Below are 57,103 nucleotides of genomic sequence, written 5' to 3'. Positions count from 1 at the left end.
CGGAACGTAAGTATCACGGCTGATTCCCGCCGTCGACGTCGAAAAGCCACACGGCGTACGAAACTCCGAACCGGACAACGGGACTTCGATCGGGTACGAACGGCAACTGTGCCGTCCGGTGTTGCCGATCAATGCCGATTCGTATCCGTTCTCGAGTCAGTCGATATCGATCGAGACGGAGCTCCCGTCCTCGCCGTCCTCACCGTCCTCGCCGTGGACGACGGTACTCGAGTCGACGTTGACCGACGACTGGGAGACGGTCGTCGACTGCGAGACGTTCACGTCCGCGCCCGCGTCACCGTCTGTGCCCGCCGTCGTACTGCTCTGGTGGACCGTCGACGTCGACTCCTGCGTGCCGTCTTCGGAGACCGTCGTCACGGAGACCGAGACGTCGTCTTCGGCGTCGACGATCACCGTGACATCGGTGGCGCCGGTGTCGTCGTCGGTCGTATAGGCTACCGTTCCCCACTCGAGCTCCGCTATCTCCTCGTGATCGATAGAGTCGGTCGTGGAGTCATCCGTCGATGCCGTTACGACCGAGACGTCTCCGCCGTCTTCGATGGTGACGTCGATGTTCGTCTGGTCGGTTTCGGAGTCGGACTCGGCGGTCACTTCACCCCACGGAAATTCGGTTTCTGTCATATTCTGTTGGTCGTCCGTATCGCTTACAGCACCGCCAGTGGCGCCAATGATTGCTGCACCCGCTACAATCCCCGCTGCTACCAGCACTGTGGCGAGCGCGATCGTCGTTCGATGCTCCCTCATAGTACTGTCATCATTGAGTCTGCCCTTTAATCATCGAAACCGTTTCACCAGTAGATAGTGACTATCTCGTCGATCAGTCTGCGTGAGAACAGCGTCGTTCGACGACCCAATACTCAATAAAAATAAATAAAGTTACTGTTTATAGAGCGTCGACGCCGATGTCGGCGTCAACAGTAACGAGACCGCCGTCGCCACCGTCGCCGCCGTCACCGGCGACAGCGGTTGCATTACCTTGCGTGGCGAAGTTGCTTTGTTCACTAGCTTGGAACTGGTTGACTCCTGCAGTCGCAGTCGCACTGCTACCGTGCTTGTGCTTGTCGTAGCCGTCATTTGCGTCTGCGCTCGCTTCAGCGACGGCTGTCTGGTCGTTGTTGTTCTCTTGGGCGATTCCCTGTTCGGCAACAGCGTTACCGCCATCGCCACCATCTCCACCAGGGCCGGTCTCGACAGTTATATTATCAGTATCAACGACTGCTGCCGCCGATCCTGCGAACCCCATCAGGAAGATGAGGCCGACCGCTACCATCGTCGTGAATGTTACCGTGAGTGCGCGCTTCATTGTTGATCACTGGGCACCCACATACGCGTGGACGCTCGAGTCCGCTCGACCTGCCTACCGATTCGCGTCGCTAATCGTGCGAATCCGGCGTTCTCGAGCGTCCTAACGCGCCGTGTTGCCCAGTCGGTGGCAACACCAGGGGTTCGTATTAAACCGTCCAACAGTTTCGCGATACAGCCGATATTGGGATCTGTAAGAATCAACGGATGAGAATTCCTACTCGAGGTGGGCAATCATATTGACCATCATACATCTTCTCTACTCGCTGACTGTCAATTCGAAGTGATTCCACGCCGTCCTGGAGATCGAAGGTATAAGACAACCTAACTATTCGGTTATCGGCTCGTAATAGTCAGTGATAACGGAACGATCAATACTCGTGAGAGCGGGAGCCGAATCGACAGTCGCCCGTCGAAACGACGTCGTTGTGGCTCAAAACGGCCGGACGACGAACCGATACGCGCGCTGACTGGCCGATCCGCGTCGGAGACCGGCTCCCATCGGCGGAGAGATGATCGCACACGACAATGGTGTCCGGACACCGTCGTGGCACGTCCGGGCACTCGCCTCGAGTTCGTCGACGACGATACCGGAGGCGGACTTCGACTCGAGTCCGGCACCGGTACCAGAACTCGCGGTAGTGGCAAGCGGTGTCGCGTCGCTGGGATCGAATTCTCCCGACGAACACCGCTGCCTCGAGGCATCGATTCCGAACCGACCCGCAGCCTCGAGTCGATCGGTAGTCCCGTATTTCGTCGTCGAAACGACGACTCGAGTTCCCACCGCCGTGAGCAACGATCAGTGTCGGCGACGCGTTGGCCGACGCTCGATTGCGGCCCGCGAACCCGGATCGATCCGTCGAACATCGAAACCGCCCGACGGCAACCGGTTTTAGCTGTCGATTTCTCGGAGAAGCAGGACTGTTCCAGTTAGTAGGCCGACTCATACGCTCCACAACCTGTTGATAACAAAGTCTATCATCGGGATAGGACCGTTCGCGTCGAACTAATCAACAGCGAACACAATCACCAGCGAAAATCAGAGATCACATGACAGACGGCAATTCAAGACGATCACGACTTACGATAGCATTGATGGCCTGTATCGTTTCCGTATCGATGATCGCCGGGGGCGTGCCCGCGGCGATGGCCGGGAGCGGAGACAAGGTCGAAGCAGATACCGTGCACGCACTCGACGACGGTGAGGAGCTCTACCTCGTCTTCGGTGCCGACCTCGGTGACAAGACGCTCGAGGAGTACGTCGAGAAACACGCCTCGGGCGACCAGGTCAGTGACGCCGAGATCAACCAGTACCAGGACGTCGAGCAGGTCAACATCAACCAACAGGGTAACGCGACCTCTATCTCGATCGACGGCGGCGAAGCCACCGCGATCCAGGAGGCGACCCAGCAAAACGACAACGACCAGTTCGCGGACGCGACGGCCGAGAACGTCCAGGTCGAGTCGACCCAGTTCGAGAACGTCGGTGACGTCAACGTCGTCATCGGTAACGGCGACGGCAAACAGTTCGACGGCTGGGGCGTCGCCGACAAGAAAGGTGACAAAGGAGACGTCGACCCTGACCAGGCTGCCGAAGCCGAAGTGACCCAGAGTCAGGAAGTCGGCCAGCTGAACTACAACGAACAGAGCGTCGCGTTCGCCCTCGCAGAGAACGACAGCGAGGCGACGGCCGTCCAGCAGTCCCAGCAGGATAACGTGAACCTCCAGCAGGGCGTCGCGAACGCGACCAACGTCTACGCCGGCGGCGGCCACTTCGAGGATCAGTCCGCGAGCGCCTCGGTCGAACAGGGCCAGGCAGTCGATCAGGAGAACTACAACGCACAGGACGGCGCTGTCGCGATCGCGGTCGGCGAGAACAGCACCGCGACGGCGATCCAGATGACCGAGCAGTCGAACATCAACGAACAGCTCGGTACGGCCGAAGCGATGAACGTCCTCACCTCGAGCGCCGGGATGAACGTCGCGGTTGCGGGCGTCGACGACAGTTCGATCGTCGACACCCAGGCGGCGGTCGAGAAACTCGACGAGAAGGACGATAAGAAGGACGACAAGAAGGACGACAAGAAGGACAAGAAGAACGACAAGAAAGACGATAAGAAGGACAAACACAAGAAAGGTGACGGCATCCAGACGGCGACCTCCGAAGTGACCCAGAGTCAGGAGGTCGAACAGATGAACGTCAACCTCCAGAGCACCGCGATGGCGATCGCCCAGAACGGCAGTGACGCGACGGCGGTGCAGATGGCCCACCAGCAGAACATCAACGCGCAGGTCGGCTTCGCCGACACGCTGAACGTCTACGCCGGCGCGGCGTACGACCACGATGCCGCTATTCAGTCCGAGACCACGAGTGTCAACCTCGGTGGCGAGGACATCGACGGCATCGCCTACGACTTCGACGCCGCTCAGACGAACGACGTCGAGCAGGAAGCCAGCGCGCTGATCGAGCAGGTGCAGTTCGTCACGCAGGAGAACGTCAACGAACAGCAGGCCGCGATCGCGATCGCCGACGACGACGGTAGCGCGGACTCGGCACAGTTCACCATGCAGGAGAACGAGAACCTGCAGTACACCGCTGTTTCGTCGTCGAGCGCCTGGATCGGAGCGTAACGACGATTTCCGGACAGTTGCTTTTTCTCTTTGCGGAGTCGGGGAGACGGTCGAGATAGGCGACCGACCGCAGCGTCGTCTCATACAGTCTGCTGTCGTCGATCACCACCGATCGACAGAACGGAGTTTGTGACCGGCGGGACACCGGTACAGCAGTCAGCATCAGCGGATCGTTCTCGAGTCAGTCGTGCCACTCGAGTTACGCCCGTCACGAGTCCCGCGGCGCGTACGAACCGAACGCCACAGTTACGGACTCGATTCGGAGTCGCTACGTTTCCTCCGAATCCGTATCCGGATCCGAGTCAGTACGCTGATGCTCCGAGAGCGCTTCGTCGATCGTCAACTCGCCCGCTGCGACGCGACGAGCGAGCACCTCGTCGATCGCCCGGTTCTCCTCGCTTTGCTCGCGCGAGCGATCCTTGATCACCTGTAGCTCGCCTGCGGTCGGTTCGATATCCCTACTGTCGACGACTTCGCCCTCGAGACGGGCGATGTTCACGGCCGCGAGCACGTCGCCCATGCCACGCGTGCCCGTGCCGAGGTACGGCGACGTCCCCGTCTCGTCGACGAGTTCGACCTGGACGTCCTCGAGATCGTTGACCAGCTTCGCGCTCTGAATTCGAGAGCCGTCACCGATGCGAACCAGCGGGTTGGCGGCTTCGTTGGCCTCGCGCTGGATCACGTCGACGGCCTCCGAGAGGGGAACCTGGAAGGCGGCGACGATCATCTCACCCGCGAGGACGGCGATGCCGGGCTTGCGGCCGGGATCGACGCCGATGATCGTCCGGCCGCCGTCGCCGCGGACGGCTGTCAGCGCCTGATCGACGGTCCGTCGCGGCGTGTCGGGATCGGCGACGATCGTCGTTACGCCCGCGAACTCGTCGGCGTGGTCGTCGTCGGTGACGACGACCGTGGTGTGGTCCGGAAGCTCCGCATCGGGCTCGACAGTCGTGAACTCGGTCCCACGGTCGCGGAGTTCGTTGACGACGCCGTGGTACACTTCGAAGTCTGACGTGGCGACGACGATCACGTCTCGACGTTCGCTCCCCGGTAGAATAAACGGTACGTGCGCGACTCGCTCGAGTCACACCTGCCGACTCGAGTCGGCCGTGTCGGCTCGAATCAGCCTTGTCGGTTCGGTGAGATGACACACCTCGAGCGAACGGGGATAGAGTGACGTGCAGTGGAGACTCTCATGGAAGTCATCGAGAACTGCAGGCCACCACGCTGTCCCCTCGCTCGAGGGGAGCATCGTGACTCGAAAGCGACGGGAAGCGGACGCGTTCCCATCGTGGTTCGTGGCGACGATGATATCCACGGCCTCCCCAACCGATTCACTCGCTCCGGCGTCGCTCGTTCATCCCTCGCACGGCTTCGAACCGCGTCGTCACTGTTCGTTCGACGCGGTTCAGCGTGCGCCACCGCACGTGGGATGATCGGCCCGTCCGAGTCACAGCCAAACGGCCGTGTCGCATCGAAACCCGCGATCGATAACGGGTCGGTTTCGGGGGCTTTTTGCCTGCAACCTGCCAACTCGAACCGTGAACGACGAGGCGATTCCAACCGGCTGTGGCCCGGTCGACGAGCTACTCGGCGGGGGGTTCGAACGCGGTACCGTCACGCAGCTGTACGGTCCGCCAGCAGCGGGCAAGACGAACCTCGCGCTCTCGGCGGCCGTCGAGACGGCCGTCGCCGACGGCACCGCGGTCTACATCGATACCGAAGGCGTCTCCGTCGATCGGTTTCAGCAACTGCTCGAGTCCCACGTCGACGACGGCGATCTCGAGGCCGTCGCCTCCCGGATCGTCATCGAGGACGCACTGGACTTCGAACAGCAGGCCGAGGCCGTCCGCGACGCCGAGGAGTTCGCCGAGCGGGCCGACCTGATCGTCCTCGACAGTGCGACCGGCTTCTACCGACTCGAGCGCACTGCCGACGGCGACGAGGGCGAGGCGCTGCGAAGCGTCACCCGACAGGTAACCCACCTCCTCTCGCTGGCCCGGAAACACGACCTCGCGGTCGTCCTGACGAACCAGGTCTTCTCCGATCCCGACGCCGACCGCACGCGGGCCCTCGGTGGAAACACGTTAGAACACTGGACCGGCGTCGTCCTTCGCCTCGAGCGGTTTCGCGGCGGGAACCGGCGTGCGACGCTCGAGAAACACCGATCGAAGCCGGCCGGAGACTCGGTCCAATTTCGGATCACGGACCAGGGACTCGAGGGCGGTGAGGACGTGCCGCGACACTGATCGGCGTGTCGACGGCCGTCGAACGCGAGACGGAAAATTGGAACCGATCCGGAAAACGGCGACTGGGGCCGGTCACCGAGGGTGACAGCCCACTCGAGTCGATCTAGTACCGTTCCACCCGTCGACTGCTGGGGCGAATCGGACGACACCGCAGGATTCGACCCAGCAGTTCAGGCGTGGACCGCCACTAGAGTTCGTTTAGCTTTCGCAGCAGCTGGCCGCGGTACTCCTCGTCGCTGGTGACGCCTTTGACCTCTAAGACGTTGCGCTCGAGTTTGTCGATAGCGACGCGGAAGGCGTTTTCGGCGCCGTACCCCTCGCCGGTGCCGGCGACCTGACCCTTGTTGGTTCGCAGGCGGATCTGGCAGTGGATCAGCGGCGTGCCACGGAGTTTCTCCTGGTGTTCTTTGAACCGGACGTGGGCGTGCATCACCTGCATGTCCTGGTACTTGTCCGCGACGTCCTGGATGCTCTCGACGACCGACTCCCGGGAGATGGTGTCGAGCATCGAGATGTTGGTAATCTGGACGTCCATGTGTTCCTCCTCGGTGAACGTTAGCGCCCGCAGGACGTCCGTCTTGGTGACGACGCCGATGACGACCCGGTCGTCGTCTTCGGGCGTGACCATCAACCCTGCGTAGTCTAGCTCGAGCATCTGCTCGACGGCCTCCTTGGCGGTCGTGCTGAGCGTCGTCGTCTCGACGGGACTGTTCATGATGTCGTAGACGGGGACGTCGAGCATCCGCTGGCTGTCGCCGACGCGGTCGCCGGTCGTCGTCGACTGGTTCTTTCGAATGACGAAGTCGGCGATGTCGTGGGTCGTCACGACCCCGGAGAGGTAGCCGTTCTCGTTGAGAACCGGCAGTCGAGAGATCCCGTGTTCGCGAAGCTGGTTGATCGCCCGACCGATCCCGTCGTCTTCTTCGAGCGTGACCGGATCGTCGGAGTAGACGTCCTCGACGGTGAGCGTATCGAGGTTGTCGATCACCGCCTCGAGAATCGCATCGTCGCTGATGACGCCCCAGAGATCACCGTGTTCGAACACCGGGGCGACCTTCGCGTTGCTCTCGATGAGCATCCGAGCGGTCTCCCGGACGTCCTCGTCTCGATCGACCCGGGGGACCGGCGAACTCCGGCTCGGTTTGATGAGTGCCGCCACCTTGGCGTCGTCCTCGACGTGGGACTGGAGGACCTCTCGCTCGCTGATGACGCCCTCGTACTCCCCGTCGTCGGTGACGATGATTCCCTTGGGGTTGCCGTTATCGAACGTAGAACGGACCTTCCCCATGCGCGTACCGACGTCGACTTCGATGTAATCCTGGGTGGCGATATCGGAGATATTCATCCTTCTGGGAGGGTATACTGCCGCCGGGGTTTTGAACATACCGCACGTTTTAGCCGGGTGGGTTCAAGGAACGGCGTTTTGGGTATCAGTGTGGTACCCCGTGTATGGTGCCCGATATCAGCGTGCTCGGACGGTACACCTACCTCGCGACCGAACTGTTCTGGGGTGCCGTCGCCGTCGTCCTCCTCCGACGGGCGAACGCGCTTCGAAAGGCCGGCGTCACGATACTCGCGCTGTATCCGATCGCGTACCTCTGGGACCGCTACACTCTCTCCGTCGGTGTCTTCGATATCAAACTCCGAACCGGTATCGATATCGCAGGTATCCCCCTCGAGGAACATCTCTTCATGGCGGTCGTCCCGGGGCTCGTGATCGGGTTCCACGAGACGATTTTCGGCGACGAGTGACAGTCGTCGAGTTTTTCGGCGACAAGTGACAGTCATCGAGTCAGACCACTGTCAATCGCTGCAAGAGACCGCGAGCGTCTTATCTCGCTTCCGTGATGTGCCGGATAATGCGAGACCGGCGTCCCGGTGCCGAGACACGTGACGAGACGAGCGAGCGAGCCGTTGTGCGGTCGGTTCTCCGACTGTTGGTCGCCGTCGCCCTGATCGGCGCGCTCGCGTTCGGAACCGCGATGGTCGCGCCGTCCGTTCTCGACGACCTCGGTATCGACAGCAACGACTTCGAGGTGCCAAACGGCGTCGACGTCGAATCCGATCCCACGCCGAGTTCCGATCCCCCGCCGGCCGGTGAGCGCGAGCCCGACGTAACCGATCCGGACGATCCCGGCACGTCGAGTTACGAAACCGACGTCGAGACCGTCGACTCCGAGACCGTCGAGGACTTCGTCCACGCCGAGGTCAACGACCGCCGTGCCGAACACGGCCTCGAACCCCTCGAGTGGGACGGAACGGTCGCCTCCGTCTCACGGGCCCACAGCGACGACATGGCCCAGCGGGAGTACTTCGACCACGTCACCCCCGAGGGCGAGGCACCGATGGATCGGTTCCAGGACGTCGACAACTACTGTCGCGGCTACGGCGAGAACATCGCGCTGACGTACATCGACCGTCCCGTTCAGGACTCCGCGAGCGACGACACCATCCACTACCGGACTGCCGAAGGACTCGCCGAGGGTCTCGTCGATCAGTGGATGAACTCCACCGACCACCGGCAGGCGATCCTCGAGGAAGGCGACACGCCCGACTGGGACCGCGGCGGCGTCGGCGTCTACCTCACCGACGACGGCGAGGTCTATGCCTCGCATAACTTCTGTCTCGAGTGGTGAGACCGACACCGCCTCGAGCCGTGAGACAGCGAGACGGCACCCGTCCGCCGTGACGACCGAATCGAACGACATGCCTTGAGTCGCAATCGGCGACTCGTCTCGACGACGTCGAACCCACCACTGAGTCGGACACTGTCTATGACTGACAACGCTTTAGGGGTGGCCCTCGTGTCGCCGGTATGGACGTCCGTGAGACGCTGCTGTCGATCTATCGAACGGCGAGCGATCGCGACGTCTCCTTTCTCGCGGCGGCGGTCGCCTACTACGCGTTCGTCTCGGTGATTCCGCTGGTGTTGCTCGCGCTCGTCGTCGGCTCGCTGGTCGACGGTGAGGCGGCCGCCGAACGGCTGGTGTTGGTCGCTGGCGATCTCCTCCCGGAGGCCGGCGAGGATCTCGTCGCCGAGGCGCTGACGACCGAAGCCGGCCGGGCACAGGCGACCGTCGTCGCCATCGGCGTCGCCACCTGGGGTGCGCTGAAGGTCTTTCGTGGACTCAGTCTCGCCTTCGACAAGGTCTACGACGAGGTCGTCGAGACGTCGCTGCTCGAGCAGTTAGTCGACGGTATCGTCGTGATTATTGCGGGCACGGGCGCGATGGCGCTGATGGTCGTGGTCGGGACGATACTCGGATTCGCTGCCGACGTCGTCCCGTTTGCCGGCCTGCTGAGCTGGGTGACGCTGCTGATCGGACTGGTTTTCGTCTTCCTGCCGATCTACTACGTGTTGCCGCCGATTCCGGTGACGATACCCGAGGTACTTCCCGGTGCCGTCTTCGCCGCCGTTGGCTGGACGATCCTCCAGATCGGCTTCCAGTTCTACGCGGCCAACGCCGGACAGTATCAGGCCTACGGTGCCGTCGGCGCCGTCTTGCTGTTTGTCACCTGGCTCTACTTCGCCGGGCTGCTCGTCCTCTTCGGCGCGGTGCTCAACGTCGTGCTCGCAGACCAGCCGCTGGCCGAATGATAGACCATCGGGACGAGGGACCGCACGAGTCGACGCTTCCGACGCCGTTGGCCGGTTCCATGGGGAAATATTATGGTCTCTGCACGGCCAGCCCTGCACAATGAGTGACGAGTCTTCGAACCGGACTACGGCGACCGATTCAGCGTCTACAGAAAGCGAATCGGCCGACGGGGACGCCGACTCGAGCGGGGGGCTCGAGCCGGGTGGTGGCCCACAACGCGTCGTCTCCGAGCAGAGCGTCGACGATATCCTCGACTCGCTCAACGAGACGAAATCGGCGAGTGCGAACGATCCGACCGAACGCGAGACCGGAACGACCACTGCCGCAACGAGCGACGCGGAGACGAATCCGACGACGACGGATGCAGACGAACCAACGTCTGAAGCCGACCACGACCCTGACACCGACCCCGACGGCGACGTCACGACCGCGTTCGACGAGGACGAGATTCCGACGACCGACGAGCGCGCGACCGATGGAGACGACGCGGGCGACGACGAGGACGTAACAGCGATCGGTTCAGACAGCACTGGTACTGCTACTGGCACCGACTCCGAACCCGGTTCGAACGACGACTCGAGTAGCGTCTCGGCGCCCGAGTCAGACGACGGACCAGCGCCGTCGCTCGAGTCGGACGCCGACTCCGCGTCGTCGATCGACGCGGCCGCGTCCTCGCTTCCTGACGACGTCGACGACGACACCTCACTCGAGGAACTCGCCGCCCGTATCGAGGACGGGACTGTCACCGGTGCGGACGTTCGGGCCGCCGAAGCGGGCGCGGATCGCGAATCGACGCCTGCCGTGGACGAGATCGACCTCTCGATGGACGACCTCGAATCGACGGAGACGGTAAGCGACGCTGGACGGTCCGAAGACGAACGCAGCGGGGCCGCAGGCGTCGGCGACGACGCCGGCCCGCTTGCGGGGGCAGTCGAACACGACGACGCCGAGGGCGAGGACTCGAGCGACGAGGAGGACGAAGAGGACGACTCCCCAGGCATACTCGGTCGGATCAAACGCTTCTTCGGCGGCTAACCCCTCGAAGCCGCAGTTCTCGACTCGGCGAGTTCGTATACGAGACGAACCTGTTCATACTGCCGGACAGCAGTCACTGATACGGACTACTGTACGTCGGTACCGGCGCAACCGCGACTCGGACTGCGGTTGCGCCGGTAAATCGGTACAGCAATCCGTATGAAGCGTATTCGCCAGACGGGAGCGGCGACTGCGCACACTCGTTCTGTCCGACAGTATCAGCCGACCAGCGTAATCAAAACGAACAGCGTCACGATCGAAATGAGCGTCGTCGCGAAGACGTTCAGCGAGGCGAACTCCTCGTCGCCACCGAGTTCGGCCGCGAAGACGTACGTCGAGACGGCCGTCGGCGTTCCCAGCATGACGACCGCCGCGGTAAACGTCGCCGCGTCGACGGACAGCGTCGAGAAGACGAGCCACGCGAGCGCGGGCATACAGACGATTTTCAGTGCGATAACCGATCCAGTCGCACCGAAGTCGATCGATGGGAGATCGATCTCGAGGGATGCACCGACACAGAGGAGGGCAAGCGGGAGCGCAAGCGAGCCGACGACGTCGAGCCCGGACGCGACGGTTCCAGGAACTGCAACGCCGAGCGAGCCGAACGAAAGCCCGACGATCAGCGACGCCAACACGGGGTTTTTCGCCAGTCCGCGCAGTTCGTCGCCCAGGGCTGCGTCGGCGCCGTTGAGCGTCGAGAGCACCAGGATCGACAGTGGCAACTGCGTCAGCGTGACGACGCCGAGGACGACGCTCGCGATCGCCGTGACCTCTCCACTGAACGTCGCCGCGACCAGCGGCAGGCCGAGATAGCCCAGATTCGAGTGATACGACTGGACGACGGCCACGCTCCGGCGCCCGACTGACTCCCGCCTGCGATGGACGAGCCAGGCCATTCCCGCCGTCGTGAACAGGACGAACAGCAGTCCCCCAAGCAGCGTCACCGACAGCAATCCACCGATCGCCTGATCGTAGGTCGAGACGAAGATCAGTGCCGGGAGCGCCACGAAGTAGGCGACCGCGTTCAACCGCGCCGTTCGGCCGGCGTCGAGGAGTCCCGACGCTCGCAGCCCTGTCCCCGCCAGCAGGACCACGAGCAATGCCACCAGCCGACCCAGAACTTCCATAGGGGTCTCGAGTCGATTCGGATGCTTTTACCGTTCGGTTGACATCGACAATGGGAACGAGTGACAGTAACGGGATCGATCTCTCCAGTGTGTCCCACCTACACCGCGTTCGATATGAAATATCCGTTGAGAGCGATCTATAGTAGCCACTGCAAGTCATTGCACACCTGATCGCCAGACGGATCGGCGATCAGTGTGTAAACCGTTGCAGTTGTTACTATAGAAGACCGTCGTGACAAACCGCGTCCTCGAGATCGTCGTCGTTGTCTCGGAAGAAGTGGTGTGGGGCAGATTTGAACCATGCCGAGACGTTCCGGGTCGCTCACTTCGTTCGCTTCCCGGGCGTGCGACTCGTCTGATTCAAACCCACCCGTAACAATTTCTGACGGACGCACTCCTCACTGCGTTCGTCGTGTTGTGTTCGTCAGAAATGGGTTGGGGCAGATTTGAACTGCCGGCCTCCTCCATGTCAAGGAGGTGTCATAACCAGACTAGACCACCAACCCGCCTGGCTTTGCGTTCGTTCGTCGTGGCGTCCGTCGCCACCTCGCCTGCACTCAATCGTTGCCGCCGGTGGTAATTGAAGCTTTCGAATCAAACTCCGTGCGGTACGTCACAACACGAAATCCTCCGACACGTTTATGTGGATGTACTCATTTGAGCATTACAAGACAACTACGTACATTGGTGTTCACTATGCAGGAGTACGTCGAACGGGTCACGGACGGGGAGGATCTCACGCAAGACGACGCTCGAGCGGCCTCGACGGCTGTCTTCGAGGAGGCGACGGAGGCACAGATCGGTGCGTTGCTGGCGGCGCTGCGCGCGAAAGGAGAGACAGAAGCCGAGATCGCGGGCTTCGCCGAAGGGATGCGCAACGTGGCTCGGACGATCTCGCCCGACCGGGAGCCACTGGTCGACATCGTCGGCACGGGTGGGGACGACTACGACACGATCAACGTCTCGACGACGAGTTCGATGGTCGCCGCCGGTGCCGGCGTCCCGATCGCCAAACACGGCAACTACTCGGTCTCGTCTTCGTCGGGGAGTGCAGACGTCTTAGAAGAGATCGGCGTTCACATCGAAGCCGAGCCGCCGGCCGTCGAGGAGTCGATCGAGCACAATGGTATCGGCTTCATGCTCGCGACCGTGTTCCATCCCGCGATGAAAGCCGTCATCGGTCCGCGAAAGGAACTCGGGATGCGGACGATCTTCAACATTCTCGGCCCGCTGACCAACCCCGCCGGCGCGGACGGGCAGATCGTCGGCGTCTACGACCCCGACCTCGTTCCCGTCCTCGCGGACGCGCTCGCGCGGATGGACGTCGAGCGCGCACTCGTCGTTCACGGCGCCGGCACCGACGAGATTGCCGTCCACGGCGAGACCGTCGTCGCGGAAGTCGACGGCTCGGACGTCGAGGAGTACACCCTCGAGCCGGCCGATCTCGGTCTCGAGGAGTACACGATCGGCGACATCGCCGGTGGCTCGCCGGAGGAAAACGCCGCGGACATGCGCGGGATCGTCGAGGGCGACGTTACGGGCGCGAAACGTGACGTCATCCTCGCGAACGCGGGCGCCGCAGTCTACGTCGCCGGCGAGGTCGACTCCCTCGAGGCCGGCGCCGACGCTGCTCGCGAGGCGATCGAGTCCGGTGCGGCGGCGACGAAACTCGACCGCCTCCGCAGCGAGGTCGCCGAGCCAGAAGGACGATGACACGGGTCAAGATCTGTGGGTTGACGACCGTCGACGACCTCGAGACAGCCGTCGAGGCGGGCGCCGACGCCCTCGGAATCATCTGTGACGTCTCGGTCGACACGCCCCGGGAAGTAACAGTCGAACGCGCGCGCGAACTCGCGGCGGCCACACCGCCGTTCGTGACGACGGTCCTCGTGACGATGGGCGACGACCTCGAGCGAGCCGGCGAGCTGGCCGAGACAGTCGGTCCCGACGCGGTCCAGTTGCACACCGACGCCGAACCGAGCGATCTCGCGTCGCTTCGCTCGGAGATCGATCCACAGCTCCTGCTTGCGATCGGCGCCGACGGCGTGGCTCGGGCCGATCGCTACGACGACGCCGTCGACGCCCTGTTGGTCGATACGCCAACCGAGGACGGCGGTGGCGGCACCGGTGAGACCCACGACTGGGAGCGGACGCGTTCGGTCGTCGCCGACCTCGAGTCGCCGGTCGTCCTCGCCGGCGGACTCACGCCGGACAACGTCGCGGACGCGGTTCGGACGGTCGAGCCGTTCGCAGTCGACGTCGCCAGCGGCGTCGAGGCATCCGGCGGCGTCAAAGACCCCGAAGCCGTCCGCTCGTTCGTCGACCACGCGAAGACCGCCACCCGAACGGTTCAACCATGACTGACACATCGACCGATTCCGACGCTGGGCCGACGTTCGACATCGACCGCGAAACCTTCCGCGAGCACGCAAACGGCCGAGACGAGCAGCCAGTCGTCGTCCGCGCCGTCGCGACGCTCGACGTCGAGACCACGCCGCTTGCGGCCTACGCCGCACTCACCGGCCGCTCGTCCTCGAGCGATCACGATCGCTCGCCGTACGCCTTCCTCCTGGAGAGTGCCGAGAAGACTGCCTCGAGCGACCCAGACGGTGCCTTCCGTCCGAGCGCTGCGGGAGCGGATCGTCACGCACGATACTCCTACGTCGGATACGACCCCGAGGCCGTCGTGACCGTCGAGCCCGAGGGGACGACCGTCGACGCGCTGACCGACGACGCCCCGCTCGAGTCGATCGAGACGGCCGAAGACGGCGATACCGTCGACGCGTTGCGTGCGGCGATGCCGGACGTCCACTTCGCGAACCCGCCCGAACACGACCGCCAGCACCTGACCGGCGGACTGGTCGGCTTCCTCGCCTACGACGCGGTCTACGACCTCTGGCTCGAGGAGGTCGGCCTCGAGCGGCCAGACTCGCGGTTCCCGGACGCTCAGTTTGTCCTGACGACGACGACGCTTTCATTCGACGAGCGCGACGGCACGGTCTCGCTGGACTGTACGCCGGTCCTCGAGGCCGACGACGACCCCGACGCGGTCTACGACGACTTGCTCGCGGAGGTCGCTACGGTCGCGGAGACCCTCCGCGAGGCCGACACACCCGAGACCGGCGGCTTCGTCCGAGAGGGAGAGGTCGCCGGTCCCAAAGCCGAGTACGAGGAGAGCGTTCGCCGGGCCAAAGAGCACGTCTTAGACGGCGATATCTACCAGGGCGTCATCTCGCGGACCCGCGAACTGTACGGCGACGTCGATCCGATCGGCTTCTACGAGGCGATGCGCGAGATCAACCCCTCGCCGTACATGTACCTGCTCGAGCACGACGACCTGACCGTCGTCGGCGCGAGTCCCGAGACGCTTGTCTCCGTCCGTGGACGCGAGATCATGTCGAATCCGATCGCCGGCACCTGTGATCGGGGGACGAGTCCCGTCGAGGATCGTCGACTCGCCGGGGAGATGCTGGCCGACGAGAAAGAACGGGCAGAACACACGATGCTGGTCGACCTGGCGCGAAACGACGTCCGCCGGGTCGCCGAGGCCGGTTCGGTCCGCGTCGAGGAGTTCATGAACGTACTCAAGTACAGCCACGTCCAGCACATCGAGTCGACGGTGACCGGCGAGCTCGCCAGCGATTCCGACGTTGCCGAACCACGTTCGGCAAGCCGGGAGACGGAGTCTCCCGACGCCTTCGACGCCACGCGAGCTGCCTTCCCCGCGGGCACACTATCGGGCGCGCCGAAGATCCGTGCGATGGAGATCATCGACGATCTAGAGCGCGAACCGCGGGGCCTCTACGGCGGCGGCGTCGGCTACTACTCGTGGTGTGGCGACGCCGACTTCGCGATCGTGATTCGAACGGCGACGGTCGAGGACGAAGGCGATCGTGATCGAATCACGGTCCGTGCCGGCGCCGGCCTCGTCGCCGACAGCGATCCGACCGCCGAGTACGAGGAGACCGAGAAGAAGATGGGCGGCGTTCTCGCGGCCATCGAGGAGATCGAAGAGCCCGCGGACGCCGAGACCGAACCGAACGCCGACCTCGAGTCGGCGACGGAGGTACACCGATGAGTTCGATCGAGACGTCCGTCGATGCGGAGACGGACGAGAACGCGGGATCGGAGTCGGACACCGACCCGCTGACGGTCCTGTTCGTCGACAACTACGACTCCTTTACGTACAACCTCGTCGAGTACGTCAGCCAGCAAGCGGGGACGGAGACAGAGATCCTGAAAAACACCGCCTCGCTCGAGGACGTCCGCGCGGTCGATCCCGACGCGATCATCATCAGTCCGGGACCGGGCCACCCGAAAAACGACCGCGACGTCGGCGTCACGATGGACGTCCTCCGTGAAGTCAGCCCGGAGATCCCAACACTTGGCGTCTGTCTCGGCCTCGAGGCTGCCGTCTACGAGTACGGCGGCAGCGTCGGCCGCGCGCCGGAGCCGATCCACGGCAAGGCCTCCGCCGTCGACCACGACGGCGAGGGCGTCTTCACCGGACTGCCACAGGGCTTTCGCGCCGGCCGCTATCACTCCCTGGTCGCGACGGAGATTCCGGACTGTTTCGACGTGACGGCGACGGCCGACCACGACAGCATCGCCCGAAACGCTGCCGGCCCTACGGGCGACCCACAGAACGGGGACACGCTCGTGATGGGGGTCCGCCACCGCGACTACCCCATCGAGGCCGTCCAGTTCCACCCCGAGAGCGTCCTCACCGCAGTTGGCCACGACGTCATCGAGAACTTCCTCGAGACGGTCGCCGACAACTGAGCGGGATACTCGAAGGGCACTCTCGAACTCGTCCTCGAGACGAACCGAGTCGACTCCCAGCGACCGGCGCGGTCACAGTACCGACTCGATCGGCAAACGAGAGTCGAATATCGGAAAAACTGACGTCGATGCGATCGACCGCAGACGTTCAGAAGAACGGCAGGAACGACAGATCGGTGACACCGGCCGTGTAGAGTCCCGCGAGGACGACGGCGGCGACGATTCCGATGCGAACGGCCAACTTGATCGCGATCTTGATCGCGACGTAGGCCACTGCGAACGCGGCCAGTCCCGCCAACACGAGCAGGACGGTCGAGGAAGTCAACGGATCGAGCATACGTTACATCCTGTACTACAGTGACGTAATCCTTCTGGATAGTATGACAAAGACGGAATCGTGACTGCCGATTCCTGTTACCAGTACACAAGACGACCGATTGGCTGTCGAAACTGTCGATCGACAGGACAGCGCTCGAAGCACCTCGTTGGACTACTGTCAGCGCAGACTGAAAAGTCAGGGTGCTCTGAAAATCGTTAAGACCGTCGGCGTCGTAGTGTCTGATAGCCGCGATCACGGCCGTCTCGGCCGTCGTGATCGAATCCGAAACGATAGGATACCAGAGACATCTCTACAAGCACAGTTTCGTTAGTACAACGAAAGTAGGACAGCTTTATGAGGAATGCATGACTACCGAACCTTCGTCACGAATGATGCGACTCAGGACCCATCCCCACGCCAGAATCGACGCCCGGAAACGGGATAGCCACGAGGTGGCCCGCGCATGAGCGGGTCGGACCTCTCCGCGGAAGAGCTCACCCTCCCGATCAAGCGCACCGACGGCGACACGCTCGAGGAGCGATTGACCGGCAACGCGTATCACAACATTCTGCCGGCGCGCTATCTGCGCAAAGACGCCGACGGCGAACTCGTCGAGACCCAGGAAGATCTCTTCGATCGCGTCGGGAAGAATATCGCGCTCGCCGAAGCGGTCTACGAGGCCGAAAAACACGACATCGAGATCACGGTCACGCCCGACCAGCTCAAACCTGACCACCCGCGCCGAGACGAGCTCGCCGAAGAAGTCTTTGGCGCTGGTACCACTGCAGAAGACGACGCGGAGACGACCCTCTCTGTCTACAACGTCAACAAGTTCGCCTACGACACCGTCGTCCCCGAACTCCCCGACGACATCCGCGACCACGTCGAGTCGGTTGCCGACGAGTTCCAGGAGATGATGGCAAACCTCGACTTCATGCCGAACTCGCCGACCCTGATGAACGCCGGCGACGAACTCCAGCAGCTCTCGGCGTGTTTCGTCGACTCTCCCGCGGACGACATCGACGACATCCACCAGACCGCCAAGGAGGCCGCACAGGTCTTCCAGTGTCTCACCGAGGAGTCGACGGTGATGGTCGAAGAAAAAGGGATCGTCAGCGTTGCGGACGTAGAGGTCGGAGATCGCATCGCACAGCGGACTGACTCGGGATTCCAGTACAAGCCTGTCGAGGAGACGCATACGTACGATAACGCGGAGACGCTTACGGTTTCGCTCGCAAACGGGCTTTCCGTCCGCGGAACGCCGAACCATCGTCTCATGGTCGACGGCGAATGGACGCGACTCGACAAAATCAAGGCCGGCCAGGAGATTCACTACGCGTTAGGCTGGCTTCGAGAGGCGGACCGTGAGGTCCCAGAACTTACGTCGGTAGCGAGCGGCGCTCAGTGGAGCGAGAACAGAACCGTCGAGAATGCGGAGATTCTCGAGTTGCACCGGGAAGGACTCAGCGATTACGAGATTGCGGAGCGACTCGACTGCGGGAAGTCCACAGTACAGCGCCGCCGGAGCAACGAACTGGATCTCCCGCCGAACGGGAACGGCGGCCGGAAACCCGGTTCCACGTCGTTCGACGAGTCGACAGCCCACGAACTGTATCAGGATGGACACACCGATGCGGAGATCGCCGACGAGCTGGGCATCCACCAGGCAACCGTCGGACAGTTCCGTGCCCGCGAGGATCTCACCCCGAACGGGACACCGGTCAAAACGGTTCAACAGCCGGAGTCACTGAACGAGGAGCTTGCAGAACTCGTCGGACTTTGGCTCGGTGACGGCTCGTGGCATCAAGACGGCATCCGGTTCCACGTCGGGCGCGAGAGCATCGCCGAGTATATCGACCAGCTCTCTCGGCAACTGTTCGGTACGACGGCGTCGATCTCCTTCGCGGACGGCTGCTACGAAGTCGGTATCAACAGCCACGAGATCAAGCGCTGGTGGGAAGCGAACTTCGACTGCAAGGCCGACGGTGCCCAGTCCGCTCGGGTCCCGCAGGTCGTCAAGCGAGCACCGGCCAGCGTCGTCGAAGCGTTCCTTCGAGGGTACTTTACCGCGGATGGAACGTTGCTCGACGACACGTATCCGAAGCTGTACAGTGCATCCGAACGGGCGATCGACGACGTCGCGACCCTGATGATGGGCCTGGGCTATCCGGTCAAAAAGTCCGTCATCCGCGACGAAGACGCCCATCCGTACTACGGCCTCGTTCCGACGACCGGCGAGGGACGGAAAGCGTTCCTCCGCGAGGTCGGTTTCATCGACGAACGACGCGAGATCGGTCTCTCGAACATCGACTCCGTGTCAGCCCGTGACTCTCACGTGATCGGTGAGGAGTACACCGTCGAGGTCGACTCCGTGAGCCAATCCGAGCCCGCGACCGTCTACGACATCACCGTCGCGGACAACCACGAATACGTGACCGACGGGATCGTCTCGCACAACAGCGGCGGCGGCATGGGCTATGCGTTCTGGCGCCTGCGCCCCTACGGCGACGCGGTCGGCTCGACCGGCGGCATCGCCAGCGGTCCGATCACGTTCATGCGCACGTACGACCAGATGTGCGAGACGATCGCCCAGGGCGGCGCCCGACGGGGCGCACAGATGGGCGTCATGCGTGTCTCCCATCCGGACGTCATCCAGTTCATCCACGCCAAGAACAAGGACGTCTCGCTGGCCGAGACGCTTCGGCTGAACGACCCCGACGACTACACGCACACGTCCTTCCAGGAGGCCCTCGAGGAGGCTCGTGAACTCATCGACGACGAGGGCCGGGTCCCCAAACACCTCCGGAACGCCGTCGAGGGCCATCTCTCGAACTTCAACATCTCCGTTGGCATCACGGACGACTTCATGGAGGCCGTCCAGAACGACGAGGAGTTTACGTTCACCAACCCGCGAACGGGCGAGCCCCATATCGCGACCGAAGAGACGAAGGAACTCTACGAGATGTTCGGCCTCGGCGAGTACGTCGAGGTCGGCGAGGAGCTGTCGATTCCCGCAGACGAGCTCTGGGACGACATCGTCGAGGGCGCCCACGAGAACGGCGAACCCGGCGTCATCTACCTCGAGCGCGTCAACAAGGAACACTCCTTCGACGTCGAGAAACACCCCGACCACCGCATCCTCGCGACGAATCCGTGTGTCACCGGAGACACACTCATTAGCACGGAACGCGGTCTTGTCCCTGCAGAAGAGCTGTACGAGCAGGGGGTCGCGACTGATGTCGTCGTCGACGGCCGACTCAGTGAGGACTCCATTAAAGAGGCCAGTAGCGTCTACAAAACCGGCGAGAAAGACGTCTACAAGCTAACTACCGAGGAAGGGTACAAACTTCGACTCACTGCAGACCACCGTGTCATGACTGACGACGGATGGGTCGAAGCGCAGAACCTCGATGCAGGAGATACAGTCCACATCCAGAACCGAAAAGGTAGATTCGGTCAGCACGGTACTGCCGAGGAAGGTCGCACGCTCGGCTGGCTCGTCGGGGACGGCCATCTCAAACACGGCGAAGAACGTGCCGTTCTGAACTTCTACGACGAAGACGCCGAAATCTCCGAATCGCTGGCTGAAGACGTTAACGAGGTCGTTCGCGAGCCACTCGGTAACGCAAACTACGGCATCGGGGTCAACGAAATAACTCGTGACGCCGGATACCGCGGTGCGAAGGCGATCGAACAGCGTATTCGATCTGCTCGCCTCTACGAGTACGCCGAGGAAGTCGGTCTCACCGAGGACAAACTGCAGGTCCCTGATACCGTAATGCGCGGCAGCGAGGAGATGGCACGCGGCTTCCTCCAGTCGCTGTTTACCGCAGACGGTTGCGTTCAGGGGAACGTCGAAAAGGGCGTCTCGGTCCGCTTGTGGAGTTCTGACGCGGGTCTGCTCGGTGACGTCCAGCAACTCCTCCTCAACTTCGGAATCGCCAGCAAAATCTACGAGAACCGTAAGGAAGCAGGTACTCGAGAGCTGTCCGACGGGAGCGGCGGAACGAAAGAGTACGAGACGAAGGATCAACACGAACTCGTCATCGTCAAAGACAACCTTGAGCGATTCGCCGACGAAATCGGCTTCCTGCTCGACTACAAGTCCGAAGCGCTCGAACAGCGGCTCTCGGAGTACGACCGTGGACCGTACAGCGAACGGTTCGAAGCTACCGTTGAAGCCGTCGAACACGACGGTCACGAAGCGGTCTATGACCTGACTGAACCGGAGACCCACTCGTTCGTCGCTAACGGCCTTGTAGTCCATAATTGTGGGGAACAGCCACTTGAAGAATACGAGGCCTGTAACCTCGGCCACATCAACCTCTCGACGCTCGCCGACCTCGAGGCGCCCGACTGGCGCGTCTGGTACGACGAGCACGGCGACGAGTACGAGGACCTCGAGGACGCCGTCGACGCCTTCCTCGAGGACGCCGTCGACTTCGAGGAGTTCGACCACCGTATCGAGATGGGGACCCGGTTCCTCGAGAACGTCGTCACGATGAGCGACTTCCCGGTCGACAAGATCGAACAGAAGGTCCGGGAGATGCGCAAGATCGGGCTGGGTATCATGGGGCTTGCCCAGCTGTACATCCAGCTCGGCATGGAGTACGGCAGCGAGGCCTCCAACGAGGTCGCACGCCAGCTGATGACCCACATCAACCACACCTCGAAGTGGACCTCCCACGAGCTCGCCGAAGAGCGGGGGAGCTTCGAGGAGTGGGACAAATCCAAGTACGCGAACCCGACCGAGTACCGCGAGTGGTTCGAACACCAGACCGGCCTCGACGCCGACGAGTGGGCCGATGGGTTCCCGATCCGGAACCACAACACGACGACCATCGCGCCCACGGGCACCACGAGCATGGTCGGCAACACCACCGGCGGCTGTGAACCGATCTACAACGTCGCCTACTACAAGAACGTCTCCGACGACGTCCAGGGCGACGAGATGTTAGTCGAGTTCGACGACTACTTCCTCCGTGTACTGGAGGACAACGACATCGACGTCGAGGCGGTCAAAGAGGAGGCCCAAGAGCAGATGGCGACCAACCAGTTCAACGGTGTCGAGGGACTCTCGACGGTGCCCGACGCCATCGGCGAACTGTTCGTCACGACCGGCGACCTCTCGGCGAAAGAACACGCCGGCGTACAGGTCGCCTGCCAGGAGGGCGTCGACTCCGCGATCTCGAAGACCGTCAACGCGCCCAACGACTCGACGGTCGAAGACGCCAAGGACGTCTTCGAGTACATCTACGAACACGGCGGCAAAGGCGTCACCTACTACCGCGATGGCACCCGCTCGAAGCAGGTGCTGACCACCCGCGCGGACAACGCCGAATTCGCCGACGAGACCGAAGCCGCAGAAGCACTCGTCGAACAGATCGACGAGATCTTCGGCGGTCTCGAGGCGTTCTTAGAGAGTGAGGACGTCCAGTCGATCCTCGATGAGGAAGACGACCTCGACGCGCTGGTGGCCGACGAGGACGAACGCGATTCCGTCCAGGTCAACTTCACCGAGAAACGCGACCGGCCCGACGCTCTCCAGGGCGTCAGCCAGCGCATCGACACCGGCTACGGCAAGGTCTACGTGACGATCAACGAAGACCCCGAGACCGGTCAGCCGTTCGAGCTGTTCGCGAACATCGGCCACTCCGGCGGCTTCACTAACTCCTTTACCGAGGCGCTGGCGAAGGTCATCTCGACCTCGCTGCGCTCGGGTGTCGATCCCGATGAGATCGTCGACGAACTCTGTGGGACGCGGAGTCCGAAGGTCGCCTGGGACAAAGGCGAGCAGATCCAGTCCATCCCTGACGCCATCGGTACCGCGATGCGTCGCTACCTCGAGGGCGAGATCGACAAGCCGTACCCGACCCAACAGACCCTAGAGGAGTCGGCCGAGGCGGGTATCGAAGCCGAGTACGACGGTCCACAGACCGACGGTGGCGCGGCCGCAAAGGGCAGCGACGACGCGACACAGGACCTCATCGACGCCGGTGAATCGCCGGAGTGTCCCGAGTGTGGGTCGCTGTCGCTGTACTACTCCGAAGGCTGCAAGACCTGCGAATCCTGTGGCTGGAGCGAGTGCTGACGGCACACAGCTAAGATAGCCACACCCGTTTCGTTTTTCGTCACCGGGACCCGAACCGTCTACCGACCTGGCTTCCGAATCCGTCGTCCGGGCCGTACAACCAACACTTAGCACGTTGTAGGCGGTAGCGGACAGTATGGCTGCAGACCAAACGGACGGAATCGACACAGACACCGCGGACGTAGTCCGTTCCGACTCGAGCGGTGCACCGACCTGTCCTCACTGTGGAGAACCGCTGTACAAACGCCACTGCAAGTACGTCTGTCCACAACACGGTCCCATTATCGATTGTAGCGACCCCTTCCGATAGGCAGCGTCCGCTCGAGGGCGATCAGAGCAGGGCAGCGATCAACTGTCCGCCGGCCGGCTCGCGTTTTGCGTTCCGCGCCGCGTTCGCAGGGCCCGGTAGGCAGGCCCTGCAAGCAAGACGGCGGCGGCGACGAGACACGCAAGCGTCACTGCAACGCTGAGTTCGCCCAGCCCGTCCGTCCGGATCGTCGCTGCCGAGGCACCGACGACGACCGCGGCGACGGTCCAGGGGAGTTCACCGATCACCGTCCCGACCACGAGCTGGCGCAGCCGGACACCGCTGATCGCTGCTGCACACGTCGCAACGTCGGAGGGGATCGGCGCCAGCCGCGAGGCGACGACACCCCGGATCGGCCCCGCCGTCTCGTAATACCGGTCGACGACGTGCACTGCTCGCTCGAGGACCGACTCGATCGACCCGACTGGTGACGAGTCGGCTCGCCCGCTCGGGTCGGTCGCGTCACCGGCGAGCCAGCGGGCGACGAGAAAGGGTGGAACGACGGTCACTGCGACTCCGAGCAACGCGATCGGGACTCCGAGTCCGACGCCGTAGCCGTAGCCGACCACGACCGCGAGCGGCGTCGTCGGCAATGCGACCAGCGGACGACCGAGGTAGAGTCCGACGACGACGAGCCCGAACAGATACGGATCGGTCGCTACTGACTCGAGGGAGCCAAGCAGTGCGGACGGCGAGACGAGAGCGGCGACAGCGAGGATCGCGCCGATCACGGCGGCGCCGATCAGCCCACGGGTCCGCACCGACGGGGGTGACATCGCTCGGAGTTTTTCCCCGAGCGTTGAAACTTTTGTGTCTCGAGACGGTTCGGGACGGAACGTTTATTCACCCAGAACGGACACCACACACCGATGGACAGCCACGACGAGCGACCCGAGACGGCCGTCGACGCCGCCGACGATCGCGTCGCGCTCGGTTTGGCGTTGCTCGAACGCCTCGAACACGAGTCACTCGAACTCCCGGCAGTCGTCGATCGGATCGAGACGGTGACGAGTGATCCGACGGTAACGCGGACGATCCTCGACGAGGCGGAACTGCGAGGAATCATCGAGCGCGAGGACGGCATCATTCGCCCGAAGAGCCGGCAGTACGTCAGCTTCGAACAGGACGTAATCACGAAAGAGGGGGAGTTCTCCTGTCGACGCTGTGGCTCGAGTCTCTCGACTGGCTACTTCATAAAACTCGACGCCGGCGAACTGGGGCCGTTCGGTTCCTCGTGTATTCGGAAGGTAACGGGACGGGAACAGTAGCTTAGCGTTCTGTCCGGAGTTCGGCGATCAACTGCTCGATCGTCTCTTGTTGGCGTTCGATGACCTCGGTCTGGCGGTCGACGGCCGCCTCCAGCGCCTCGATTCGCTCGAGGAGAGCCGCCTGGTCGACTGCCGGCTCCGGGTCAGAGTGGGGATGGACTGTGTCGGCCGAATCGGTGGTCTCAGTTCTGACGGCGGCGTCGGTATCGCCGTCGTCGGTATCGCCGTCGTCGGTGGACGACTCGAGCGTCGCTGTTCCGTCTCGATTCTCGCCAGCGGACGCGGCGGTCGTCGGCTCACTTCGCGACGCCTCCGGCTGTGATTGGTTCGCCGTCGACGCCGACGATCGAGCGTCGGCGGCGTGCTGTGTCGACTGTGGATCGGTCCGTTGTGTCGACTGTGGATCGGTCTGTTGTGTCGACTGCGTATCGACCTGCTGTTGTTGGTGTTGGGGCTGGCGATGTTGTGCTCCGGTATCGCGTGCCGTCTGTTCGGTGTCCGTTTCTCCGGTCGCCGCCACGTCGGTCGCAAGCGGGTCACTCGAGGCCGTTCCCGCTACGTCGTTCGACTCGGAGACATCGGCGGTCGGCTCGTCGAGATCCCGATCGTCCGGCTCGGGTGGGTCGGCGTCGAGAGGGTCGACGCCGCCGCCAAAGTCGACCGATGCACGGCCCGGTTGTGTATCGTCGCTTTCGGTCTCGTTTAATTCTTCGAGGGCGGTGACGTCGTGGTACTCGAAAAGCGCGCGTTTGAGCCGTTCGCGGAGTTCGGTTGCCGCCTCGTTCGGTGCCTTGATCCGTTGTGGGCGGCCGTCGACCGTGAGCACGATCTGGGTGGCAACGCTCCCGTCCTCGAACTCGATGTTCGTCACGTCTTCGAAGTGGTACTCCTCGTAGTCATCGTCCCAGACCGCCGCGCCGATGTGTTTGACCAGCCGGTCGCTCGTGACGATGAGCGTGAGTTCGCTGAACCGGTAGGTCTGGGCGACCGTCTCGCCGGGATCCGTGATACCGTTGCCATTTAATACGCCAGCCAGTACCGGATGTAAGGCCGCGTCGATCTTGCTCGCGGGGATCGTAAACTCCTTTCTCCCCTCGAGTGGGTACTCGAGCGTGACTGTCGTCTTGCGCCGCCCTTCCGAGAGCGTCACCCGTTCGGCGTCGTGGGGATATTCGTCGACAGACTCGTCGCTTAAGAGACCGTCGGACCGATAGACGAGCGTGCTCGAGGAGGTAACGAAGAGTTCGTCGTCGCCGCCGAGTGCGACTCGAGCCGCGATATCGTCGCCATCGAGAGTAGAGTGAACGATTCCAGGAACGCTCATGCGCGGGTAGTTAGGAAGGCCATATGATAAATCCGTGGGTCGGGATTGCACGCTCGGACGGAATGAGAAGCTTAAAGAAAGGCTGGCGACAATCGGAGAGTGAGCCCGGGTGGCTTAGCTGGACATAGCGCCGCACTCATAGGGTTCAGAGATTCGGTGCGGTACGCCTTGGAAGCCTCCGTGTCCCCCACGAGGACCGCCGAGCCTCGGACCTGGGACATGCGGAGATCGAGGGTTCGGAGCCCTCCCCGGGCACTGGCTTTCTACGCGATGTCACGAACGTAGTGAGTGGCGAGTCCGTAAGTCATACTGTCGGACAGCAGTGTATGAACGCAGCAGTTCGTGGTCGGTCACTGTACTCTCGAGGGTTGCGTAACTGTACGACAGAGCGTCGGACGTCGGTTCGAAACTCGCCTCGAACGCTGTAACACGTCGATACCGAACGTCTCCTTCCGATCGTCCCGTCGCTCGAGTGTCGTCTCCCCTGTGTCGGTGTCGACGATATCGTCACGGTCGAGTTGACAACCTTCGAACCGTCACTAGCTTTATATTCCATGCATCGACTCATCATAATATGGGAACGGGGGTTTCACCGAGCCTCGGTATCGTTACACGGATCGCATCGAGCGAGGGCGTCTCGCCGACGGATCTCGAGCCACCGTTACACGACGTCGTCGACACGGACGCGCTCGACCGGCTAGTCGCAGCCAGCCACGAGCAGTCGACCGGCGCCGACACGGCAGTCAAGTTCACCTATCATGGCTACCACGTTCACGTCGATGGAACGGGTACGATCGACGTCACCGCGACGGACGAACTCCCTGGCGCGGAGCCGGAATCGACGGAGGGACCACACGGCGACTGATACTTCCGGACAAAACGATGCACACACCGATCGCACTCGAGACGCTGTCGCGGAACGCGACAGGCGTCGAGGCGCGATCGGGTGTGTACTGACTGTTGTCCGGTAGTATGAATAGTGTGACACGGTCCGCCGTCATCACCTCCCACCGATCGCCGACCGCCGCTCCGCGCTGGCGATCGGCAGGACGTCGGTACAGCAACCGGATGAGACGGATCGCTGTGACCGTTCCTCGAGGGTCTCGACCGTTTCGAAAACGACGATAGCTGCTCGTATGCGTCCGCGGTCTGTCGCATCGACTCTCGAGGTATCGATTCGAGACCCGAACCGTCGAACGTCATTCGAGTGAGCGAACGGAGACGACGGCGGACTAGAACCCGCCGCCCAGGAGCAACTCGAGGAAGTCCTGCATCGACGTAATCGCGAGGATGACCGCCAGGATCACGAGCAAAGCGTTGACGGCGTTGATCGCCCGCCCGTTGCGGTGTTTGCCCATCGTCTCACGGTCGTTGACGGCCCAGAACAAAAGCGCCGCTGTCAGCGGCAGGGCGAAGATCCCGTTGTACATCGGGAACAAGATCACCATGTCGACGACCGACAGATCGAGAACGGCGCTGACGACCGGCGACAGGACGCCGACGCCAGTGAGGCCGGCGAAGATGAGTTTGAAGAGCCGGTCGCTTTTCCCGACGTCGACTCCGGCCGCCTGTGGAATGATGTAGGCCGGCGCCCACATGATCGGGATGATGCTGTTGAACGCCGCGGCCGTGACACCGCCGACGAACAACACCATCGCCCAGGTTCCAAACACCTCGACGAGGGCCTCACCCGGCGTAAGAAACGACTCGAGTTCGGTAAACCCCATCGGACGGAGCACCGCTGCAGAGACGATCAGGATCGCGATAGTCGCGATCCCGCCGACGGCATACCCCATCGCGAGGTCCCGACGGGCGTCGGCGACGTCTGCTTTCTCCGTCCAGCCTTTCTTTTCGACGAGGATCGACTCGAGGAAGAAGTTCGGCCAGAGGGCAGTCGTCCCGAGCAGGCCGGCGGCCATGACGAGTGCGCCGACCGAATCCATGGTCGGGACGAATCCGAGCGCCAGTTCGGTCGGCTCGGCACCGCTGGGGATGGCCACAGCGACGTAGACGACCAACAGCGCAAGCATCATCGCGATCATCAGGTTCTCGACCTTGCCGTAGTTGAGGAGGCCAACGGCGATGGCACCCACCGTCGCGAGGACCGCGATCGGCTGCCAGGCGACGACGCCGCCGGTCAGAAAGGAGACGCCGGCGCCGACCGCCGCGGCGAGGCCGAGCGTCCAGGCGATACAGCCGATCGAGAGGAACAACGCGATCGGGACGGCGATCGATCTGCCGAGTTTCTCCCGGACGAAGATCATCAGCGGCGTGCCGTGGATTCCCAGCCGGGCGCTCATATCCTGTGCCATAAAGCCAAGCAGTGCTGCGCCCGTGGCCGCCCACAGCAGGGTGTAGCCGTGTAAGACGCCGGCCTGGCTGGCGATAAACACCGATCCAGAACCGAAGTAACTGGCGACCATCACGAACGCGAGGCCATACTTGTGAGCGAAATCGAGTACGGTATCGTCGACCGATTTACGAATCGTACTCATCGATGATTGATCACGAATAGGTGTGAGCAGCCAGATTCGAATACCGGTTGAGCCCGCTATTGCAAGCTACCTTGTAGATCGAACAACTCAGGTCGAGATATCGGAGCGCCTAAGCTGCTGTTCGACATCTCGAGGACGCTCGATCGGAGAAGCCGTCGACCGCAAAAGCGCCTGTCGCAGTCCCGAATTCGTCGATTACGCCGGTTCGACGCGAATCTCGCCGTCAGCGGAGACGGTTACTAGACAGTCGTTGTACTCGAACGTTACCGTTCCCCCGGAACGGTCCCCTGCCGCACGCGATTCGAACAGCCGCTCGAGTGCATCGGTGTTGATCGTGTAGTGAAGCGGCTCCAGATCGGTCACACGCTCGTCGGTGACCGCGGCGACCGTATCGACGATAGCGACGCTCAGCGGTTCGGTATCGTCTTTCTCGTACTGTACGACGTACTGTTCACTCGTTCGTTCGGACGGTGATCGTGAAGTCATCTCAGTCATCGGTTTTGCACACCCCCAATGCCGTCTCTTGGAAGACAGACGACCTTCACCGGTCACCATAAAGAGTCTAGTCGTTATCTGTATAGCGACTCGCTGAGAAGGGGTTATCTATATAGCCATACCGAGCTATCGAGCGCGTTAGTCTACAAACGTGCGGAGTCGACGACCCGGTTCCTGCCCGCTATGAGGGAAGCGGGCAGAGACTCGCCGTGAACACGACCGTCTCGTCGGTCTCGTTTCGCGCTCCGTGGACGGCACCCGGCTCGTGGTGGACAACGCCGGGTGCGTCGATCGTTTCGCTGTCTTCGTCTCGGACGACAGTGACGGTTCCCTCGAGAACGTGAAAGACGTTCGTGCTCCCGGGGTGGTCGTGGGGCTCGAGTTCGGCGTCCGGGCCGAGCGCGAAGGCCTTGACGAGGACGTCGTCGGAGACGACCAGTTCCGCTGTTTCGACCTCGCCCTCGGTCGGCTCGAGGTCGGCGATCGCGTCGCTGTATTCGTCGAGAGACATGGCCGACGGTTGGACGCGTCGACCTATAAATCCCGAGACTGAAACCGACGTCGGCCGCTGTGGGCCCATACGGACTGCTGTCCCAATCTCCCGCCGATCGCGATCCCGTGTGGCGATCGGCAGTCAGTGACGACAGGCGACCGTATCACTCGAGTGACAGCGGCGTGTGATCGGCGCGGTAGCCACACTCAGTGTCCTCGGTCGCGTCGGTGGCGTCGACACCGAACGCGTCGACGTTCGTGACCTCGCGCAGTCGGATGTCTCGTTCCATCTTCGTCACGACCGGAGTCTCGTAGTGGGTCGCCCGGTAGTCGAAGTCGTTGCCCTCCTCGCGGCGGCGCGTGACGAACTCGCGGTGGCGCTCGAGCCGTGTCCGGCCGACCGACCGCGACAGCGCCGGCACGTCGGCGACGCGGTCGTCGAACATCTCCAGAAACGAACTCTCGAGCTCCGACCCGACGGAGTTTCGACCGGCACACATCGCCGCGAGCGTCGTCGTTCCAGTTCCCCAGAAGGGGTCGAGGACGGTGTCGCCGTACGCGGAATACATACAGATCAACCGGTAGGGAATCTCGAGTGGGTAGGCAGCCGACCGATCGCGGAGATCGGCACCCTCGAGGGCCTGCAGTTCGCCCTGGACGTCGGTCCAGACGTCCGAGAACCAGCGGTTGCGCTCCTCCCAGAAGTAGGCGGCCTCGTAGCGCCGATCGGCGCCCGGCTCGAACGAGCGGCTCTCGCCGCCCTTTCGGAAGACCAGTACGTACTCGTGCTCTAAGGTGACGTAGGCGTTCGGCGGGATCATCCCGCTACCCATGAACTTCGCGGCGCTGTTGGCCGGTTTGCGCCAGAGGATATCGGGCAGGGGATCGAAGCCCCGCGACTCGAAGGCCTCGAGGATGCGAGCGTGGTTGGCGTACACTCGGAAGCTGTCGTCGACCGATCGGGTCGCGTCGCCGATATTGATACAGGCGATGCCGCCGTCGACCAGCACCCGCTCGAGTTCGTCCCAGACGCGATCCAGCTGGGCGTGCATCGCTTCGAACGCCGCGCGACCGTCGCCGGCCTCGAGTGCATCCCCGATCGCGGGATCGAGTCGAGTGAAAAGGTCGTCCCACATTTCGATCATGGGATACGGCGGGGATGTCACGACGAGTTCGACGGACGCGTCGTCGACTCCCGAGAGCTCCCGGGAGTCGCCGACGAAGACGCGGTGGGTCGTCTCCATTATTGCCTTGACGTGTCGGCGTCGACCCCTTAGCTTCTTCGTCGGAGACGAGACGAACGGAGAACGGATCGCAGACGAGTCGTCGTCCAAGCGGTTCGGTTTCGAAAGCAACGCCTCGAGATCGCCACAGCAGCGCCGCGTTACTCCTCGTCGTGGGTCTCGTCGCCGTCTCCGGTCCCAGCCTCCAGCTCGTCGTCGCCGGGTTCCTCGAACTCGTCGGTCGTGGCGGGCTCGAACTCCTCGATCGGTTCCCACTCCTCTTCCTCGTCTCCGGAGAGACGGCGGCGAGCGATGGCGATCGCGGCGACGGCACCCACGGCCAACAACAGCTTCGGCAGTCGGCTCGAGCCACCCTCGTCTTCGATATCGGTCTCCGTCTCGGTTACCACGTCGGTCGTCGACTCCGTCTCGTCTCCGCCTCGTCCTTCCATGACGTCCTCGATGATCTCGGGCTCGTCGACGTCCTCGAGCGACGCCTCCTCGAGTTCCGTCGACTGTCGCCCTGCCAGAAAGCCAAGCGCGGCGCCGATCCCGAAGAGTGCACCGGCAAGCGGTAGCTTCGATCCACCCGACGGTGCTCCTTCGGCTTCCTCGACGGCCTCGAGAATCGTGTCTCGAAGCGGCGATTCCATCCCCAGACTGACGGCCTCCTTCACGACGACTTCGGACAGTGTCTCCTCCTGTTGTTCGGTTTCGGGCATAATCACTTCCGACCACATCGCCGTAAATAACTCTGTCCAACGTTTCCACCGATCGAATCGGAATGCCAACAGTTACGCGTCGGATACCGGCCCGTAATCGATACCGTAACCGACGTATACCGGACCGGAACTTCGTCCGTATACGGCCCCGTTCCTCGTCTCAAGCGTCGATAGACGATTGTAGAACGGATGGATGCTCGGTGCTACGACGAGGTCGTCGTCGGTATCGAAGCACGTCGGCGACGCATCGAAGAAACGGGAGGTTTCGGCCGTATATATTCGACATCGGCTGACGAACCGTTACCGTCTCCCTACTATGTGATTTAATGTCTCCCATAACGAAGCCCCCCAAGAGCGAACTGGCGGTATGAGCGTCATTCGCCAGCCCGGCGTGCTCGGTCGCACGACCCGACGACGTGTCGTCGGGGTGACCGCGGCGCTCTCGACTGCCGCCGTCGAGGCCATCGCCGTCGGCCTCTGGTTTCATCTCGTCGTCGGCTCCCGAACGGCGTCGACGGCACTGGCCGGGCTCGGAATCCTGTTCTGTGGCTCCCTGCTTCGGGCTGGCGTCTTCGGCGCGACTGTCGACGAGATGGGCGATCTCCTCCAGCCCCGCCGACTCGGCGCCGCACTCCTCTTGACCGGGAGCTGGCTCGTCTGGTTGTTGGTCGCAGAGTCGATCGGCGGTCTCGTCGGCGTCGTCGTCGCGGCCGTCTTGCTGACCGCTGCACTCACCGCACAGCTCGTCCTCGAGCGGCGGGTCTTCTGTTTCCGATCGACGTACCTGACGACGCGGACACCCCTCGTTCCGGGACTGTTGTTGGCCGTCGGCGCGTCGACGCTGTTGGCTTCGGCCTGGTTTACTGACTGGGCGATCGCTACGCCGCCGCTGTCGCTCGAGGTGACGACACTCGTCCTCCGGATCGACGCGGTACAGGTCGGCGTCATCGTCTTCGGGCTGTTCGCCTTCCTCGCCCACCAGCGACGGTTCGAACGGCTGCTCGAGCCCTGAGCGGGACGCTACAGCATCGGAGTCTCGTCGCGTTACTTCCCTTCGGCGCCGACGTTCTGGTCGCTCTCGAAGGAGTCCGGATCCGGCTCGATCGTCGCGTACTGAACCGCTCGCCGGCCCAGCGTCGCGATTCGCTTCTCGAGGTCGTCGTCGACGAACTCGCCCTCGGCAAACGCCGAGTGGGAGTTGGCGATCGCGGCCTCGTGGGGGATCACCCACGCGTTCAGCGCCCGGCAGACCGAGCGCATGTGCTCGAGTGCGGTCACCGGAAAGGCACCACCCGAGACCGCCAGCAAGCCGACGGTCTTGTCCTGGAACTCGTCGAAGCCACAGTAATCGAGGGCGGTCTTCAGCGGCGAGGAGTAAGAGCCGTGGTACATCGGCGAGCCGAGGAGGATCGAGTCGGCGGCCCGCAAGCGAGCCGCAAGCTCCTCGGCATCGCCCGCGTTCTCGCGGTCGCGGTCGGCGTCGAAGATCGGTAACTCGAACGTCCGCAGATCGAGCAGTTCGGTCTCGGCGCCGGCACGATCCGCTGCCTCGAGGGCACGCTCGAGGGCGATGTGTGTCGTACTCGCGTCACGAAGGCTTCCACAGACGGCGACGACGCGAACGGTATCGGCATCAGCCATGTCCGTCTTGACGACGCCAGGCGGGAAATAAGCGGCCCACGCGCTGCAGTTTCGGCGATACCGATTCGGTCAGCGCTGCAGCCGCGCGACGAGATCGCCGTCCGCGTCGGCGTCCTCGAGAGTAACCAGGCCGTCGTCCTCGAGGTCGCCCAGGAGTCCCTCGAGCCACTCCCGGCCGTACTCGCCGTCGGGTGTGTAATCGACCCTGATGCGGTGACCGAGGGTGTCTAACTCGAGTTCGTCGTACTCTCGAAGAGTGCCGATCACGCGGCCACGAAACTGGCGGCGGCTCCCCTCGAAGGAGGGTTGGGTCGGAACGTCCGGCGCGGTAAAGTCGCCGCTGGCGTAGGCGTCACACCACTCGCGCCAGGGACAGCCGATCTCGTCACAGCGGGGCGTCTGCGTGCAGGCGACGCCACCCAGTTCCATGATCGCGTTGTTCCAGACACGAGAGCGACCTGCGGGCATGAGATCGTTCGCAGCTGCTTCGAAGGCAGCGTCGTCGTCGGGGATCGAGAACGCGCGGTAGGTGACCCGTTTGACGTTCGTGTCGACGACCGCATCGCCGTTGTTGAACGCGAAACTCGCCACGGCGTTTGCGGTGTAGGGACCGACGCCCATCAGCTCCTGGAGTTCGTCGGGTGTCGTCGGGAACTCCCCGTCGTACTCCGTCTCGACCTGCCCGGCGGCCTCGTGGAGGTACTTCGCCCGATTGTTGTAGCCGAGGCTGTGATCCGTCCAGAACCCCACTACGTCCGCGCGATCGGCGTCGGCCAGCGCCGCCGTCGTCGGCCAGCGCTCGAGAAACGCCTCCCATGCCTCGACGACGCGATCTAACTGAGTCTGCTGGCTCATCACCTCGCTGACGAGGATCTCGTAGGGGTCGTCGGTGCGACGCCACGGGAAGTCGCGGTGGTCGTTTTCGTACCACTCGATCAGCGCCGTCCGGACGGCCTCGAGGTCGTCGGGGAGGTGCCACGCGTCCGTTCCGTCGGCGTCGGTATCGGCGTCACCGTCGCTCTCGCTCATCGGTCGCCCTAGCGACTGCCCCGTCTTACTGGTGGCGGTTCCCGATCGGAGGCCGTTACGTGTCCCGGAGAACAGTCGATGGCCCTATCTCTCCCCAAAATTCACCGTTCGGTGATTTAGTATCCGGACAAACAAAATCCTTAAACGAATAAAACTCGATACTGGATACAATGGCTCCTCCAAATCACTTTGACGAAATACTTTTAGTGGAGGATAATCCGGGCGACGTTCGGTTGATAGAGGAGATGCTGAAAGAGGGGGCGTTCGATCCGACGCTTCACGTCGTCTCCACTGGTCCCGACGCGATCGACTTCGTCCACCAGTCCGGTGACTACTGCGATGCCCCGCGACCCGACGCGATCCTCCTCGACTTACACCTCCCTCGAATGGATGGCAAAGCGGTACTCACGGAGATCGACGACGATCTGACTGACGTACCCGTCATCGCCCTTTCGGGATCTCTATACGGCGTCGATTGCAGCCTAACCGATATCGAAGACGAGGTCGACGCCTGCGTCGAGAAACCGCTCGAGTCGGATACCTTCGAGGAACTCGTCAGTTCGCTCCAGGACTGATTCCGACCGGCCGTTCTCTCCCACGCAGCGTTCGAGCGGACCACGAAAGCCCTATCCCCTCGGCTCGAGTCCTCTCGCGTATGAGCCTCGACGATCTCAACGAGGACGTCACGGACGTGTACGGGTCACTAGACGAGGAACTCACCGTCTCGCTCGATCGAGAGACCCGAAACGAACTCGCCTTGCTCGAGACCGCCCTCGAGCCCGAAGAGACCGACGAACTCGTCCGGCGGGCGATTCACATGCTGTTTCAGTCGACGATCGATACGGGAAAACTCGACTTCCAGTTGCGGTCCGCCTACGACGTCACGTACGATGAGTACCTCACCGGGATGACTTTCGAGGAGATGACCGGCGCCGACCAGTATCCGACGATGGACGACGAGCGGCGCTACCAGTTCTAGTGTCGTTCCACGCCTGATACGGACTGCTGTACCGAGTTCCCGCCGACCGCCACACGGGGTCGGCGAGCGGCGGGCAGTAACGACAGGAGATCGTATGAGCTGCTTGGTCGACCCCTGTCGTGTGGGTCCGTTCGATCCAGCAGTCGACGGTTACTAGAGTCGATCGTCCCGGTTTGGCAGTCGCGCGGTCGCGATCCAGAACCGAGCCACGCGATCCATCGTCTCGGCGAGCGCGTCGGGCTCGTCAGGAATCGGGACGACGGCGTTTGCGCCGCGTTGATAGGCTTCCTGGATCACCTCTTCGGTCGGCGACGCGACGGTAACGACGACGGGCACGCTCGGTAGCCCCGGCGTCCGGTCGATCGCCTCGAGGACGTCCAGTCCGTCCGGTCCAGGCTCCGGGAGTTCGAGTCGCAACACTACAAGCGCCGGTCTGGGCGCGTCGGTGTACTCGCCGTCTCGATGGAGGAAATCGAGCGCGTCGGCACCGTCGGCGACGGTGTGAAAGACCGTCGTCGGATGACGATCCGCGACGCCCGCTCGTATCAGACGCGCGGTCTCGGGCGACGGATCGATCAACAACACGTCCGTCGATTCGGCGGATTGGCTTCGGTCGATCATCGGTCGCCGTCACCGTCGACCGACCGACGTCTGCGTCGCTGCGAGACGTTCATCGATACCCGAATACGACACCGACGACGGTAAACCTTCTCGCCATCCTCCGCCGAGAGGGACTCGAGCGTATCCTCTCGTATCAGTCGTCGATCGGCGCCGCACTCGAGAGCGCCTCGTCGATCTCGGCGTCCTCCATCTTCTCGACTAGGGCGTCGATGACGTCTTCGCGTTTGCCCTTGACGAACTTGATCGAGCCGACGACGAGGTGGCCCCCACCCGAGACGCCGCCGCCCGGGATCTCTTCTTCGAGTTCCGAGACCATGTTCGGGATGTCGAGCCGGACGCCGTCGGAGCGCAACACGGCGAAGTCCGGCCCGTAGCCGACCGTGATCACCGGATCGCCGGTCTCCTCGATCTTGCGGTCGTGGATCTCGCCGGTCGTCTTACCCGGTGCCGGGTAGGTAAATCGGTGCGCGTAGTTCTCGACGTCGATCCGGTAGAGGTGGGCCCCGTTGTCTAAGTCCTCGTGTTCTAAGTGGGACATCGCCGCCTCGAGCTGTTCGTCGACCTCGTCGCGGGCGCGGTCGGCGAAAAAGGAGACGAGTTCACGGTGGCGCCCTTCGTCGCCGTTGGCGACGTGGAGCAGGTCCTGGATCAGCTGATCGCCGGAGTTGTAGCGCAGCCAGAAGGCCGCATAATCCAGCGCCTCACTCAGATCCTGGAGCCGTTCCTCGTCGTAGCCCTCCTCGGCGGCCAGCTCGAGGTAGTCGTCCATCGCGTCGGCCTTCGACCGGTCGGAGAGGCCGGCGACGGCGGGGACGTGGCGCAGCTCTTCCGTGAGGTCGGGATAGATCATCCGCGCGAGCTCGACACAGAGCATCCCCGTCGTGATCCGGTAGTCCTCGTCGTGGAGGTAGGGATTGACGTGGGCGTCGAGTAAGTCTTCGACGGCCTCGGGGTCGGGATGGTGGTGGTCGACGACTGCGATCGGGATGTCGTAGCGAGCCAGCGTCTCGTAGGCCGGGACGTCCTCGGCCGTCGAACCGTTGTCAAGCATGAGCAAGAGCGGGAGCTGCTGGCCGTGTTTCTCCCGGTCCTCGAGGGCGAAGTTCAGGTCCCGCGTCGCGTCTTCCATCTCGTAGAAGGGCGCTTTCGCGGGCAGGCGCTTGATGAGGTGTCGGGGCGCGTCCTCGTCCTCGTGGACGTCGGCGATGAAACGCTCGAGAGCGATCTGGACCGGAACCGCAGCACACATGCCGTCGCCGTCGGCGTGGTGGCGAACTCGAATGGGACGGCCCTCGAGGACGGTTCGGCGAAGCAGTTTCGCGACACGCTCCAGGTTCGGCCGGAGCTTCTCGAAGGCCGGCCAGTCGATCAGCGGTTCGACGTCGTGGGGCTGGGCGCGGGTCTCGAGGGACTCCTCGAGCCGCTGGCGGGTTTCCTCTGCGTCGTCGCCCTCGAGTTTCGAGAGCCCGTCGACCTCGATCTGGACCGAGTCCTCGCGGTATTCGGGCGTTCCCGTGATACGGACGACGTCGCCGATCTCGACTTTCGGATAGGCGCGGACGCCGGCCTCCTCGAAGGCGGCACACGGGACGACGCCGTACTCGTCGGCGACGTGGAAGATCGTCGGACCGGCGGTCTGTTTGACCTGGACGACTTCGCCTTCCAGATGGATCTGGTCACCGACGTTCGACTCGAGGCGGTTCGTCCCGGTCAGCGCGTAGTCGTGGCCGACGTTCTGAAGCGTATACTCCTCGATGTCGACCGGCTCGAACGCCATGTCGCCGTTGTCGCGGACGGTCTCGAGTTCGACGACGAGCTCGTCGCCGACGGCGTAGGTACCGTCGAGAACCGACTCGTGTACGAGTCCGGAGACGGAGTCGGAGAGATCGACGAAAACACCGTAGTCGACGATACCGTTGATTTCGGCGAGATATGGACGGTCCTCCTCGAGATCCTCTGCGGTACACTCAGCAGCGAGATCGTAGACGACGGAATCCCCGTCATCTGCGCCGGGTTCCCCGGCGGACTCACGTGTCATCTTGGGCCGTAATTTGAGCCGGTCGCGTATAACCCTTGTCAAGAAGGGATGACGGGCGCGTCGCGTCGTCGCGCGTGTCGCCGCTTTGGCCGCGGGACCGGACTACTCCTCCTGGGCGTCGACGGTCGCGACAGCCGCCAGATTGACGATGTCGCTGACGTCGTCGTCGCGCTGGAGGACGTGGACCGGTTCGTCCATTCCGACCAGCATCGGACCGGTCGCTTCGGCGCCGCCGAGTCGCTGCAGGAGTTTGTAACAGATGTTGCCCGCCTCGAGGTTGGGGAGGACGAGTACGTTCGCCGGTTCATCGAGGTCGGCGAACTCGTAGTTCCCTTCGAGGAGATCGCCGACGACGGCGGTGTCGGCCTGCATCTCACCGTCGACGGGGAACTCGACGGTCGGATCCTCCCGCAGTCGTTGTGCCGCCTGTCGCGGTTTGCGGGTCCCCTCGTTGTCGACGCTTCCGAAGTCGGAGTACGACAGGAGGGCGGCACGGGGGTCGACGTTGAACCGTCTGGCGAGATCGGCCGTGTGGCGGGTGATTTCAGCCAGGACGTCCGCGTTGGGGTCCTGGTTGACCGTCGCGTCGGCCAGGAAGACGACGCGGTTTCTGAACGTCAGCATGTAGACGCCCGCGGCGTAGTCGGTGTCGGGTGCGGTCCCGACCACCTGCAGCGGCGGTCGCAGCGCAGAGGGGTAGTGATTCGTCAGCCCTGTCAGCATCGCGTCGGCGTCGCCACGGTCGACCATGAGCGACGCGAAGTAGTTGCTGTCCTGGATCAGCTCCCGTGCCTCGGTGCGAGTCACGCCCTTTCGCTGGCGGCGCTCGTAAAGTGCGTCGACGTACTCGTCGTCCGATCCGTCGTCGGGGTCGACGACTTCGGGCTCGAACTCGAGTCCCAGGTTCGCGACGGTGGTCCTGATCTCGTCCTCGTCGCCGATCAGGACCGGCCGAGCGAGATCGCGGTCCTCGAGCTGGGCCGCCGCCCGGATGATCTTCTCGTGTTCCCCTTCGGCCAGCGCGAGGCGCTTTGGATCGCTTTTGGCCTTGTTGAAGACGGTCCGCATCATCTCGCGGGACTTGCCCAGCCGGGCCTCGAGGTGCTCGACGTACGTCTCGGGGTCGATCTCGGTGCGGGCGGCACCCGACTCCATCGCGGCGCGGGCGACCGCGGGGGCGACCTCGAACAGTACCCGCGGATCCAGCGGCTTCGGGATGATGTACTCGGGGCCGAACTGCAGTGGCTGGTCCCCGTAGGCTTTGCGGACGGCGTCGGGGACGTCCTTGCGTGCGAGGTCGGCGATGGCCTCCGCAGCGGCGACTTTCATCGCCTCGTTGATCTCGGCGGAACGGACGTCGAGGGCACCGCGGAAGATAAAGGGGAACCCGAGGACGTTGTTGACCTGGTTTGGGTAGTCCGAACGGCCGGTCGCCATGATGACCGTATCGTCGCGGGCCCCTTTGGCCGTCTCGTAGTCGATTTCGGGTTCGGGGTTTGCCATCGCGAAGACGATCGGATCGTCGGCCATCGACCGGATCATCTCCGCGTCGACGATACCGCCGACCGAAAGCCCGACGAAGACGTCAGCGCCGGCGATCGCGTCTGCGAGGTCGCCTTCGGGAACGTCGCGGGCGAACTCGCGACTGTACGGGTCGAGATCGCCAGCTTCGGCTCGTTCCGTCGTCAGAATACCGTCGATGTCGACCATCGTGATGTTCTCCTTCTCGATCCCCAGCGAAAGGAAAAACCGGGCCGTCGCGAGCGCTGCGGCGCCAGCGCCGGCGAAGGTGACCTCGAGGTCCGCGAGCTCCTTGTCGGCGATGTCGACGGCGTTCAACAGTGCGGCCCCGGAGATGATCGCTGTCCCGTGTTGGTCGTCGTGAAAGACGGGGATGTCCATCCGCTCACGAAGCCGTTCCTCGATCCGGAAACAGTCCGGCGCGGCGATGTCCTCGAGGTTGATCCCGCCGAAGGTCGGCTCCATCCCTGCGACGGATTCGACGAACGCGTCGGCGTCGTCGTGGTCGAGTTCGACGTCGAAGACGTCGATATCCGCGAACCGCTTGAACAGGACTCCTTTCCCCTCCATGACGGGTTTGGAGGCCTGGGCACCGATGTCGCCCAGCCCGAGGACGGCCGATCCGTTCGAGACGACACCGACGAGGTTCCCCTTTGCCGTGTACTGGTAGGCGTCCGTCGGGTTCTCGTCGATCTCCCGACACGGCGCGGCGACGCCGGGCGAGTACGCAAGCGAGAGATCCCGCTGGGACGTCGTCGACTTCGTCGTCCGAATCTCGATCTTCCCAGGTGGATCGTCGCTGTGGTACTCGAGTGAATCTTCGTCTAGTGACATAAATCCGAATAGGAACGTCCGCCCGGAAAAGGGACTCGCTAGTACGTCTTCAAAGCGTATGTATACCTAGTTGATATGCAGCATGGCACTTGATCGCGTCCAACGGGGGAGCAGTCCGTCGAGTCGACCATCGGAACGTTTAGCAACCGCAAGCCCCCACGTCGTGATATGGGGTTGTTCGACGCGCTGTTTCGCTCGAGCGAGATCCTCGGCATCGCCGAGGAAACCCTCGAGTTCGCCCTCGAGTCCTCGGAGGCTTCTCACCCACACGAGTACATGGGCTTTCTCCGGGGGACCGAGGCGGATCGGCTGGGACTGGATCGGGACGGGCTGGTTATCACGGATATTCTGGTCGTGCCCGGCACCGAGGCAAACAGCGTCAGCGCGACCGTCAAGACGAGCCAGATTCCCAACGACGTGAAGGCACTGGGAAGCGTCCACTCCCACCCGAACGGGGTGATCAGGCCGAGCAGCGCCGACTTAGAGACGTTCGGCCGTGGCAGCGTTCACATCATCATCGGCGCACCCTACCGCCGGTCGGACTGGCAAGCGTTCGATTCGAAAGGCGAGCCGACCCAGCTCAACGTAATCGACGTGGAACTGCCCGAGACCGACGACTTCTTCGATTTCACGCAGGCCGACATCGACGACGAACTCCGACGATAACATGACACTCGCGAGGACTACTGGCTCGATTCCCGGATCGACGACACCGACAGCATCGCAGCCGCGATCGATCGACGACGGACCCGACTCGACGGGTTGGAGGCAGCCATGACGCGGACGGTAATCGCGCAAGGGACCTTCGACATCGTCCACCCCGGCCACGTCCACTACCTCGAGGAGGCCGCGTCGATGGGCGACGAACTGATCGTCATCGTCGCCCGCAAGGCAAACGTCGATCACAAGGCGAAGCCGATCTGTCCGGCGGCCCAGCGCCGGGACGTCGTCGACGCCCTCGCGGCCGTCGACGAGGCGATCCTGGGCCACGAGGAGGACATCTTCGTCCCGATCGAGGCGATCGACCCCGACGTCATCGCGCTGGGACACGACCAACACCACGACGACGCGGCCATCGAGGCCGAACTCGAGCGCCGAGGAATCGACTGTACGGTCGAACGGGCAAGCGCCCACGAACCGGCCAGCGACGACTACATCCTCTCGACGCGACTGATCGTCGATCGGATTCTCGAGCGTCGCGGCTGATCGCCTCCGTTCCGGTTGATACGAAACTGCGTGTGAAGCGGTCTATTTTCATAGGACATTTATTAATATAATTATGGGAGACTACGGACTATTACCGATCTAACTGTCGGCTGATGGGTCGAACCGACCCGCACAGCATGGTTCGACCCAACAGATCAGGCGTGGAATGCCACTACCGCGCCCGCGGTTGTTTCATGGTTCGATCTCAGTAATCATGTACGTCTCCCAGTAGTCGCCGACGAGGAGCGTACGAGTGCCACCCCACGTGTTGTGCGTGTCGAGGTACAGATCAGTGCCGAGAATGGAACTGTCCTCCTCGTAACCAACGACCGTTTCTGAGTGTCCGACCAGCGAGTCCCAACTGTCCGGGGAGACGTCTGCTGTGTCTCCCTTACCGTCTTCCTTGTCTCCAAGCGTGCTGACGATCGGTGGGTTGTTGTTGTTCACTCCTCCTTTTGCAGCCGATGGACGGCCAATATAGTTATTTGATGCAGAGTAGGAGCTATCGTAGTCCTCGATACCGCTCGGAATGTTCTGTGGCCATGTCATCCCATCAGAATCCGTATCCATCGCATCGTTTAGCCCGTCGATCAAGTCTGTACGGCTCGGATTGGTCTCGTGGTAACCCAGGGACATCGCTGCAGCGATCGGCGAACATCCCGGCCAGTCGCTGAATCCAGTGTCCGTCCAGTTAGGGACGCCGGAGATAGACCCACTAGATTGGGGCGCTACGGAGAACGCTGCGACATCATCACTGGACTCCAGTACAGATTCCCATTGTTCGGAGCGATCCGCTCCGGTGTTGGGATTGATGCGCGGTGCTATCTCGAGGTCGTATGAGAGACCCCGTTCGAGGTCGATGAACTGCTCACCAAGCTCACCGGTGGTTTTTGTAACAGCGCTCACGCCGAACGAGAGGGGACCTTGGTAGAGGAATTGTTTTCCGGACGACAACGAGGAATCTGTTCGTGCTCCAACGCGGCCCAAATTCACATGGGGTGCAGGGGTCGTAGCGTACTCGAGGACGGGGGGCATGGTAGACTGTGCAGCGACAGTGATGTGTCCGACGTGATCGTCATCATCCGTGACCGGGAATACATAGGCAGTTGGAACGAGATCGGTGGTAGCTTCTTCCCTGGTGAGGGAGTAGTACAGTTCGGGACGTTCGACGCGGCCTGCACTGAAATCGTTGTATGCCTCTTTCCGGGAAGCATCTTCTGCTACCGCTCGTGCGACCGTAAGCGCCTCACGAACGGAAACGTCCGGATCGTCAGTGTCTGACTGAGCTGCTACTGAGCCGAGGCTAAGCGAGCTGCCAGCAACAAGGGGAATGGTACTTCCCAGTACCTTCAGACTGTCACGACGTCCAATTGAACTGTTACTGCTATCGGATCTGTTTGGGGTACCATCTGTCATGGTTTGACCGCAACTCAGGCTTCTTTAGATCGGTTATTTGCATTATCTACTATAATTTCCAACAATAGTGATCTAGTGTTGACTCAATTCTGCTGGATCAATCCCTGATTAGTTGTTCAAACATTAATTTTATATTTCAAACAAAAGTGTACTTACTCATGCTCGAAATGAGTCGAGAGACTACGAGGATACTAGAATTATGTATCGGAGCGATTATTGTCGGATCGCTTCTTACGGATGTTTTTGTATATCCTCTCTACGATTCAAACACTGCGAGTTTACTGATTATGGTCTGGATTCCAACATTCTTCGCGGCGGTTGTACTCTTCGGGACCTATCAAGATGGCATTTCAGTACTGAATATTCTGGTCGGGATCTGTGCCGGAGCTACTCTAGCTATCGGATTATGGAGCATAGCAGGGTTTTATTTTGCAGACGCCGGCGTGTTTTTTGGCGGTATCATCACCACCGCTGCAGCAGTTGGCCTCTTTGCGATCATTCTCCTCCGAGAACTCGTTTGGCACGTCGTTTCTTCTGACGGAACAACTCTTCTCCCCATTTGATGGCAGCATCGGAATCGTTTTTGATCATACCGAGGAGTTGACCTCCAGTTTGGGAATATACTCTAATAAAAACGAGATCGTCGTCGATCAGTAGTAGATCGAAGTCGGGTGTCTCGGACGTTTTCAAGACCTCATAGCTCTCCTCGTTCATCCGTTGTATTATCGGATGGCGATGACTGTCTGTTGCATCCACAACTCCTGGGTGAATCACAAATGTTCGTTTTACTTCCTGATCGGTCAGTTCTTCGCTCTCTATACTCTCGGGAAGAACCCTACTCAAAATGCCCCGAACCGTGTCCGCCTGACTGATCATCGACTCAGTGATCGGCGTAGGCCCATACGGCATTCGATCAGGACATTCGATCGTGGTTGAGCCGCTGAGGAACCGATCATCGATAGGTTCGCTTGGGCCTAATTCTTGGAGTAACCTTTTTGCTGATTTAAATTTCTTGTAATCTTTACGGACTTCCTGATATCGCTCGTACAACAAACGCCCTAACAACGTTAGCTGGCAGTTCCCTTCGATCCGTACAACAAGCCCTTCTGCTTCGAGTTCGCGGATCGCCCGATCGATCGTCGGTCGTGAGTCTGATAACTCGTCGGCGAGATCCCGTTTTTCTGCTCCGTCAGTCGATATCGCTCGGAGAATATAGCCCCGTTTGTACGTTAACTCGAGTAATGGATCTTGTCCGCCAGTCATAATTTGCCATTTGGTGACAGGTGAGAAATATACTCTGGTAGCAACTTCGAAAGTAATGATGATTGAACACTGTGCTATAAGAACGTTTCACCTATTATCTCCGGGAAAGGAGTCCGTACCGAACGGACTGAGTCGCGGTACCGACCGAATCGTGAATAGGTCGCTGTGTCGACGTAGATGGCGGCAATATTTTCCTCAGCTACGCCGAAGAGACGCCGCTATCTGCGCGGAAAGAGCCGAAAACCGTCGATCAGTACTCGGACCATCAAAAGACGTGTCAAGTGTTGCCCCGTTCCCGGTCTTATCTTCCGATTTCAGGAGGTAGAGGGCTTGAAACCCCCAAACTTTTGTCCGCGCAGTGTTGAAGAAGAGGTATGCAGACGAACCAGACTCGACGCACCTTTCTGGCGGGCAGCGCAGCGGCCGGCGCCGTCGCCGTCGCTGGCTGTATCGGGGGCGACGACGATGACGACGGCGAGGACGAGGAGACTGAATTCGACTACGAGATCGATCCCGAACTCGAGGAGGGAGACGGCTCCTACGAGGTCTGGGCGCTCGATCAGGGCCGGGACAACGTCTTCGTTTACGAACCAGCCGACACCGAGTCGGGCGAAGCCGAGTTCGCGCTGACGGAGTTCATCGACGTCAACGACCTCGAGGACGTCCCCGACGAGGGCGTCGTCCCGCACATGATCGACTACAGTTCGGACTACGAGTACGCCGCCGTCGCCTGTACGGCCGGCGCCCGGACGCTCGTCTTCCGGACCGAGGACCACGAACTGGTCGGTAACATCGAGACCGGTGCAGGCTCGCACATGGCTGCGTTCTCGCCCGACGACGAGTACATCCACGTCGACGCCATCGACGAGGGCGCGATCGTCCGCGTCGATGCCGACCTCGAGAGCGAGGAGTTCGAGGTCGTCGACGAGATCGAAGTCCTCGAGGACGAGACGGTCCAGGAGGCCGGCGTCGAGGACGGTGCACCGATCTGCCATCAGTTCGACAATCAGGGACGCTCGATCCACACGCTCGGGCCGAGCTACCACGATGCGGGTCTCGTGATCGTCGACCACGACGAGTTCGCCGTCACGCAGGCGTTCTCGCAGGACGAACTCCCGACCAACTGTGGAACCATGCCCCACCCAACCGAGGACAAGTTCTACCTCACCGCCGGGCTTCCCTCGAGCGACGAGGAGGGTGTCGGCGCCTACTACGTCCTCGACACCAGCGGCGACGAGGTCACCGTCGAGGTAGAAGACGAGAGTACCGAGGGCGTCGACGCTCACGGGTTCTGGTTTACGCCCGACGGCGACGAGCTGTGGGTGCTCAACCGCGAGACCAACGACGGCGTGGTCGTCGATCCCGAGACCAACGAGGTTCTCGAGGAGATCGACGAGTACGGACCGGAACAGTCCGAGGATCCGGCAGAGAGCGACGCGCCCGACATCATGTGGGCCTCGCCCGACGGAGAGTACATGTTCGTGACGCTGCGCGGTCCCGCACCGCTGTCCGGCGACCCCCACGCCTCGACCGGCGTGACACCGGGTGTCTCGGTACTCAGCGTCGATGACCGGGAGGTCGTCGACGTCATCGAACCGCACCCGATCGACGAGTTCGACGACGAGCACATCGAGCTTGCACAGGACGAGGACGAAGACGGGCCGCGCGTGCCCGACTTCCACGCCGTCGGCGTTCGCCCGCTCGAGGCGTTCGACACTGGGATCGAGACCTCACCGCCGTTCGGCGAGAACTGAGACGGACCGCTGTCGTCACTACCCGCCGCTCGCCAGGGCAGGGTCGGCGATCGGCGGGAGATCGGGACAGCAGTCCGTATGAGGTGGACCGTATCAGTTCTCGATGATCACCGGCGGCGGAAGCCGCAGCGACTCGACCGTATGTCCCGTCTCGACGAAGTGCTCGATCGCCGCTTTCGAGACCTCCCCTTCGGTGTTCCCCTCGGCGGTGCTGGCGTGCCAGTCACACTCCAGACAGTACTTGTACATTCGACTCTGGTAACTACTCTGTGACAGTATCGGGAAAGACCCGTGCAGGAAAGCGAAGGGGAAACAGACGGACGAACGTCGCCGAACCGGCAGTCGGTGACGGGCGCCGTTTCGGTCGCCGCGGTCCGAGACGGCGGTATCCGGGGACTTTAAACGACCCAGTTCCTTCCCACAAGGTATGAGTCAGCAACCCGAGCAGCAGTCGCCCGCGGAGGGCAAACCCGACGATCTACCGAGTACGGAGGTCACCGAGGGCGTCGAACGAGCCCCGCACCGAGCGATGTTCCGTGCGATGGGCTACGACGACGCGGACCTGTCCTCGCCGATGATCGGCATCGCAAACCCGGCTGCCGACATCACGCCCTGTAACGTGCACTTAGACGACGTCGCCCAGTCGGCGTACGACGCCATCGACGAGACCGGCGGGATGCCGATCGAGTTCGGAACGATCACCATCTCCGACGCCATCTCGATGGGGACCGAGGGGATGAAAGCCTCGCTGATCTCTCGAGAAGTGATCGCCGACTCCGTCGAACTCGTCGCCTTCGGCGAGCGCATGGACGGTCTCGTCACCATCGGCGGCTGTGACAAGAACATGCCAGGGATGATGATGGCCGCCATCCGGACGGATCTGCCGAGTGTCTTCCTCTACGGCGGTTCGATCATGCCTGGCGAACACGACGGCCGCGAGGTCACCATCCAGAACGTCTTCGAGGGCGTCGGCGCCGTCGCCACCGGCGAGATGTCCGAGGAAGAACTCGACGAAATGGAGCGCCACGCCTGTCCCGGCGCGGGCTCCTGTGGCGGGATGTTCACTGCGAACACGATGGCGTCGATCTCCGAAACCATCGGCTTCGCGCCGCTGGGTTCGTCCTCGCCGCCCGCCGAGGACGACGACCGCTACGAGGTCGCCCGCGAAAGTGGCGAACTCGCCGTCGAGGTCGTCGAAGAACAGCGCAAGCCCTCCGATTTCCTCACCAAGGAGTCCTTCGAGAACGCGATCGCGTTGCAGGTCGCCGTCGGCGGCTCGACCAACGCCGTGCTCCACCTGCTGGCGATGGCCGCCGAGGCCGGTATCGACCTCGACATCGAGGAGTTCAACGAGATCAGCGCCCGAACGCCGAAGATCGCCGACCTCCAGCCCGGTGGCGAGCGCGTGATGAACGACCTCCACGAGGTCGGTGGCGTCCCCGTCGTGCTCCGCGAACTGCTCTCGGCCGGCCTGCTCCACGGCGACGCGCTGACGGTCACCGGCGAGACGATCGCCGAGGCCATCGAACGCGTCGATCCGCCGGCCATCGAGGACCTCGAGGCCGACTTCCTCCACACCGTCGACGATCCCATCCACGAGCGGGGTGCGATCCGCATCCTCACGGGCAACCTCGCACCCGACGGTGCCGTCATCAAGATCACCGGCGAAGACCACCTCCATCACGAGGGGCCGGTCCGGATCTTCGAGAACGAAGAGAACGCGATGGAGTACGTCCAGGAGGGACACGTCGAGAGCGGAGACGTCATCGGGATTCGGAACGAAGGTCCCTGTGGCGGCCCCGGTATGCGGGAGATGCTCGGCGTCACGAGCGCGGTCGCCGGTCAGGGCCACGCCGAGGACGTCGCACTCTTTACTGACGGTCGGTTCTCCGGTGCCACCCGCGGGTTCTCCATCGGTCACGTCGCACCCGAGGCCGCCGTCGGCGGCCCCATCGCCGCACTCGAGGACGGCGACACCGTGACGATCGACATCGACGACCTCGAACTCTCCGTCGACCTCAGCGACGAAGAACTCGAGGCTCGACTCGAGGACAAAGCGCTGCCCGAACCGAGCTACACCACCGGCGTGCTGGCAAAGTACGGCCAGCAGTTCGGCTCCGCTGCTAACGGCGCCGTGACAAACCCCGGCGCGAAACAGGACAGAGACTGACTGCTATCGGGGCGCGATCGGACTCATTTTTCGAGTCGTCGTTCCGCTTCCCGAAGTGCCTCCTGGGTGTCGATGCTCTCGAACGTCCGCTCGGAGATATCCTCGAGTTCGGCCTCGGGAACGGTCGCGACGTCGAGTTGTTCGAACGCGGTGAGGATCCGTCGGTCGTCGGAGTCGATCACGTCACCGCAGGCGCGAGCCATCGTCTCGGTCCGATAGACTGCCTGGGTCGTTTGATACCAGCCGTCCTCGAGTTGGACGACGGCCCCGTCGCGGCCACGGGCGTGCTCGTAGAGCGTCTCGAACAGGTTCGGATCGGCAAACGGCATGTCGCAGGCGACGACGGCAGCGTACTCGCGATCGGCGGCCTCGAGGCCGACCCGGATCCCAGCCAGCGGCCCGCGGTCGGGGACCGGATCGGTCGCGTACGTCGGCTCGACGTCGGCGTCGGCGTCGGCGAACGCGTCTCGAATCGACGCGAGCTGTTCGTCCCGACAGTTGACGACGATGTCGTCGGCCACCGCCGCGAGCCGGTCGACGACGTGGGTGATCATCGGCCGTCCCGCGAGGTCGGCGACGGCTTTGTCGGCCTCGCCGAACCGCGTCGAGTAGCCACCCGCGAGGACAACGCCGCCGAGCGATCGATCGGTTGGCACGACTCGAGCATAGGCGTTCGGCTCATAAACCACTAGCGTCTCGGGCAGTCGAACCCGGCGACGCCGCGGACACTACCGCCGACAGTCGTTGCCAACGTCGAAACCCCCTTCCCGAGGGGCTCCCTAACGCCGCCGTAATGACCGCGACCGTCAGCGCGGGGGCCCGACTCCACGTCGGCTTCCAGAACCTCTCGCTCGCCCGGCGACGACTCTACGGCGGCCTCGGCGTCGGCCTCGAAGAGCCACGCGTCACCGTCTCGGCCGAGCGCGCATCGACGATCGACGGTGACGATCCGCTGGTTCGGAAGTACGCCGCCTGCGCCGCCGACGTCCTCGGGGTCCCCGGGGTCGCGATCACGCTCGAGGAACGCCTGCCGCGACACGTCGGCCTCGGCAGCGGCACCCAGCTCGCACTCTCCGTCCTCGCCGCGACGGCTCACGCTTACGACCTCGAGCCCCGGGTGCGAGAGCACGCGCCAGCGATGGGACGTGGCGGTCGCAGCGGCGTCGGCGTCGCGACCTTCGAAGACGGCGGCTTCGTCGTCGACGCCGGCCACCCGACGAACCGCTTCACGACGGAGCCACCGACGGAGGGCGATTGGACGGTCCCGCCGGTCGTCGCCCGCCACGAACTGCCCGACGACTGGCGCTTTCTCGTCGTCGTCCCCGATGCCGATCCCGGCCGCAGCGGCGACGACGAAGACGCGAGTATGCGCGCAGTCGTCGAACGCGCCGATCCAGCCGTCGCCGACGAGATTGCCGGCGTCGTCACTCGAAAGCTGCTCCCGGCCGTCGCTGCGGGCCGTCTCGAGGCCTTCGGTGAAGCGATCGCCGAAATCGGCCGCAAGAACGGCGCCTGGTACGCCGACGCCCAGGGCGGTGTCTTTCGCCCGCCGGCGGGGACGATCGTCGAGGCCCTCGAGTCGTATCCGGTCCCGACCGGCGTCGGCCAGTCGTCGTGGGGCCCCGTCGTCTACGGCGTGACCGATCGGGCACACGCCGACGAAGCCGAAGCCGCGGCCCGTGACGCGCTTTCCGACACCGGTCACGAGGGCCAGGTTCTCCTGTCGGAGCCGGCCTCGAGCGGGGCTCGCGTGTGGATCGACGGCCAGCGGCGATAAGGCGGTCGTCGACGGAGCCACCGCGTTCGGGCCACTCGAGAGGAGCGTTTTTGCGCCTCGATCCGCTACACCCAGGTATGCAGTTTTGCGACGACTGCGGTTCGATGATGAAAGCCCAGGGCGACCGCATGGTCTGTACGAACGACGACTGTGGCGCCTCGAGCGAGCGCGACCGCGAGCAGGAAGACGCCTTCGTCACGACCGAGTCCCAGACCGACGACGACGTGATCGAGTCCTCGGAAGAGGCGAACTTCGAGGGCAAGCCCAAAGCGACGGACGTGGTCTGTGATGAGTGTGGTAACCAGGAGGCCTGGTATACGCTCAAACAGACCGCCTCGGCCGACGAGCCGCCGACGCGCTTTTTCAAGTGCACCGAGTGTGGCAAGCGCTGGCGCGGCTACAACTGAGACGGACTGCTGTCCCGATCTCCCATCGATCGCCAGAGTGAGGTCGGCGATCGGGGGACGTGACGATAGCAGGCCGTATGGCGACTGGTGTCGATCCACTATCCCCCGTCCGGAGCCGCCGACCGTCACCGGACACAACGTTCACAACGATCCGCTCGAACCCCCCAAACGCATGACCGACGGGCCGCGGTTACCGGGTGTCGTGGCGGACGACGACGCTGAAGAGCGGATCGTCTGTCACGTCGACGCCGACTGCTTCTATGCCTCCTGTGAGCGGCTTCGCGAGCCCGAACTGCGGGGCGAACCCGTCGTCGTCGGGATGGGGTACGAACCCGGGGAGACCGTCGGCGCGGTCGCCACCGCAAGCTACGAGGCCCGCGAATTCGGTGTCGAGAGCGCCCAGGCCATCTCGACTGCCCTCGAGCGCCTTCCCCGACGGGCGGCACTCGAGTCGGACGCGGACGACTACGATCCCGACCTCACGCGCGAGGAGACCGGCTACTACCGACCCGTCGACATGGACTACTACGAGTCGATCGCCGACGACGTGCAGGCGATCCTCCACGACTGTGCCGACGTCGTCCGGGAGGTAAGCATCGACGAAGCCTATCTGGACGTCACCGACCGCACCGCCTGGGAGGTCGCCGACGGGTTCGGTCGCCACATCAAAGACCGTATCCGCCGAGAGGTCGGCGTCACGGTAAGCGTCGGCGTCGCGCCGACGATGAGCGCCGCCAAGATCGCCAGCGACTTCGACAAGCCCGACGGGTTGACCGTCGTCCGCCCTGGCGAACTTCGGGAGTTTCTCTCCCCGCTCGAGGTCGATCTGCTCCACGGCGTCGGCCCCGTGACGGCCCGCGAACTGCGCGAGATGGGACTGGAGACCGCTGGTGACGTCGCCGCGGCCGACCCAGAACCTCTCGTCGAGCGCTTCGGCGAGCGCGGCCGAGAACTGTACGACCGCGCCCGTGGGGACGACGACCGCCGCGTCGAACCCAAGGGCGATCCCAAGAGTTTCTCTCGAGAGTCTGCCTTTGCCGATCCCGTCACCGACCCGGAGCCGAAGTACGAACAGATCGAGACCCTCGCGGCGGCCGTCGCCGACCGCGCACGGCGCGAAGGCGCACTCTATCGGACCGTCGGTGTCAAGGCCGTCACGCCGCCGTACGACGTCAACACCCGTGAGCGATCCCTGCCCGGACCGATCGACGATCCGGAACTCGTCGACCGGATCGCCCGGGACCTCTTTACCGAGTTCGAGTCCGAACCGGTCCGCAAAGTCGGCGTCCGCGTGGCCAACCTCGAGTTCGCGAGTGCCGATCAGACCAGTCTCGATGGCTGGGAACGAGACGGTACCGGCGGGCGAACCGACGGGGGACGGTCGGACGACGCGGACTCGACTGCCGGTGCTTCGGGGCCGACGACTGAGCCGCCCGACGGCCAGTCGTCGCTGACGGACTTCTCGAGCCGATAGTAGATTCGATTATTCGTGACAGTCACGATAGCATGACGCTTGTAATAGCCGAAATAATCAACTTGCTGGAGCGACGAGAGACAGGAAGCTGAGACGAAATAAACACGACGGCTATAATTCCCTGCCGATAACTCACGGCAGACGATACGATTCCTGACTCTCACATGACTGAGGATTTCTACGACCTGCTCGACGTTCCAACCGACGCCTCCCAAGACGAGATCAAAGCCGCCTACCGCGAACAGGTTCGTGTCTATCACCCCGATCACAACGACGACGATCGGGCACGAGCACAGTTTACCGCGGTCAAGAAAGCCTACGATATCCTCGGCGATCCGGTCGAACGGCAGGCCTACGACCGGCTCGGCCACGAGGAGTACGTCGCGAAACGGACCAGCGGCCTCCCGTCGCCCGACGTCTGGCGGTCGGGCGACGACTCGACCGAGGAGACCGACGACGACTCGAGTTCGAGCGAGCGCACCTCGAGCGAGCGCACCTCGAGGACCTCGAGAACGGCCTCGGCGTCTACCACCGGCGCGACATCAACGGGGACGGCCTCGACGGGGACGGGGTCCTCGCGTTCGACGTCGACAGGATCCTCGAGTTCGAGGGCAACCGGAACGACGAGTGGGACGGCCGGAACGAGCAAAACGGCCGGCAACACCTCGAGTACGTCGACTCGAGCGACCGATACCGCCACAGCCACGACGGGGACGGGACGCGACACCGCTTCCGATCACGATCGTGACCGGTCACAGGCCGGCGACAGCGACAGCAACGCCGTCGTCCGCTGGTGGCGCCGACGGAACTTCTCGCTGCCGCTGATCTGGCTGTCCGTACTGCTCTATCTCGGCGGCCTGGGGCACTTCGCGCTCGTAAACGAATCGGGTCTCGAGACGCTGCGAGCCGAACTTGTCGCCGTCGGTACCGACCCGAACGGGGTTCTGGAGACGCTCTCGAGTGGCCGCTACGGTATCGCCTCGACCGTCGAGTATCTGGCCGCGTTCGAACTCGTCGCGCCGCCACTCGAGGCGGAGCTGTGGTACGGGACGTTGGCTGGCGTCGTCGGCCTGACGCTCGTGGCCATACTCGGCGCTCGTGCGTATCGGGACGGCGAGACGTGGGGCCCGGTGTCGATCGACGAGACGATCGTCGTCGCACTGGCCGTGACCGTGACGACCGGGCTCGTCGGCGGGCCGCTGCTGGCTGGTGCGGTGCTTATGCCGCTTCTCTTCGGCGTCGTCGTCCGCCACACACGTCGCGGGCCCGGCTGGAAGCCGTCGTATCTCTACGTCGTGCCCGTACTGGCACCCCTTGCCGGACTCGCCGTGACCGCTGCCGGCGAGGCGACACTCGCCGTGGACCTGCTCGCGTTCGTCGTCTTGCCGTTGATCGGCGCACTCGGATTGCCGCTGCGGGCGACGGTCAGGAAGCGGTTCGGAAAATAGCGACGCCGACTCGTACGGTTTGCCGTCGGTCAGACCGTCAAACAGCACGACTCGACGGTCGGTCGCGAATTCGCGGCCGACTGCTGTCCGGCAGTCTCAGTATCAGCCGATCCGCGTCGCGACGCCTTTCGTCTGCCGGTAATCCCGTCCCAGGATCGCCTCGAGTCGCGAGCGTATCGCGTCTCGGTCGGTATCCACCCACTCGGTCGGCTCCCGGATCGGGACGACCAGAAAGCCGCGACCGCGGACCTCCTTGGCGTGTAGTGTCGCCATATCGAGTTCGAGCCGGCGCCGCTGGGTCGTATACTCACGGAGAACGTGATCGGTCGCTCGCTCGCCGACCGGGAGCAGGATGTGGGCGTTGATCGCCCGGAGTTCGGCATCGAAAAACCGTTCTAAGTCGGCATACGACTCCTCCTCGGGCGTCTCACCGTCCGATGGGAGACACATGTGAATATAGCTGCAGTACAGGTTCTCGAGGTCGGGCCGATCGGCGGGACCGCTGGCGAAATCGATTTCGCGGACGACGTCCTGGATGGCCACGCCCGACGGCGTTTCGGTAAACGGCACACCCGTCGAGGTGCCGCCGTGGACGCCGGGATGGTCGCCGATCAGGTGGAAGTCGGCGTTGGCGTCACCGTAGCCGAAGACGGCCGCTCGCTCGCCGGAACCGGTCCGGTCACACGGCGGTTGCAGTCCGAACGGGTTGCTCGTTCGCTCCGTGACGTTCTTCACGACCGGTGAAAACCCGTCGAAGCGCATAACCACCACGGTTGCCGACGGACGTACCGGTTTCCTCATCGAGGTAGCGGATCGATTTCGGACGGTCGGCCGTCCGTCATATGGTCTCCTGTCTGTCAGTTCCGGCACACCCACAACCGACGGCGGATGCGTCGGGACGTCGGTACAGCAATCCGTCTCAATCGTTGCGAGAACCGTCAAACGGTTCGATACCGAGTCGTTCGTTCGATCGACGCAGTGGCGACTCGCCGTTGGTATCGACCGCGATCGTCGAATCGATGAGCGCAGCGAGCCCACGGCGTAGCCGCTGTGAGACGGCGGAGTCGGAGATATCGAGTCGGTCACCTAGTTCGACGAGAGTGACTCGGCGCGGAACGTCGAAGTAGCCCGCCTCGTAGGCGGCGGCGAGCAGTTCCCGCTGTGGGCCGGTGAGGCCGAACCGGTCGTTGCGTCCCGGATCGACCGTTTCGTGAAGCTGGACGAGCTCGATCGAGATATCGCGCTCGAGACAGCTCGTATAAAACGCCGAGAGATCGTCGGCGGACGGAAACCGCAACCGGAGCGTCCACTGCGTCGTCGAGCCGACGGCGTTCATAACGATCGCGTCGCGCTCGCGGATCGACTCGAGGATGCTGCCGACACGATCGGCCCACGTCACCTTGACGAGGACGTGATCGGCGACCTCGTCGACGATCGAGACGCTCGAAACGGTGTCGTTGGACTCGAGTGACTCGAGGAGGGAATCGGCGGCGGTCGCCGGCGCCCAGAAGTATGGGATGACGGCGTCACCGGTCGGGACCGTCGTCTCGACGGTCAGCGTCACGTCCTGATCGATCTCGAGCGACGAACCGAGTGGGAACGCGGCAGCCGGAACGCTGACTGTCGCGATGACGCTCATCGTTCGCGTCGCCTCTCGAACCGTCGCTCGAGCGCGTCGTGTCGGAACGGTCGTCCGCGATCCGACTGCCGTAGGAAGTATCGTCGAACGTCACAGTACATGAAGGGGGTGTTCGATAAAACATTCACAGGATCTTATAAGAATGGGACGGTTAGATATCGAAGTGGTTTAAGTAGTGGATAGGTGGCTGTAATTCCTCCTGACTGCCTACGAGGTTCGGTCGGACGCGGAGTCCGCACGCAACAGCGTGACCGAGACGCGGCCGACGGCATCGAAGTCTTTCAGTCGATAGACGAGATTCCGGACCCGCTCTGCCGATCCGTGACAGAAGACGGCCTCGAGACACCACTCGCCGTGGTGGACGTGACAGGTCGTATCGATGACCGACTGAAACTCGTGTTGGATCTCGTGGAGGTCTTCGATGATCTCCTCGTGGACGTAATCGAAGACGACCGTCGCCGCGACCGTCCCACGGGCTCGCTCGAGGCGGTGGTGAGACTCGACGTACTCCTGGATCGCTTCCCGAAGCGCCCGCGACCGGGAGTCGAGTCCTTCGGCTTGCCAGGTCCGATCGAACTCCGCCAAGGTCTCTTCGGGAATGTTGAGGCTGGTTCGCATGATCAGCCGTTCGACCGGCGTCGAAAAAGGTGCAGCGGTCGTGTCCGGCGAGCGAAGCGGGCGGGGCAGGCAGCGGTGTATTTATGGGCCGTTGGCGAATTACGTTGGGTGATGTATCAGGTCGGCCACTACGGCGCCGCGTTGCTTACGTACGCGCCCCTCGGTACCGCCGTTGCCCTCACCGGGAACGAAACGACGGCACTGGTCGGCGCACTCGTCTGTGTCGCGCTCTCGACGCTACCCGACTGCGATCACCAACTGCCGTTTCTCGAACACCGTGGGCCGACCCACTCGTTCGTCTTCGCCCTCCTCGTCGGTGGCGGCCTCGCCGCGGTCACGGCCGTGTTCGTCGACGCCACCTCACCGCTGCTCGGCGTCGGCGTCGTCGCGTTCGCGTTCGTCGTCGGAACGCTGTCGATCGTCTCCCATATCCTGGCTGACGCACTGACACCGATGGGAGTGCGTCCGTTCTGGCCACTCTCGAGTCGTCACTACACGCTCGAGGTCACGACGGCCGCGAACCCGCTTGCGAACTACGCGTTGTTCGGGATCGGCACGGCCGCGACGATCGCCGGATTGTCCGTCGTCGTCCTCGCCTGAAACGGACTGCTGTACCGCCGATCGCCTCGAAACGCCGTCACCAACGACAGACGCGACGACGCGAGCGGACCGTCACCGCGAGAGCGGCGACCGGGAGGTGCTCGAGGCGTCTCGAGAGAGAGAGATCCCGACGGCGAACACCGCAAGCAGCGCAGCGGAGGCGACGACGTAGAGGACGTCGAGTGCGGGGTTGAACGTCATCACGGCACGGCGGCCGAGGAAGATCACGACCATCGCCAACAGTACCGAGACGGACAGCAGCCCGGTCAGCCGTCCGGACTCGAACCGACGGCGGCCGACCATGACAGCGACGATGACCGCAGCCAGCAACGCGAGGGTGACGCCGTACTGGGCCATCTGGACCGAGGGACTGTAGGAGGTAATGTCGCCGATCACCAGCGGACTGAGCGCGACGTGAAACGGCACGGAGAGCGCGCCCAGCCCGAGCGCACCGGTGACGTGTGTCGCCGTCAGGCGGGACGACCAGACGAGGACGGTTGCGACGATAAACAGGACGAAGATGAGGACTGCTGTCCAGAAGTGTAACTCGAGGATGTCCATCGTGTACTGCGTGACCGTCTCACGGCCGAGGACGACCTGAATCGGCGTCAGGATCATTCCGGCGACGACGAGTCCCACGACCCGCTTGTCGATGTCGGGAAGCCGCCAGGCCGCCAGGGCGCTGCCGATGATGGCGAAGCCGGCGAACATGGCCACGAAGCGGTGGAACCACTCGTAGAAACTCGGCAGGTTCGCCGGGAGCAGATTGTACGGCCCGGCGTCACACTGGGGCCAGTTCGCCTCGCAGGCCAGTCCCGACCCGGTCGCCTTCGCGGCGACGCCCAGCAGGATCGTCGCCGCGACTAACACGAGCGTCGTCGCGAGTAGATGATGAAAGCCGAACCGTTCGATCAGCGGACGGACGAGCGGACGAGAGGTCTGACTATCGGTCGACACGGGCGTTCGGACGAGGGTTAGGACCTCCCATACTTAGGTTGCCCGAGTCGTTCTTAGCACGCTGGAATCGTTGTTCCGAGCGCTCCAACCCGTCAATTAACGGGCTTTCGTCGGGGACGTCCCGCACTCGAGAGTCGGCAGTCCGTCGCATTCAAGAGTCGGCCACGCCAGCACCCGGCATGGAGAAACGTGACCGACTCGAGGCGTACCTCGAGTCCGACGGACTCGA

54 protein-coding genes, 2 tRNA genes and 1 pseudogene (1 of these 57 cut by a window edge) are annotated in these 57,103 nt (G+C 63.0%); 29 read left to right on the top strand and 28 right to left on the bottom strand.

Annotation, left to right across the window (positions count from 1 at the left end):
* Positions 1–156 precede the first annotated feature (156 nt).
* From RBH26_RS12845 to RBH26_RS12835, 3 genes are all read right to left on the bottom strand, one after another.
* The gene (locus RBH26_RS12845; RefSeq protein ID WP_306758726.1) at positions 157–642 is read right to left on the bottom strand and encodes a hypothetical protein; all 486 of its coding nucleotides are present in this window, start codon (positions 640–642) and stop codon (positions 157–159) included.
* A gap of 262 nt (positions 643–904) precedes the next feature.
* Entirely contained in the window at positions 905–1,324 is a 420-nt protein-coding gene (locus RBH26_RS12840) for a hypothetical protein (protein ID WP_306758725.1), read from the bottom strand.
* A 432-nt stretch (positions 1,325–1,756) separates the two neighbouring features.
* The gene (locus RBH26_RS12835; RefSeq protein ID WP_306758724.1) at positions 1,757–2,119 is read right to left on the bottom strand and encodes a hypothetical protein; all 363 of its coding nucleotides are present in this window, start codon (positions 2,117–2,119) and stop codon (positions 1,757–1,759) included.
* A gap of 299 nt (positions 2,120–2,418) precedes the next feature.
* Between RBH26_RS12835 and RBH26_RS12830 the strand changes: the two genes are divergently transcribed.
* Positions 2,419–3,954, top strand: a complete 1,536-nt coding sequence (locus RBH26_RS12830; protein WP_306758723.1) for a hypothetical protein — start codon at positions 2,419–2,421, stop codon at positions 3,952–3,954.
* A gap of 268 nt (positions 3,955–4,222) precedes the next feature.
* On the opposite strand, the gene RBH26_RS12825 is transcribed toward RBH26_RS12830, so the two are convergent.
* Positions 4,223–4,984: a hypothetical protein gene (locus tag RBH26_RS12825; protein ID WP_306758722.1), complete on the bottom strand. Its 762-nt coding sequence runs from the start codon at positions 4,982–4,984 to the stop codon at positions 4,223–4,225.
* A 511-nt stretch (positions 4,985–5,495) separates the two neighbouring features.
* On the opposite strand from RBH26_RS12825, the gene radB reads away from it, so the two are divergent.
* The gene (gene radB / locus RBH26_RS12820) at positions 5,496–6,203 is read left to right on the top strand and encodes a DNA repair and recombination protein RadB (RefSeq protein WP_306758721.1); all 708 of its coding nucleotides are present in this window, start codon (positions 5,496–5,498) and stop codon (positions 6,201–6,203) included.
* Between the two features lie 187 nt (positions 6,204–6,390).
* Here the strand turns inward: radB and RBH26_RS12815 are convergent, their stop codons facing one another.
* The gene (locus RBH26_RS12815) at positions 6,391–7,548 is read right to left on the bottom strand and encodes a CBS domain-containing protein (RefSeq protein WP_306758720.1); all 1,158 of its coding nucleotides are present in this window, start codon (positions 7,546–7,548) and stop codon (positions 6,391–6,393) included.
* A gap of 104 nt (positions 7,549–7,652) precedes the next feature.
* On the opposite strand from RBH26_RS12815, the gene RBH26_RS12810 reads away from it, so the two are divergent.
* The 4 genes from RBH26_RS12810 to RBH26_RS12795 all read left to right on the top strand — a co-directional run bounded on the left by RBH26_RS12810 (position 7,653) and on the right by RBH26_RS12795 (position 10,837).
* Positions 7,653–7,955, top strand: a complete 303-nt coding sequence (locus RBH26_RS12810) for a lycopene cyclase domain-containing protein (RefSeq protein ID WP_306758719.1) — start codon at positions 7,653–7,655, stop codon at positions 7,953–7,955.
* A 107-nt stretch (positions 7,956–8,062) separates the two neighbouring features.
* Positions 8,063–8,839, top strand: a complete 777-nt coding sequence (locus tag RBH26_RS12805) for a CAP domain-containing protein (RefSeq protein ID WP_306758718.1) — start codon at positions 8,063–8,065, stop codon at positions 8,837–8,839.
* A 179-nt stretch (positions 8,840–9,018) separates the two neighbouring features.
* On the top strand, positions 9,019–9,801 hold the full coding sequence (locus tag RBH26_RS12800; protein WP_306758717.1) for a YihY/virulence factor BrkB family protein: 783 nt from the start codon (positions 9,019–9,021) through the stop codon (positions 9,799–9,801).
* Positions 9,802–9,901: 100 nt separating this feature from the next.
* A complete protein-coding gene (locus tag RBH26_RS12795) occupies positions 9,902–10,837 on the top strand; it encodes a hypothetical protein (protein ID WP_306758716.1) in 936 nt (311 codons plus the stop codon).
* A gap of 218 nt (positions 10,838–11,055) precedes the next feature.
* Here the strand turns inward: RBH26_RS12795 and RBH26_RS12790 are convergent, their stop codons facing one another.
* Positions 11,056–11,964 carry an AEC family transporter gene (locus RBH26_RS12790; protein WP_306758715.1) on the bottom strand — a complete coding sequence of 303 codons (909 nt, stop codon included), beginning with the start codon at positions 11,962–11,964 and terminating at the stop codon, positions 11,056–11,058.
* Between the two features lie 431 nt (positions 11,965–12,395).
* Positions 12,396–12,470 (bottom strand) — tRNA-Val (locus RBH26_RS12785).
* Positions 12,471–12,660: 190 nt separating this feature from the next.
* On the opposite strand from RBH26_RS12785, the gene trpD reads away from it, so the two are divergent.
* The 4 genes from trpD to trpG are packed head-to-tail and all read left to right on the top strand — an operon-like array spanning position 12,661 to position 16,746.
* Positions 12,661–13,677 carry an anthranilate phosphoribosyltransferase gene (gene trpD, locus RBH26_RS12780; RefSeq protein WP_306758714.1) on the top strand — a complete coding sequence of 339 codons (1,017 nt, stop codon included), beginning with the start codon at positions 12,661–12,663 and terminating at the stop codon, positions 13,675–13,677.
* Positions 13,674–14,324, top strand: coding sequence for a phosphoribosylanthranilate isomerase (locus tag RBH26_RS12775; RefSeq protein WP_306758713.1), 651 nt, complete (start codon positions 13,674–13,676; stop codon positions 14,322–14,324). Before trpD ends, RBH26_RS12775 begins: the two co-directional genes overlap by 4 nt.
* Positions 14,321–16,042, top strand: coding sequence for an anthranilate synthase component I (gene trpE / locus RBH26_RS12770; RefSeq protein WP_306758712.1), 1,722 nt, complete (start codon positions 14,321–14,323; stop codon positions 16,040–16,042). The genes RBH26_RS12775 and trpE overlap by 4 nt, the downstream gene beginning before the upstream one ends.
* Complete coding sequence (trpG, locus tag RBH26_RS12765; protein ID WP_306758711.1) at positions 16,039–16,746, top strand: anthranilate synthase component II; 708 nt, start codon at positions 16,039–16,041, stop codon at positions 16,744–16,746. Before trpE ends, trpG begins: the two co-directional genes overlap by 4 nt.
* Positions 16,747–16,894: 148 nt before the next feature.
* On the opposite strand, the gene RBH26_RS12760 is transcribed toward trpG, so the two are convergent.
* Entirely contained in the window at positions 16,895–17,083 is a 189-nt protein-coding gene (locus RBH26_RS12760; RefSeq protein ID WP_306758710.1) for a hypothetical protein, read from the bottom strand.
* A 445-nt stretch (positions 17,084–17,528) separates the two neighbouring features.
* Here RBH26_RS12760 and RBH26_RS21350 point away from each other — a divergent pair.
* Positions 17,529–22,388 (top strand): annotated as a pseudogene (locus RBH26_RS21350) (LAGLIDADG family homing endonuclease); the annotation flags it as partial.
* Between the two features lie 904 nt (positions 22,389–23,292).
* Positions 23,293–23,466, top strand: coding sequence for an HVO_2523 family zinc finger protein (locus RBH26_RS12740; RefSeq protein ID WP_306758709.1), 174 nt, complete (start codon positions 23,293–23,295; stop codon positions 23,464–23,466).
* Between the two features lie 38 nt (positions 23,467–23,504).
* On the opposite strand, the gene RBH26_RS12735 is transcribed toward RBH26_RS12740, so the two are convergent.
* Positions 23,505–24,239: a VTT domain-containing protein gene (locus RBH26_RS12735; protein ID WP_306758708.1), complete on the bottom strand. Its 735-nt coding sequence runs from the start codon at positions 24,237–24,239 to the stop codon at positions 23,505–23,507.
* A gap of 93 nt (positions 24,240–24,332) precedes the next feature.
* Between RBH26_RS12735 and RBH26_RS12730 the strand changes: the two genes are divergently transcribed.
* Entirely contained in the window at positions 24,333–24,731 is a 399-nt protein-coding gene (locus tag RBH26_RS12730) for a DUF5830 family protein (RefSeq protein WP_306758707.1), read from the top strand.
* A 1-nt stretch (position 24,732) separates the two neighbouring features.
* On the opposite strand, the gene RBH26_RS12725 is transcribed toward RBH26_RS12730, so the two are convergent.
* The gene (locus RBH26_RS12725) at positions 24,733–26,055 is read right to left on the bottom strand and encodes a hypothetical protein (protein ID WP_306758706.1); all 1,323 of its coding nucleotides are present in this window, start codon (positions 26,053–26,055) and stop codon (positions 24,733–24,735) included.
* Between the two features lie 103 nt (positions 26,056–26,158).
* Between RBH26_RS12725 and RBH26_RS12720 the strand changes: the two genes are divergently transcribed.
* A tRNA-Met gene (locus RBH26_RS12720) sits at positions 26,159–26,310 on the top strand.
* A gap of 319 nt (positions 26,311–26,629) precedes the next feature.
* The gene (locus tag RBH26_RS12715; protein WP_306758705.1) at positions 26,630–26,920 is read left to right on the top strand and encodes a HalOD1 output domain-containing protein; all 291 of its coding nucleotides are present in this window, start codon (positions 26,630–26,632) and stop codon (positions 26,918–26,920) included.
* A 367-nt stretch (positions 26,921–27,287) separates the two neighbouring features.
* Here RBH26_RS12715 and RBH26_RS12710 read toward each other — a convergent pair whose 3' ends face one another.
* From RBH26_RS12710 to RBH26_RS12690, 5 genes are all read right to left on the bottom strand, one after another.
* Complete coding sequence (locus RBH26_RS12710) at positions 27,288–28,550, bottom strand: divalent metal cation transporter (RefSeq protein ID WP_306758704.1); 1,263 nt, start codon at positions 28,548–28,550, stop codon at positions 27,288–27,290.
* Between the two features lie 195 nt (positions 28,551–28,745).
* Positions 28,746–29,045 carry a HalOD1 output domain-containing protein gene (locus tag RBH26_RS12705; protein WP_306758703.1) on the bottom strand — a complete coding sequence of 100 codons (300 nt, stop codon included), beginning with the start codon at positions 29,043–29,045 and terminating at the stop codon, positions 28,746–28,748.
* 181 nt (positions 29,046–29,226) lie between these two features.
* Positions 29,227–29,556: a cupin domain-containing protein gene (locus RBH26_RS12700; RefSeq protein WP_306758702.1), complete on the bottom strand. Its 330-nt coding sequence runs from the start codon at positions 29,554–29,556 to the stop codon at positions 29,227–29,229.
* A gap of 145 nt (positions 29,557–29,701) precedes the next feature.
* Positions 29,702–30,781 carry a site-specific DNA-methyltransferase gene (locus RBH26_RS12695; protein WP_306758701.1) on the bottom strand — a complete coding sequence of 360 codons (1,080 nt, stop codon included), beginning with the start codon at positions 30,779–30,781 and terminating at the stop codon, positions 29,702–29,704.
* A 140-nt stretch (positions 30,782–30,921) separates the two neighbouring features.
* A complete protein-coding gene (locus RBH26_RS12690; protein ID WP_306758700.1) occupies positions 30,922–31,482 on the bottom strand; it encodes a hypothetical protein in 561 nt (186 codons plus the stop codon).
* Positions 31,483–31,849: 367 nt separating this feature from the next.
* Here RBH26_RS12690 and RBH26_RS12685 point away from each other — a divergent pair, with 367 nt between their 5' ends.
* Positions 31,850–32,494 carry a hypothetical protein gene (locus RBH26_RS12685; RefSeq protein WP_306758699.1) on the top strand — a complete coding sequence of 215 codons (645 nt, stop codon included), beginning with the start codon at positions 31,850–31,852 and terminating at the stop codon, positions 32,492–32,494.
* 32 nt (positions 32,495–32,526) lie between these two features.
* Here the strand turns inward: RBH26_RS12685 and RBH26_RS12680 are convergent, their stop codons facing one another.
* Positions 32,527–33,123, bottom strand: coding sequence for an NAD(P)H-dependent oxidoreductase (locus RBH26_RS12680; RefSeq protein ID WP_306758698.1), 597 nt, complete (start codon positions 33,121–33,123; stop codon positions 32,527–32,529).
* A 69-nt stretch (positions 33,124–33,192) separates the two neighbouring features.
* Entirely contained in the window at positions 33,193–34,152 is a 960-nt protein-coding gene (locus tag RBH26_RS12675; protein ID WP_306758697.1) for an A/G-specific adenine glycosylase, read from the bottom strand.
* 206 nt (positions 34,153–34,358) lie between these two features.
* Between RBH26_RS12675 and RBH26_RS12670 the strand changes: the two genes are divergently transcribed.
* Positions 34,359–34,727, top strand: coding sequence for a response regulator (locus RBH26_RS12670; protein WP_306758696.1), 369 nt, complete (start codon positions 34,359–34,361; stop codon positions 34,725–34,727).
* A gap of 80 nt (positions 34,728–34,807) precedes the next feature.
* Positions 34,808–35,131 (top strand): hypothetical protein, encoded by a 324-nt coding sequence (locus RBH26_RS12665; protein WP_306758694.1) that lies wholly within the window; start codon positions 34,808–34,810, stop codon positions 35,129–35,131.
* 153 nt (positions 35,132–35,284) lie between these two features.
* Here RBH26_RS12665 and RBH26_RS12660 read toward each other — a convergent pair whose 3' ends face one another.
* From RBH26_RS12660 to RBH26_RS12650, 3 genes are all read right to left on the bottom strand, one after another.
* Complete coding sequence (locus tag RBH26_RS12660; protein WP_306758693.1) at positions 35,285–35,752, bottom strand: response regulator; 468 nt, start codon at positions 35,750–35,752, stop codon at positions 35,285–35,287.
* A 133-nt stretch (positions 35,753–35,885) separates the two neighbouring features.
* Positions 35,886–37,790 (bottom strand): OB-fold nucleic acid binding domain-containing protein, encoded by a 1,905-nt coding sequence (locus RBH26_RS12655; RefSeq protein WP_306758692.1) that lies wholly within the window; start codon positions 37,788–37,790, stop codon positions 35,886–35,888.
* A 102-nt stretch (positions 37,791–37,892) separates the two neighbouring features.
* Complete coding sequence (locus tag RBH26_RS12650) at positions 37,893–40,145, bottom strand: NADP-dependent malic enzyme (protein ID WP_306758690.1); 2,253 nt, start codon at positions 40,143–40,145, stop codon at positions 37,893–37,895.
* A gap of 168 nt (positions 40,146–40,313) precedes the next feature.
* On the opposite strand from RBH26_RS12650, the gene RBH26_RS12645 reads away from it, so the two are divergent.
* Together RBH26_RS12645 and RBH26_RS12640 are read left to right on the top strand one after the other, a co-directional pair.
* Positions 40,314–40,811 carry a Mov34/MPN/PAD-1 family protein gene (locus tag RBH26_RS12645; RefSeq protein ID WP_306758689.1) on the top strand — a complete coding sequence of 166 codons (498 nt, stop codon included), beginning with the start codon at positions 40,314–40,316 and terminating at the stop codon, positions 40,809–40,811.
* A gap of 108 nt (positions 40,812–40,919) precedes the next feature.
* Positions 40,920–41,351: an adenylyltransferase/cytidyltransferase family protein gene (locus RBH26_RS12640; RefSeq protein ID WP_306758687.1), complete on the top strand. Its 432-nt coding sequence runs from the start codon at positions 40,920–40,922 to the stop codon at positions 41,349–41,351.
* A gap of 192 nt (positions 41,352–41,543) precedes the next feature.
* Here RBH26_RS12640 and RBH26_RS12635 read toward each other — a convergent pair whose 3' ends face one another.
* Positions 41,544–42,767 (bottom strand): C39 family peptidase, encoded by a 1,224-nt coding sequence (locus RBH26_RS12635; RefSeq protein WP_306758686.1) that lies wholly within the window; start codon positions 42,765–42,767, stop codon positions 41,544–41,546.
* Between the two features lie 158 nt (positions 42,768–42,925).
* Here RBH26_RS12635 and RBH26_RS12630 point away from each other — a divergent pair, with 158 nt between their 5' ends.
* Positions 42,926–43,330, top strand: a complete 405-nt coding sequence (locus tag RBH26_RS12630) for a hypothetical protein (protein WP_306758685.1) — start codon at positions 42,926–42,928, stop codon at positions 43,328–43,330.
* On the opposite strand, the gene RBH26_RS12625 is transcribed toward RBH26_RS12630, so the two are convergent.
* Positions 43,263–44,030 carry a hypothetical protein gene (locus tag RBH26_RS12625; protein WP_306758684.1) on the bottom strand — a complete coding sequence of 256 codons (768 nt, stop codon included), beginning with the start codon at positions 44,028–44,030 and terminating at the stop codon, positions 43,263–43,265. The genes RBH26_RS12630 and RBH26_RS12625 overlap by 68 nt on opposite strands.
* Positions 44,031–44,404: 374 nt before the next feature.
* Between RBH26_RS12625 and RBH26_RS12620 the strand changes: the two genes are divergently transcribed.
* Complete coding sequence (locus tag RBH26_RS12620) at positions 44,405–45,784, top strand: cell surface protein (protein WP_306758683.1); 1,380 nt, start codon at positions 44,405–44,407, stop codon at positions 45,782–45,784.
* Positions 45,785–45,877: 93 nt separating this feature from the next.
* On the opposite strand, the gene RBH26_RS12615 is transcribed toward RBH26_RS12620, so the two are convergent.
* Entirely contained in the window at positions 45,878–46,033 is a 156-nt protein-coding gene (locus RBH26_RS12615) for a hypothetical protein (RefSeq protein ID WP_306758681.1), read from the bottom strand.
* A gap of 178 nt (positions 46,034–46,211) precedes the next feature.
* Between RBH26_RS12615 and ilvD the strand changes: the two genes are divergently transcribed.
* Positions 46,212–47,954, top strand: coding sequence for a dihydroxy-acid dehydratase (ilvD, locus tag RBH26_RS12610; protein WP_306758680.1), 1,743 nt, complete (start codon positions 46,212–46,214; stop codon positions 47,952–47,954).
* A 23-nt stretch (positions 47,955–47,977) separates the two neighbouring features.
* Here the strand turns inward: ilvD and RBH26_RS12605 are convergent, their stop codons facing one another.
* Positions 47,978–48,610 (bottom strand): molybdenum cofactor guanylyltransferase, encoded by a 633-nt coding sequence (locus RBH26_RS12605; RefSeq protein ID WP_306758679.1) that lies wholly within the window; start codon positions 48,608–48,610, stop codon positions 47,978–47,980.
* Between the two features lie 137 nt (positions 48,611–48,747).
* Between RBH26_RS12605 and RBH26_RS12600 the strand changes: the two genes are divergently transcribed.
* From RBH26_RS12600 to RBH26_RS12585, 4 genes are all read left to right on the top strand, one after another.
* Positions 48,748–49,731, top strand: a complete 984-nt coding sequence (locus tag RBH26_RS12600; protein ID WP_306758678.1) for a beta-ribofuranosylaminobenzene 5'-phosphate synthase family protein — start codon at positions 48,748–48,750, stop codon at positions 49,729–49,731.
* Between the two features lie 77 nt (positions 49,732–49,808).
* Entirely contained in the window at positions 49,809–50,138 is a 330-nt protein-coding gene (locus tag RBH26_RS12595) for a transcription factor S (protein ID WP_306758677.1), read from the top strand.
* A 172-nt stretch (positions 50,139–50,310) separates the two neighbouring features.
* A complete protein-coding gene (locus tag RBH26_RS12590) occupies positions 50,311–51,612 on the top strand; it encodes a DNA polymerase IV (RefSeq protein ID WP_306758676.1) in 1,302 nt (433 codons plus the stop codon).
* A 164-nt stretch (positions 51,613–51,776) separates the two neighbouring features.
* Positions 51,777–53,060, top strand: coding sequence for a DnaJ domain-containing protein (locus RBH26_RS12585; RefSeq protein WP_306758675.1), 1,284 nt, complete (start codon positions 51,777–51,779; stop codon positions 53,058–53,060).
* A 102-nt stretch (positions 53,061–53,162) separates the two neighbouring features.
* Here RBH26_RS12585 and RBH26_RS12580 read toward each other — a convergent pair whose 3' ends face one another.
* The 3 genes from RBH26_RS12580 to RBH26_RS12570 form a co-directional block, all read right to left on the bottom strand.
* The gene (locus tag RBH26_RS12580; RefSeq protein ID WP_306758674.1) at positions 53,163–53,795 is read right to left on the bottom strand and encodes a uracil-DNA glycosylase family protein; all 633 of its coding nucleotides are present in this window, start codon (positions 53,793–53,795) and stop codon (positions 53,163–53,165) included.
* Positions 53,796–53,979: 184 nt separating this feature from the next.
* Positions 53,980–54,699, bottom strand: coding sequence for a bacterio-opsin activator domain-containing protein (locus RBH26_RS12575; protein ID WP_306758673.1), 720 nt, complete (start codon positions 54,697–54,699; stop codon positions 53,980–53,982).
* A gap of 207 nt (positions 54,700–54,906) precedes the next feature.
* Entirely contained in the window at positions 54,907–55,317 is a 411-nt protein-coding gene (locus RBH26_RS12570) for a CopG family ribbon-helix-helix protein (RefSeq protein ID WP_306758672.1), read from the bottom strand.
* A 111-nt stretch (positions 55,318–55,428) separates the two neighbouring features.
* Between RBH26_RS12570 and RBH26_RS12565 the strand changes: the two genes are divergently transcribed.
* On the top strand, positions 55,429–55,917 hold the full coding sequence (locus tag RBH26_RS12565; protein ID WP_306758671.1) for a metal-dependent hydrolase: 489 nt from the start codon (positions 55,429–55,431) through the stop codon (positions 55,915–55,917).
* 72 nt (positions 55,918–55,989) lie between these two features.
* On the opposite strand, the gene RBH26_RS12560 is transcribed toward RBH26_RS12565, so the two are convergent.
* The gene (locus RBH26_RS12560) at positions 55,990–56,874 is read right to left on the bottom strand and encodes a COX15/CtaA family protein (protein ID WP_306758670.1); all 885 of its coding nucleotides are present in this window, start codon (positions 56,872–56,874) and stop codon (positions 55,990–55,992) included.
* A 179-nt stretch (positions 56,875–57,053) separates the two neighbouring features.
* On the opposite strand from RBH26_RS12560, the gene RBH26_RS12555 reads away from it, so the two are divergent.
* Positions 57,054–57,103, top strand: partial view of a M24 family metallopeptidase gene (locus tag RBH26_RS12555; RefSeq protein WP_306758669.1) — the beginning only. Its footprint extends 1,054 nt past the window's final position; only the first 50 of its 1,104 coding nucleotides appear in the window; its start codon is at positions 57,054–57,056; its stop codon lies beyond the right edge, outside the window.

The organism is Natronolimnohabitans sp. A-GB9, from assembly GCF_030848565.1.
Lineage (GTDB): Archaea > Halobacteriota > Halobacteria > Halobacteriales > Natrialbaceae > Natronolimnohabitans.
The sequence above is the reverse complement of the archived record's forward strand: the minus strand, read 5'-3'. Positions and strand labels throughout refer to the sequence as shown.

Bases quoted from the DNA above. Each gene is read 5' to 3' on its own strand.
- RBH26_RS12845 (WP_306758726.1), bottom strand. From the start codon at position 642: ATGACAGAAACCGAATTTCCGTGGGGTGAAGTGACCGCCGAGTCCGAC.
- RBH26_RS12840 (WP_306758725.1), bottom strand. From the start codon at position 1,324: ATGAAGCGCGCACTCACGGTAACATTCACGACGATGGTAGCGGTCGGC.
- RBH26_RS12830 (WP_306758723.1), top strand. From the start codon at position 2,419: ATGGCCTGTATCGTTTCCGTATCGATGATCGCCGGGGGCGTGCCCGCG.
- RBH26_RS12815 (WP_306758720.1), bottom strand. From the start codon at position 7,548: ATGAATATCTCCGATATCGCCACCCAGGATTACATCGAAGTCGACGTC.
- RBH26_RS12810 (WP_306758719.1), top strand. From the start codon at position 7,653: ATGGTGCCCGATATCAGCGTGCTCGGACGGTACACCTACCTCGCGACC.
- RBH26_RS12805 (WP_306758718.1), top strand. From the start codon at position 8,063: ATGCGAGACCGGCGTCCCGGTGCCGAGACACGTGACGAGACGAGCGAG.
- RBH26_RS12800 (WP_306758717.1), top strand. From the start codon at position 9,019: ATGGACGTCCGTGAGACGCTGCTGTCGATCTATCGAACGGCGAGCGAT.
- RBH26_RS12795 (WP_306758716.1), top strand. From the start codon at position 9,902: ATGAGTGACGAGTCTTCGAACCGGACTACGGCGACCGATTCAGCGTCT.
- RBH26_RS12790 (WP_306758715.1), bottom strand. From the start codon at position 11,964: ATGGAAGTTCTGGGTCGGCTGGTGGCATTGCTCGTGGTCCTGCTGGCG.
- trpD (WP_306758714.1), top strand. From the start codon at position 12,661: ATGCAGGAGTACGTCGAACGGGTCACGGACGGGGAGGATCTCACGCAA.
- RBH26_RS12775 (WP_306758713.1), top strand. From the start codon at position 13,674: ATGACACGGGTCAAGATCTGTGGGTTGACGACCGTCGACGACCTCGAG.
- trpE (WP_306758712.1), top strand. From the start codon at position 14,321: ATGACTGACACATCGACCGATTCCGACGCTGGGCCGACGTTCGACATC.
- trpG (WP_306758711.1), top strand. From the start codon at position 16,039: ATGAGTTCGATCGAGACGTCCGTCGATGCGGAGACGGACGAGAACGCG.
- RBH26_RS12760 (WP_306758710.1), bottom strand. From the start codon at position 17,083: ATGCTCGATCCGTTGACTTCCTCGACCGTCCTGCTCGTGTTGGCGGGA.
- RBH26_RS12740 (WP_306758709.1), top strand. From the start codon at position 23,293: ATGGCTGCAGACCAAACGGACGGAATCGACACAGACACCGCGGACGTA.
- RBH26_RS12735 (WP_306758708.1), bottom strand. From the start codon at position 24,239: ATGTCACCCCCGTCGGTGCGGACCCGTGGGCTGATCGGCGCCGCCGTG.
- RBH26_RS12730 (WP_306758707.1), top strand. From the start codon at position 24,333: ATGGACAGCCACGACGAGCGACCCGAGACGGCCGTCGACGCCGCCGAC.
- RBH26_RS12725 (WP_306758706.1), bottom strand. From the start codon at position 26,055: ATGAGCGTTCCTGGAATCGTTCACTCTACTCTCGATGGCGACGATATC.
- RBH26_RS12715 (WP_306758705.1), top strand. From the start codon at position 26,630: ATGGGAACGGGGGTTTCACCGAGCCTCGGTATCGTTACACGGATCGCA.
- RBH26_RS12710 (WP_306758704.1), bottom strand. From the start codon at position 28,550: ATGAGTACGATTCGTAAATCGGTCGACGATACCGTACTCGATTTCGCT.
- RBH26_RS12705 (WP_306758703.1), bottom strand. From the start codon at position 29,045: ATGACTGAGATGACTTCACGATCACCGTCCGAACGAACGAGTGAACAG.
- RBH26_RS12700 (WP_306758702.1), bottom strand. From the start codon at position 29,556: ATGTCTCTCGACGAATACAGCGACGCGATCGCCGACCTCGAGCCGACC.
- RBH26_RS12695 (WP_306758701.1), bottom strand. From the start codon at position 30,781: ATGGAGACGACCCACCGCGTCTTCGTCGGCGACTCCCGGGAGCTCTCG.
- RBH26_RS12690 (WP_306758700.1), bottom strand. From the start codon at position 31,482: ATGCCCGAAACCGAACAACAGGAGGAGACACTGTCCGAAGTCGTCGTG.
- RBH26_RS12685 (WP_306758699.1), top strand. From the start codon at position 31,850: ATGAGCGTCATTCGCCAGCCCGGCGTGCTCGGTCGCACGACCCGACGA.
- RBH26_RS12680 (WP_306758698.1), bottom strand. From the start codon at position 33,123: ATGGCTGATGCCGATACCGTTCGCGTCGTCGCCGTCTGTGGAAGCCTT.
- RBH26_RS12675 (WP_306758697.1), bottom strand. From the start codon at position 34,152: ATGAGCGAGAGCGACGGTGACGCCGATACCGACGCCGACGGAACGGAC.
- RBH26_RS12665 (WP_306758694.1), top strand. From the start codon at position 34,808: ATGAGCCTCGACGATCTCAACGAGGACGTCACGGACGTGTACGGGTCA.
- RBH26_RS12660 (WP_306758693.1), bottom strand. From the start codon at position 35,752: ATGATCGACCGAAGCCAATCCGCCGAATCGACGGACGTGTTGTTGATC.
- RBH26_RS12655 (WP_306758692.1), bottom strand. From the start codon at position 37,790: ATGACACGTGAGTCCGCCGGGGAACCCGGCGCAGATGACGGGGATTCC.
- RBH26_RS12650 (WP_306758690.1), bottom strand. From the start codon at position 40,145: ATGTCACTAGACGAAGATTCACTCGAGTACCACAGCGACGATCCACCT.
- RBH26_RS12645 (WP_306758689.1), top strand. From the start codon at position 40,314: ATGGGGTTGTTCGACGCGCTGTTTCGCTCGAGCGAGATCCTCGGCATC.
- RBH26_RS12640 (WP_306758687.1), top strand. From the start codon at position 40,920: ATGACGCGGACGGTAATCGCGCAAGGGACCTTCGACATCGTCCACCCC.
- RBH26_RS12635 (WP_306758686.1), bottom strand. From the start codon at position 42,767: ATGACAGATGGTACCCCAAACAGATCCGATAGCAGTAACAGTTCAATT.
- RBH26_RS12630 (WP_306758685.1), top strand. From the start codon at position 42,926: ATGCTCGAAATGAGTCGAGAGACTACGAGGATACTAGAATTATGTATC.
- RBH26_RS12625 (WP_306758684.1), bottom strand. From the start codon at position 44,030: ATGACTGGCGGACAAGATCCATTACTCGAGTTAACGTACAAACGGGGC.
- RBH26_RS12620 (WP_306758683.1), top strand. From the start codon at position 44,405: ATGCAGACGAACCAGACTCGACGCACCTTTCTGGCGGGCAGCGCAGCG.
- RBH26_RS12615 (WP_306758681.1), bottom strand. From the start codon at position 46,033: ATGTACAAGTACTGTCTGGAGTGTGACTGGCACGCCAGCACCGCCGAG.
- ilvD (WP_306758680.1), top strand. From the start codon at position 46,212: ATGAGTCAGCAACCCGAGCAGCAGTCGCCCGCGGAGGGCAAACCCGAC.
- RBH26_RS12600 (WP_306758678.1), top strand. From the start codon at position 48,748: ATGACCGCGACCGTCAGCGCGGGGGCCCGACTCCACGTCGGCTTCCAG.
- RBH26_RS12595 (WP_306758677.1), top strand. From the start codon at position 49,809: ATGCAGTTTTGCGACGACTGCGGTTCGATGATGAAAGCCCAGGGCGAC.
- RBH26_RS12590 (WP_306758676.1), top strand. From the start codon at position 50,311: ATGACCGACGGGCCGCGGTTACCGGGTGTCGTGGCGGACGACGACGCT.
- RBH26_RS12585 (WP_306758675.1), top strand. From the start codon at position 51,777: ATGACTGAGGATTTCTACGACCTGCTCGACGTTCCAACCGACGCCTCC.
- RBH26_RS12575 (WP_306758673.1), bottom strand. From the start codon at position 54,699: ATGAGCGTCATCGCGACAGTCAGCGTTCCGGCTGCCGCGTTCCCACTC.
- RBH26_RS12570 (WP_306758672.1), bottom strand. From the start codon at position 55,317: ATGCGAACCAGCCTCAACATTCCCGAAGAGACCTTGGCGGAGTTCGAT.
- RBH26_RS12565 (WP_306758671.1), top strand. From the start codon at position 55,429: ATGTATCAGGTCGGCCACTACGGCGCCGCGTTGCTTACGTACGCGCCC.